The sequence below is a fragment of the Segatella copri genome (assembly GCF_949820605.1).
Lineage (GTDB): Bacteria > Bacteroidota > Bacteroidia > Bacteroidales > Bacteroidaceae > Prevotella.
In genome coordinates this window covers 807,400-850,000 of the sequence record NZ_CATKVU010000006.1, presented here as the reverse complement: position 1 = coordinate 850,000, position 42,601 = coordinate 807,400, and the positions used below count along the sequence as shown (strand labels likewise).

Sequence of the window (42,601 nt, the reverse complement as noted above, 5' to 3'; positions counted from 1 at the left end):
ACCGCTCCAGGATAACTTACGTACACCATTCGACGCTGTGAGTATGCTCCCCTACCGATACTTTCTTAAATGCTATCCCGCGCCTTCGGTGTCTGCCTTATACCCGATTATTATCCATGCCCGGACCCTCGACTAGTGAGCTGTTACGCACTCTTTGAATGAATGGCTGCTTCCAAGCCAACATCCTAGCTGTCATAGGGACCAGACTTCGTTAGACTAACTCAGGCAGAACTCCGGGACCTTAGACGGCGGTCTGGATTCTTCTCCTCTCGGGGACGGACCTTAGCACCCGCCCCCTTACTGCCGGACTGCAGACCGTGAGCATTCGGAGTTCGTCAGGACTCGATAGGCGGTGAAGCCCTCTTGTCCTATCGGTCGCTCTACCTCTCACGGTGACCATCCGACGCGGCACCTAAATGCCTTTCGGGGAGTACGAGCTATCTCCAAGTTTGATTGGCCTTTCACTCCTACACTCGGCTCATCCAGAAGCTTTTCAACGCTTATTGGTGCGGACCTCCATCCCGTGTTACCGGGACTTCATCCTGGCCAAGTGTAGATCACTTGGTTTCGCGTCTACCCCCACTGACTGTGCGCCCTATTCAGGCTCGCTTTCACTGCGGCTACGTGTCTCGTGACACTCAACCTCGCCAGTGACGGTAACTCGTAGGATCATTATGCAAAAGGCACGCCGTCACATCGTAAGATGCTCCGACCGCTTGTAGGCGTATGGTTTCAGGAACTATTTCACTCCCCTGCTCGGGGTTCTTTTCACCTTTCCTTCACAGTACTCGTTCGCTATCGGTCTCACGGGAGTATTTAGCCTTACCGGATGGTCCCGGCAGATTCGCGCAGGATTCCTCGTGTCCCGCGTTACTCAGGATACCGCTATGTCTGATCTGGCTTCGTGTACAGGATTATCACCTTCTGTGATGTAACTTTCCAGATACTTCCACTCACCATTTCAGTACAATGTCGCGGTCCTACAACCCCGCTGGCGCCTTGCGACGTCAACGGTTTGGGCTGTTCCCCGTTCGCTCGCCACTACTGGGGGAATCATTCATTTATTTTCTCTTCCTACAGGTACTAAGATGTTTCAGTTCCCTGCGTTAGCTCTCTTACATTGGTAAGAGTAACCGTCCTTCAGACGGCTAGGTTGTCCCATTCGGAAATCTTCGGATCAAGGGTTATTTGCACCTACCCGAAGCTTATCGCAGCTTATCACGTCCTTCATCGCCTCCGTGAGCCTAGGCATCCGCCATACGCCCTTTCTTACTTTCTTTACGACTGTATTCTTGTTACTCGTTTCCGAATAACGAATAAGTAGCTCATACTTTCAGCTGTATTCTAACAAAGTGAAATCTCATCTTGCGATTTGATTTACTTTAGTCTGAACTAAAGTTCATTACTTACAGTTTTGCTTGTGTCAATATGTCAAAGATCTTCTTGCCTTAAAAGGCATAGTGGAGATTGTGGAGTTGAACCATTTTGCTTGAGCCATCCCTATATCCTTATAATGTATAAGGAATCCCAGCCTCCTGTATTTGATTAAACAGATGGTGCGTACAAGAAGAGAAGCGAACTTTTAAGTCCTGTTCCTAAATCTTCTATAGGAAATTCGTCTCTCCAGAAAGGAGGTGTTCCAGCCGCACCTTCCGGTACGGCTACCTTGTTACGACTTAGCCCCAATTACCAGTTTCGCCCTAGGCCGCTCCTTACGGTCACGGACTTTAGGCGCCCCCGGCTTTCATGGCTTGACGGGCGGTGTGTACAAGGCCCGGGAACGTATTCACCGCGCCATGGCTGATGCGCGATTACTAGCGAATCCAGCTTCGTGGGGTCGGGTTGCAGACCCCAGTCCGAACTGAGACAGGCTTTAAGGATTTGATCCGTTTTGCAAGGGACCGTCTCTCTGTACCTGCCATTGTAACACGTGTGTAGCCCCGGACGTAAGGGCCGTGCTGATTTGACGTCATCCCCACCTTCCTCACACCTTACGGTGGCAGTGTCCCCAGAGTGCCCAGCTTCAACTGATGGCAACTAAGGAGAGGGGTTGCGCTCGTTATGGCACTTAAGCCGACACCTCACGGCACGAGCTGACGACAACCATGCAGCACCTTCACAGAGGCCCCGAAGGGCGTCATTGTCTCCAAATCCTTCCTCTGCAATTCAAGCCCGGGTAAGGTTCCTCGCGTATCATCGAATTAAACCACATGTTCCTCCGCTTGTGCGGGCCCCCGTCAATTCCTTTGAGTTTCACCGTTGCCGGCGTACTCCCCAGGTGGGATGCTTAATGCTTTCGCTTGGCCGCTGACCTATTCAGACCAACAGCGGGCATCCATCGTTTACCGTGCGGACTACCAGGGTATCTAATCCTGTTCGATACCCGCACTTTCGAGCTTCAGCGTCAGTTGCGCTCCAGTGAGCTGCCTTCGCAATCGGAGTTCTTCGTGATATCTAAGCATTTCACCGCTACACCACGAATTCCGCCCACTTTGTGCGTACTCAAGGAAACCAGTTCGCGCTGCAGTGCAGACGTTGAGCGTCTACATTTCACAACACGCTTAATCTCCGGCCTACGCTCCCTTTAAACCCAATAAATCCGGATAACGCCCGGACCTTCCGTATTACCGCGGCTGCTGGCACGGAATTAGCCGGTCCTTATTCATAAGGTACATGCAAAAAGTCTCACGAGACTCACTTTATTCCCTTATAAAAGCAGTTTACAACCCATAGGGCCGTCTTCCTGCACGCTACTTGGCTGGTTCAGGCTCTCGCCCATTGACCAATATTCCTCACTGCTGCCTCCCGTAGGAGTTTGGACCGTGTCTCAGTTCCAATGTGGGGGACCTTCCTCTCAGAACCCCTACTGATCGTCGCCTTGGTGGGCCGTTACCCCGCCAACAAGCTAATCAGACGCATCCCCATCCATCACCGATAAATCTTTAATCTCCTTCAGATGTCTTCCAGAGATATCATTGGGTATTAGTCTTACTTTCGCAAGGTTATCCCCAAGTGGTGGGCAGGTTGGATACGCGTTACTCACCCGTGCGCCGGTCGACGCCTATCGGAAGCAAGCTTCCAATATCGTTTCCCCTCGACTTGCATGTGTTAAGCCTGTAGCTAGCGTTCATCCTGAGCCAGGATCAAACTCTCCATTGTAAAATATCATTTTTACCTAGCCTTGCGGCTTGGTTTGTTTGTTGTCTGTACTTAGGACGAATATCCTTTTCGTTTATTGAAGCTTAGTAAACCTGACTTGTCAATTGCTTGACGGTTCGTTTCTTTTACCCAGTCAACTTTCTTATTTCTAAGAAGTTAACCGCTTCTTGTACTACTTGTCTGTTTATGTAAAATCTTTCAAAGAACTCTTTCTTTATTGCTAAGAGAAACCGTTTTTCTCAAAAGCGAGTGCAAAAGTACTAACTATTTTTCATTCCACCAAATCTTTTCGCAAAAAAGTTGAGTTTTCAGTATATTTTTAACACTTATAAAGACTTTCTGAAGTTTTTCTTACCACTACACTTTATTTTATACATGCATACGCCTGCCTGCATGTGCGAGCTCACACCCGCAAGCGCATTAATAATATTGTACTCATATTCCAAGACCGAAAAGAAATCAGGATTCAACTAGAAAAGTATTATCCGGAGAATATATCTATCAAATGAAGAATATTACTATACGAAGAAGAATATTATCGAAGAAAAGAGAGAAACTCAGAAAAACATTTTGCCAATTTAAAAAAATATAGTACCTTTGCACACGTTTTAACGGATAACAAGATTAATTACATATATTTTAAGACTTTCAAATGAAGGCATTAGCAATTAAGTCGAGTTTGTTTTCCTGTTTAAAGACATACAACAAGAAAACATTCATGTCTGACCTCATGGCAGGTATCATCGTTGGTATCGTAGCCCTGCCTCTGGCCATCGCATTCGGTATCGCTTCTGGCGTGACCCCTGAAAAGGGTATTATCACCGCCATTGTAGCAGGTCTCATCATCTCCATCTTCGGTGGAAGCAAAGTGCAGATTGGTGGTCCTACGGGAGCATTCATCGTTATCATCTATGGCATTATCCAGAAATATGGCATGGAAGGTTTGACGATAGCGACACTGATGGCTGGTCTGTTCCTGGTTCTCTTCGGACTTCTCCGTCTTGGAACCATCATCAAGTACATCCCTTACCCTATCGTTGTGGGATTTACCAGTGGTATCGCCGTAACTATCTTCACGACCCAGATCAAGGATCTCTTTGGATTGACGTTGACTTCAAATCCTTCTGATTTTCTGGAGAAATGGGGCGTCTACTTCCAAAACTTTGACACCATAGATCCTTGGTGTGCCCTTATCGGAGTAGTAAGCGTAGTGGTTATCGCCATCACCCCCAAGTTCAGCAAGAAGATTCCGGGCTCTCTTATTGCCATCATCCTGATGACCGTTGTAGCCTTACTGCTCAAGCAGTTTGCCGGCGTTGAGAGTATCAAGACCATTGGTGACCGCTTTTCTATCAGCAACGAACTGCCTGCAGCTCAGGTACCAGCCATGAATTGGGAGACCATCAAGAGTCTTGTATCACCAGCTATTACCATCGCCATCCTGGGAGCCATTGAGAGTTTGCTTTCAGCAACTGTTGCCGATGGTGTAATCAGCGATCATCACGACAGTAACACCGAGTTGGTAGCTCAGGGTTTGGCCAATATCGCCTCTCCCCTCTTTGGCGGTATTCCTGCAACAGGTGCCATTGCCCGCACAATGACCAATATCAATAATGGCGGTAAGACTCCTATTGCAGGCATCATCCACGCCATAGTTCTGCTGCTCATCTTCCTCTTTCTGATGCCTCTTGCCCAGTACATACCAATGGCTTGTCTTGCCGGTGTATTGGTAGTTGTATCTTACGGAATGAGCGGATGGAGAAGTTTCCTGGCATTGATGAAGAATCCGAAGAGCGATGTAACCGTACTTCTGATTACCTTCTTCCTCACCATCATCTTCGATTTGACAGTAGCCATTGAAGTGGGTCTTATTATCGCCTGTCTGCTCTTCATGAAGCGAATGAGCGAAACCACCGACGTGACAGCTATTACCGATGATGAGATTGACTTGAACAAGGAGTTTGACTTCCTCTCAACCAACCTGGAACACTATACGATTCCGAAGGGCGTAGAAGTATACGAAATCAATGGTCCTTTCTTCTTCGGAGCTGGTAACAAGTTTGAGGAAGTGATGGCAGCTTTCGGTGACCGTCCACTGGTACGCGTCATCCGTATGCGCAAGGTTCCATTTGTTGATTCAACCGGTATCCACAACCTCACCAACCTCTGCGAGATGAGTCAGAAGGAGGACATTCAGGTTGTACTCTCCGGTGTTTGCGAGAAGGTAAACGCCCAGTTGGAAAAGGCTGGTTTCTACAATATTCTTGGCAAGGATAATATCACAGATCACATCAGCAAGGCTCTGAAACGTGCTGAAGAGATTATTGAGAAGAAAACTGTTAATAGTTAATAGTTTACAGTTAACATTTTACTGATTGTAGACCATCAAATAAAAAAGATGCATTGCTGAATATACCAGTAATGCATCTTTTTTTATTGTCATCAAGTAACTGTTAACTATAAACTGTTAACTATCAACTATTACAGAACCTTTCCCAGAAACTCCTGTAGTCTTGGCGATTTCGGATGGTTGAATATTTGCTCAGGACTTCCGTCTTCCGTGATATAGCCGTCACTGAAGAAGAGAACACGGTTGGCCACTTCTCTTGCAAATCCCATCTCGTGGGTCACCACCACCATCGTCATTCCCTCGGCAGCAACATCTTTCATCAGCTGCAGCACCTCTCCCACCATTTCCGGATCGAGAGCCGAAGTCGGCTCATCAAAGAGAATTACCTCAGGATTCATCGCTAAGGCACGGGCGATAGCTACGCGCTGTTTCTGTCCGCCCGACAGACTGTCGGGATAACTGTCGGCCTTATCCAGCAATCCGATACGGGTCAGGAGTTCCGTTGCCTTCTCATCAGCCTCTTCCTTTGTCATCTTACCCAATTCTACCGGAGCCAGCATGATGTTGCGGCGTATGGTCATATTAGGGAAGAGATTGAACTGCTGGAATACCATACCCACCCTCTGGCGCATTCGGTTAATATCAACATCGCTTGATGTGATATCCATATCATCGATAAAGATTTTACCCTCGGTAGGTTCTTCCAGAAGGTTGATGGAACGCAGGAAGGTACTCTTGCCACACCCCGACGGACCGATGATGGCAACCACCTCACCTTTCCTCACCGAGGTTGTAATGCCTTTCAGCACCTCGTTGTCGCCGAAGCGTTTACGAAGTCCTTCTATCTTGATTATTTCGTTCATTTTATCCATTGTTATAAAGCTTTTGCCCTTTCAGGATTCCTCATTTCCTTTCGCTCTTTCTCAGTCTCTTCTCCAGCCTTCTCACTCCTGCGTTCAGTCCGAGAACAAGAACGAGATAGAGGCAGGCTACTACGCCCAACGGCATCATCGCTTCGTAAGTAATGCTTCGGATGATGTCGGAACCCTTGGTCAAGTCTACCAGTCCGATATAACCGCTGATAGAGGTTTCCTTGAGCAGAGTGATAAGCTCGTTACCCATAGCCGGAAGCACATTCTTGAAGGCTTGCGGAAGGATGATGAGACGCATCGTCTTGCCATACGAAAGACCAAGACTTCTACCCGCCTCCATCTGACCATTATCCACCGACATGATGCCCGAGCGGATTACCTCGGCAATATAAGCTGCCGAGTTCAAGCCGAAGGCGATGACAGCCACCAGTATCTTATCGACATCTGCCGATGCAAACACCACATAATAGATGATGAGCAACTGCACCATGGTTGGCGTGCCTCGCATGATGGTAAGGTACAGCTGGCAGAGCATGTTCGGAATCTTCCAGTCGCCCTTACGTTCATGACGTGCACGGACAATAGCTATCAGCGTTCCGAGTATCACGGAAAGGATGATGGCGAAGAAGGTGATGATGAGCGTATTGCCCAAACCCTGCAACAGATACTGATAGCGGTTGTCATCTATGAAGCAGGATTTAAACTTATCTATCACTCCCGGCTGGTTACCAGCAGCTTTCACTTCATTGGAATTCACCATGATAACCTGTCGCACATCGGCATAGGAATCTGTAAATCCGATATTCTTCTTCCGTTCAGGAGTAACCGTGATGCCGGCGATACCCGCATCCGCCTTACCAGCCTGTACAGAGGTGATGATGGCATCAAACTCCATATCAAGAATCTCGACATCCACGCCCATCACATCGCCGATGGCATTCGCCACATCCACGTCGATACCCACAATCTTGCCATTCTGGTAATATTCGAAAGGCTCGAAGGTAGCGTTGGTGGCAAAACGGAGACTCGTCTTCAAGCCGAGTTTCTGCAGTGCTTCCGGTCCCACCTTCTTCACATCAGAAGTCTTTGGCGTATAAGCTACGGCTATACCCCGTTCCAGATGGCGGTTGACGATGGAATCGATGACGCCATTCTCTTTCAGGATACGGATGGCATGATTGATGGACTGCTGCAACTCAGCATGATCCTTAGCCACGCAGATGGCGAAAGAGGACGCATCGAAGGTTTCGGGCAGGATACGGAGCGATGGGTTCACCCGTTGGAATGCCTTGGCTGGCGCCTCATCGGTCACCATGCAGTCAATCTTACCCTGCAGGAGTGCCTGGATGGCATCGGCTCCCTTGTTGTACCGTTCTACCTTGGTACCGCCACCTTCCTTTTCCAGCTCCGTAGCTAGTCCGTCGCTAGTGGTACCGAGCTGCACACCAATCACAGTCCCCTTCAAATCAGTCTTGCTCTTGATTTGCCTGTCAGCATCTGACGCTCCCGAGCCACACGCCACGAAGAGCACACTCAGGAGTAAAGTCAAGAAGCCCAGCTTAAACTTTCCCGTTTTTCTGTATTTCATCATTCCAGGCATTCGTTTATTGCTGTTTCAAATACTCAGCACACATCTCTGCACATCTTTCTCCGTCTACACCAGCCGATACGATTCCGCCTGCATAACCAGCACCTTCGCCACATGGGAAGAGTCCCTGGATGCGGACATGCTGCAAGGTTTCGCGGTCACGGACGATGCGGACAGGCGATGAGGTTCTCGTCTCCATCGCTATCAGTGTAGCCTCGTTGGTCAGGAAACCATGGGCATTCTTGCCGAAGGTCTTGAAGCCTTCCTGCAGTCGCTTGCTCACGAAAGACGGCATCCAGAAATGCAACGGACTCGAAATCAAGCCTGGAGCATAGCTGCTCTTTGGCAGATCATAACTCAATCGATTGTTCACGAAGTCAGCCATGCGCTGTGCCGGAGCAGTCTGCTTCATGTTGCCCTGCTGCCAGCATTGCTTTTCCACGATTTCCTGGAAGTACATCATCTGGAGTGAAGAGTGAGGAGTGAAGAGTGAAGCATTCTCCTGTGCCTTCATTTCCTGCTGTTCGATGACAGACTGATGTTCCTTCACAAACTGCGCCACATCCTCGGGATGAGTTTCCACCACCATGCCCGAGTTGCTCCAGGCAGTACCGCGGTTGCTCGGACTCATACCGTTCACCACGAGCTGTTCCGGTCCTGTAGCAGCCGGAATCACAAAACCGCCCGGACACATACAGAAGCTATAGACACCTCTGCCATCTACCTGAGTAACGAAGCTATATTCGGCAGCAGGCAGATATTTTCCTCTACCACTCTTATTGTGATACTGAATCTGGTCGATGAGTTGGGAAGGATGTTCCAGACGCACACCTACGGCGATGCCTTTTGCCTCGATATCTATCTTTGCCGAAGCGAGATAACGGTATACATCGCGGGCACTATGGCCTGTTGCCAGGATAACCGGTCCGCGATAAGTTTCCTCAGCACCAGTAGCCAGATTCACGGCTTCTACGCCTATCACCCTATCGCCAGCTGCGGCATCAGGTGCCGTCAGCTTACCTTCACTCTCAAGGATCAGACGAATCATCTTGGTCTGGAAATGCACTTCGCCGCCACACTTGATGATGGTGTTACGCATGTTTTCAATAACGCGTGGCAACTTGTCGGTACCGATATGCGGATGGGCATCTGCCAGGATATTGGTATTGGCACCATGCTGGCAGAATACGTTCAGAATCTTATCTACACTTCCCCTTTTCTTGCTTCGGGTATAGAGTTTGCCGTCACTATAAGCACCGGCTCCACCTTCACCGAAACAGTAGTTGCTCTCCCCATCTACCTTCTGAGTCTTGGTAATGTTAGAGAGGTCCTTCTTGCGTTCGCGCACATCCTTGCCTCGCTCCAGCACGATAGGACGGTATCCCAGTTCTATCAGGCGCAGGGAAGCAAAGAGGCCGCCAGGTCCCTCACCCACAACGATAACCCGAGGTCTGCTGCTCACATCCGGATATTCGGTATGGACATACTGGTCGTCCTGCGGAAATTCGTTGATATAAGCACGCACCTTCAGGTTGACGAAGATGGTGCGCTGACGGGCATCGATGCTTCTCTTCAAAACCCTCACCTGGTTGAGCGTTCTTACATCCAATCCCTTTTCTTTGGCGAGATAACGCTTGATGCCTTCCTCGCTGACTGCCTGTTCGGGCAGAATTCTTATCTGGTATTCTTGAATCATTTACTTTGAGCTTTGAACTTTATGATTAGTTTTATAAAAGTGACGAGTGACAAGTGACCGATTCCATATTATGGATTTCGCGTTACATTCACAATTCACTTTTCACTTTCACTTTTTCATGCTTCCATTGTAGCCAGCACTTCGAGCGTATCCAGCTGATACATAGTGAACTTACCATCTTCCAATGTTGCAAAGGTTGGCGGATTGCCACCCTTCGGGAAGGTGATGCTGCCGGTATTTACGATGGCCTGTCCCTTCTCGTTATGAGAGAGTTCCCAGAGATGGGAGTGGCCATAGATCATAGCCTCGTAAGGACCCTTCGGCATGTATTCCTTATTGTATACATGTCCATGGGTCAGAAGATAGCGCTTGCCTCCGTCTACCAGCAAGGCATAGGTCTCCATGATAGGGAAATCGAGGAGCATCTGGTCTACTTCCGCATCGCAGTTGCCACGCACGGCGATAATCTTATCTGCCAGCGCATTCAGTCTTTCTACGATACCTTTAGGATCGATTCCTTCCGGAATGCGGTTGCGGGGACCATAATTGATGATATCCCCCATGATGCACATCATGTCACAATGTTCAGCCTCGAAGAAATCGAGGACCTTTTCCAGGGCTGGCAAACAGCCGTGGATATCTGAGAATAAAAGATATTTCATTACTTGATTCAAAAAGTATTAATACTCACCCTCAACCCATTTTTTACCAGATTCAGTATATTTCATCCAAATAACCAAACCGACACCAATGATTGCTGCTATTGCAAAAAGTATTGTCAACATTTCCATAATTATTTCTTTTTAAATTCTACTTTTAATAAATAATTGCCTGCATAAGCAAAACATGCAGCAGCGATTACTGCGCATCCCATGCAAACATAGTTAGTTACTCCCATTGCCTCACCTGTAAACAGTGGCGACAATGCACCAATTCCAATACCGCTGCATACCATCTTTGAAAGACCAAAGAAATACTCAGCCAGCATCTCATTTCGTTTGAAATTGCGTTCAACGAGTTGATCTTTACTATTTACTTCTGTAACCATATTGCTAATGCTTTGAATTACATCGGCAAAATTAAGCAAATAATCCGAAACACCCAAACATTTCAACGTTTTTTATATATATAATAAGGTATAAGGAAGAGGAAGAGCCTGTAATTATCTACAGAAATAGCTTTTTTATCTACAATATGCTACTTTTTTATCAAAATCCTTGGCAGTTTGATATATTATTCGTACTTTTGCCATTAAGTTCTGCTTCGGCCCCGGTCGTTTCGGGGGAGGCATTACATTACCAACGTAAAATTCAAGAACATATGAAAGTATTAAAATTCGGCGGAACATCGGTTGGTTCCGTAAAAAGCATCCTCAGCTTGAAACGTATCGTTGAAAACGAGGCTAAGAAACAGAGTGTAGTGGTTGTCGTGAGCGCGCTTGGCGGTATCACGGACAAACTCTTGCAAACCTCTCAACTTGCCCTCAAGGGTGATGAACAGTGGAAAGTAGAATTCGAAGCCATGGTTGATCGCCACCACAAGATGATAGACACTATCATCACCGACACTACAGACAGAGAAAACTTATTCAAATCGGTTGATGCCCTCTTCGAGCAGTTGAAGAGCATCTATTTTGGTGTGTACCTCATCCACGACCTCAGCGAGAAAACACAGGATGCCATCGTGAGTTATGGTGAAAGACTCAGTTCCAAGATTGTTGCCACATTGATTCGTGGAGCCAAATGGTTCGACTCACGCAACTTCATCAAGACTGAGCGCAAGAACGGCAAGGGCAAGCATGTACTCGACAGCGAGCTGACCAACAAACTGGTAAAAGAAGCCTTTGCAGAAATTCCACGCATATCTCTCGTTCCGGGTTTTATCAGTCGTGACAAGAACACAGACCGCACCACCAACCTTGGCCGTGGCGGTAGCGACTACACAGCAGCCATCATAGCAGCTGCCCTCGATGCAGAAGTGCTCGAAATCTGGACTGATGTAGACGGTTTCATGACCGCCGACCCACGTGTCATCAAATCAGCTTATACCATCAACGAACTGAGTTACGTTGAGGCGATGGAGCTTTGCAACTTTGGTGCAAAGGTCATCTATCCTCCAACCATCTACCCGGTTTGTGTCAAGAATATTCCTATCAAGGTTAAGAACACCTTCAACCCAGATGCTCCGGGCACCATCATCAAGAACAAGATAGATGGCGACCAGAAGCCTATCAAGGGTATCTCTTCCATCAACGGTACAGCGCTCATCACCGTAACCGGTCTTTCCATGGTCGGTGTGATTGGTGTAAACCGCCGTATCTTCACCGCTCTTGCCAACGAGGGCATCTCTGTGTTCATGGTGTCACAGGCATCATCTGAGAACTCTACCTCTATCGGTGTGCGCGAGCAGGATGTAGAAGAGGCTGTAAAGGTATTGAACAATGAGTTCCACAATGAGATTGCCGATGGTGCCATGTTCCCAATGCACGCAGAGAAGGGCTTGGCTACTATCGCCATCGTGGGTGAAAACATGAAGCATGCTGCCGGTATCGCCGGTAAGCTCTTCGGAACCCTCGGCCGTAGCGGTATTTCCGTCATCGCCTGTGCACAGGGTGCTTCAGAGACCAACATCTCGTTCGTAGTGAAGAGCGATTATCTGAGAAAGTCACTCAACGTGCTCCACGACAGTTTCTTCCTTTCAGAATACAAGGTTCTGAACCTCTTCATCTGCGGTGTGGGTACCGTGGGCGGAAAGCTCATCGAGCAGATCAAGAACCAGTATGCCGACCTCATGGAGCGCAGCAAACTGAAGCTCAACGTGGTGGGTATCGCTTCTTCCAAGAACGCCATCTTCAACCGCGATGGTATTGATCTCGAGAACTACAGCGAAGAACTGAAGAATTCAGACCCAAGCACTCCAGAGGTTCTGCGCGATACCATCCTGGCAATGAACATCTTCAACAGCGTGTTTGTAGACTGTACAGCCAGCAAGGATGTGGCCGCTCTCTACCAGAGTCTGCTGGAGCACAACGTAAGCATTATCGCAGCCAACAAGATAGCTGCATCAAGCGAATATGAGAACTACGAGAAACTGAAGAAGACAGCCATCCAGCGTGGTGTAGTATTCCGTTTCGAGACCAACGTAGGTGCCGGTCTTCCTATCATCGGAACCATCAACGATCTCCGCAACTCCGGAGATAAAATCCTTAAGATTGAGGCAGTTCTCTCGGGTACGCTCAACTTTATCTTTAACGCCATCTCCAGCGTCGTTCCATTCTCTGAGACCGTGAGACTGGCTAAGGATAAGGGCTACAGCGAGCCTGATCCACGTATCGACCTGAGCGGTATGGACGTGATTCGCAAGCTGGTGATTCTCTCCCGCGAGGCAGGTTACCGCGTAGAGCAGGAAGATGTAGAGAAGAACCTCTTCGTGCCAGACAAATACTTCAAGGGTTCGCTCGACAACTTCTGGAAGAAACTTCCTGAACTCGATGCCGATTTCGAGGCTAAGCGCAAGGCGCTCGATGTAGAGCACAAACGCTGGCGCTTCGTTGCGACCCTGGATGGCGGCAAGACAAGCGTAGGTTTGCAGGCTGTCGGTCCTGAGCATCCGTTCTACAATCTGGAAGGTTCCAACAACATCGTGCTGCTCACCACCGAGCGTTATAAGGAATACCCTATGATGATTCAGGGCTATGGTGCCGGAGCCAGCGTAACTGCTGCCGGTGTATTCGCCAACATCATGAGTATCGCTAACATTTAAAACTTAACATTAAAAGAAGAGATGAAACATATTATCATTCTTGGCGACGGAATGGCTGACCACCCGGTAGAAAGACTGGGTGGAAAGACTCTCCTGCAATACGCCAATAAACCCTATATGGATATGCTTGCCAAGAAGGGCAAGACAGGAAGACTCGTTACCGTGCCAGATGGATTCCATCCGGGTTCTGAGGTAGCCAACAGCTCTATCATGGGCTATGACCAGAACGAGGTTTACGAAGGACGCGGACCGCTCGAGGCTGCCAGCATCGGCTATGAACTGGAGCCTACCGACCTTGCCCTGCGCTGCAACATCATCAATGTGCAGGACGGCAAGATTATCACCCACAACGGTGGTAACCTGGAAACGGAAGATGCGGATGTGCTCATCAAGTATCTCAACGATACCCTCGGCAAGAAATATCCTGATGTCAAGTTTGTTACCGGCATCCAGTATCGCCATCTTCTGGTGGTGAAGCACGGAAACAAGCATATCGACTGCGCCCCACCTCATGATCATCCCAACGAGGAATGGCATAAGCTGATGGTGAAATCTATCTTGCCGGAGATTGGAGGCGAAGAGGGTCACATCAGCCGTCGTGATACAGCCGACCTTCTGAACCAGCTGATTCTCGAGAGTCAGGAACTCCTGGAGAACCACCCTTTCAATGTGGCGCGCAAGGAGCGTGGCGAACGAATGGCCAATCTTATCTGGCCTTGGGGCGGCGGTTACCGTCCGCACATGCTCACCCTCTCCCAGATGTATCCACAGATCAAGAAGGGTTCTGTGATTTCTGCCGTAGACCTGATCCGAGGCATCGGCCATTACGCCGGTCTGCGCAACATCATAGTTGAGGGCGCTACCGGTCTTGCCAATACCAACTACGAGGGCAAGGCAGCCGCAGCTATCCAGGCATTGAAGGATGGCGACGACTTCGTTTATGTTCACGTAGAGGCGAGCGACGAGGCAGGTCATGATGGTGATCTGGAACTGAAGCTGAAGACCATCGAGAACCTCGACCAGCGACTCATCAAGCCTATCTTCGATGAGGTAAGCACCTGGGACGAGCCGGTATGCATCGCTGTTCTCCCCGACCATCCTACTCCGGTAGAGATCCGTACCCACGTAAAGGAGCCTGTGCCTTTCATCATCTATTACCCTGGCATTGAGCCGGATAGCGTAGAGAAGTATGACGAGGTAAGCTGCGTGAGTGGCGGTTACGGCATGCTGCAGCTGCAGGAATTCATGAATGCCTTCATGGCGATCAATTAAAATCAACGGCTTCATGATAGCCCCCAAAGCTAATCATAAAGTTCAATGTTCAAATCTCAAAGTTCAAAGTAAAAAATGAAATATTATTCAACAAATAAGAAAGCACCCATCGCCGACCTTCACAAGGCGGTAGTTAAAGGTCTGGCAGAAGACCGTGGTCTCTATATGCCGGAAATCATCAAGAAGTTGCCACAGGATTTCTTCGACAACATCGAGAAACTCTCCTTCCAGGAGATTGCCTACAAGGTAGCTGATGCCTTCTTTGGCGAGGACGTTGATGCCGAGTCATTGAAGAAGATTGTATACGATACCCTGGCATTCGACTGCCCTGTAGTCGAGGTAGAGCCAAACATCTACTCTCTCGAGCTGTTCCATGGTCCTACCCTCGCCTTCAAGGATGTGGGTGCGCGCTTCATGGCCCGTCTCCTGCAGTACTTCGTACGTCAGGAGGGCAAGGAAGAGGTGAATGTGCTCGTAGCTACATCGGGCGATACCGGTTCGGCTGTTGCCAACGGTTTCCTCGGCGTTGACGGCATCCATGTTTACGTGCTCTATCCTAAGGGCAAGGTGAGCAAGATTCAGGAGAGCCAGTTCACTACCCTCGGCCAGAACATCACAGCCCTCGAGGTAGATGGCGTATTCGACGACTGCCAGGCACTGGTGAAATCTGCGTTCATGGACGAGGAGCTCAACAAGCACATGAAGCTCACTTCAGCCAACTCTATCAACGTAGCCCGCTTCCTGCCTCAGGCATTCTATTATTTCAATGCCTATGCCCGCATGAAGGAGAAGGGTCTCGCCGACAAGCTGGTTATCTGCGTACCTAGCGGCAACTTCGGCAACATCACAGCCGGACTCTTCGGTCATGAGATGGGATTGCCTATCCACCGCTTCATCGCAGCCAACAACGCCAACGATATCTTCTACGAGTATCTGCAGACAGGCAAGTACAATCCACAGCCTAGCAAGCAGACCATCGCCAATGCCATGGACGTAGGCGACCCATCAAACTTTGCCCGCATCTACGACCTCTACAAGGGCGATCACGATGCCATCGCTGCCTACATCGGTGGTGCTACATACAAGGACGAGCAGATTGCAGAAACCATGAAGCAGTGCTACAATGAAACCAAGTATGTGCTTGACCCTCACGGAGCTTGCGGCTATCGCGCCCTGAAGGAGCTGTTGAAGCCAGGTGAGGTTGGCGTGTTCCTCGAGACCGCTCATCCAGCCAAGTTCAAGGAGAAGGTAGACAGCATCCTTGACAGCGACATTGAGATTCCTGCCCGCCTTGCAGAATTCATGAAGGGTGAGAAGAAGAGCATCCAGATGACCAAGGATTTCGCATCATTCAAGAACTACTTGATGAACGAATAAACCATACATACGGAAAAGCCTTTCTCTTTCTCAGGGGGAAGGCTTTTCCCATTAAAATAAACTCAGACTCAGATTTGTCAGGACAGAAGGGTCTTGAATTTTATAACAACAGAAAACGGGAAAAATTTATGAAGATTGTTATTCTAGACGGCTATGCCGCAAACCCGGGAGATTTGGATTATCATCTTCTGGAGAAACTGGGCGAGGTGGTAGTTTATCCTCGCACATCAGATGCAGAGAAAGTGGAACGTGCCAAGGATGCCGACATCATCCTTCTGAACAAGGTGCAGATAGATGCAGAGACGCTGGCGCAGCTTCCTAAACTGAAATACATCGGTATCCAGGCTACCGGTTTCAACGTGGTAGACATCGAGGCTGCCAGGAAACAGGGCATCATCGTAACCAATATTCCTGCCTACAGCACCGACAGCGTGGCGCAGATGACCTTTGCCCTCATCCTTGCCGTAACCAACCGCGTAGAGCATTATACCCAGGAGAACCGCAACGAGCGCTGGGCTTACAATAAGGATTTCTGTTATTGGGATACCCCACTGATGGAGCTTGCCGGCAAGACCCTGGGTATCATGGGATTGGGCAATATCGGCATGAAGGTTGCCAACATCGCCCGCCAGTTTGGCATGAACATCTGTGCCTGCACCAGCAAGACTTCGAGCAATCTGCCTGAGTGGATCCAGAAGGTGAGCAAGGAGGGTTTGCTTGCCACGAGCGATATTCTCTCGCTCCATTGTCCGCTCTCAGATGACACCTATCATTTCATCAATAAGGAGAGTCTGGAGAAGATGAAGGATACTGCCATCCTGGTTAATACGGGTCGCGGTCCGCTGGTAGATGAGGAGGCCGTAGCTGCTGCCCTCCACGAAGGCAGTCTGGGTGCCTACTGTGCCGACGTAATGGCTCAGGAGCCGCCATCAAAGGAGAATCCGCTCTTCGGCGAGCCTAATGCTTACCTCACCCCTCATATTGCCTGGGCCACCTACGAGGCTCGCGAGCGCCTGAACAAGCAGGTAGCCGCCAACGTAAAGGCATTTCTCGAGGGCAATCCGATTAATGTCGTGAATAAGTAAGGTTCTGTAACATCATGGCAAAAAATAGACGGAGAAAATAATATTTTTTCAAATGTTCTTGGATATTTAAATAATTCTTCATATCTTTGCATAAGATAAACTGCACTCGACAATCTGAAAGCAAGCTTTCATTGCACTCGTTTGCATTATCTTTGCCACAAATAAAAAAGAAAAGGTATGAAAGAGAAGAAATATCACTTACAGGAAGACCATGGTGCTGCTTTTGCAGAAGAGCCAACACCGGCCTATCATGAAAATACTACAGTTGTACTTCCTGGAAAAAAAATCGCCGAAGATAACTTCGATGATGATTTTGAATGGGATAGAATACCTGAAGGATGGGGACCTATCAACGAAGAAGAAGCCATAGCCCGTATAGAGGCCATAGAAGCCGACATAGAGCAAAATGGTCTCATTGACGAAGAGGATATGATAGAACATCTTAAAGCAAAGGGATTATGGCTTATATAAAACCATCTAAGCCATTTAACCAGGAGCTAGAAAAAGTGTTAGCCTATGCTCTATTTGAATTTGGAGTTACCACAGTAAAGCGATTCAACCAAGCATACCAAAGCATTCGAAATCGCTTGGCTATTCACCCTTACTCTTCGCCAAAAGAACCTCTTCTGAAGAGTTTCTTACGTTCATACCGTAGTGCCATCATCATGAAAAATTGGAAAATCATCTATCGGTATGATAAAGAATACGATAGAATTATCCTTGTTGACTTATGGGATATGAGAAGAAATCCCAAGTACCTGATTAGACAGTTCAGAAGAAAACTATAAAAAAGCAGCCAACCTTCAATATACCAATTGAAAGTTGGCTGTTTCTTTTTCTAACACCTTATTTAAGGACTTAGATGGTTTAATCTAAGCCATAAAACTTTAGTTTTAAGATGTTCTATCATTTCTTTTTCACCAAAACATAGATGATGACGGGAGCGCCGAACAGCGGGGTGACGGCATTCAGCGGGATGATGCCACCGTCCGACGGAAGGGTGCAGAAGAGATTGCAGAGAAGGGCTATGGCTGCACCCATCAGCATCGTGACGGGCAACAGACGGCGATGATTCTCCGTGCTGATGATGAGGCGGGCGATATGCGGCGTTGCCAGACCGATGAAGGCGATGGGACCGCAAAAGGCGGTAACCACAGCCGTAAGAAGACCGGTGATGATGAGCAGAACGATGCGCAGACGCCTGATATTGAAGCCCAGATTCTCGGCATACTGTTCGCCTAACAGCATGGCGTTCAGCGGTTTTACAAGGAGCAGAGACGCAGCCAGGGCAATGAGGGCTAACGGGATGAAGAACATCATCTGCTGGCTCGAAACATTGCCAAAGCTGCCCATGCCCCAAACCATATACGATTTCACGCCCTCTGCCGTGCTGAAGAAATTGAGCAATGAGATGGCGCTGCTGGCAAGATAACCCACCATCAGTCCGATGATGAGCAGTACCGTATGGCTGCGCACAATGGCAGAAAAGAAGGTGATGATGCCCATCACCACCATAGCCCCTATAAAGGCTGCGATGAGGATAGCCAGGAAACCGCCGATGGCATAGTTGCCGGCATCGCCCAGAAATCCTACCCCTAAATCATCCAGGGCAATATTGCCGCCAAAGGCAAGCATCACGATGGCTACGGCCAGTCCGGCTCCGCTGCTGATACCGAATACGTCAGGACCCGCCAGAGGATTGCGGAAGGCTGTCTGCAGGAGCAAGCCGCTCGTGGCGAGGGCTGCGCCCGAAAGCAAAGCGGCAATCGCCGCCGGCAGTCGTGATTCCAACAGAATATAGCGATAGGTTTCGTCAGTCTGAGAGCCCGAAATAATCGCCCCCACTTCCTGCCATGAGATGTTTACACTCCCCCATGCCAGGTTGGCAAAAAACAGTATGATAATGGCGATTGCCCCTAAAACGATGGTTTTCATTCACTAAAACTATTTCTTGTAAAATCTCTGATTAAAGCCCTATTTCTTATAAAATCTCAATTTGCCGAACCGCTCGCCATGAGCCAGGATGATGAACTCTCTGAGCAGCAGTTCGGGATGGAAACTCGTAAGCTCGAAATAAGGTACCGTAGAGGTATCTACCTGATAGATATTACCCCGGTTGAAGGCAGCAAGAGCCTTGTAGCCGTCATATTCCTGAAGCAGTTGAGCCTGCGACAAAGGGGCACCACCGAAATACTTGAATGCCCATACATCCACCTGCTTTCCCTTCGCCAAGATTTGCTCCGGACTCATCGCCAGACTTCCGCTGTGCTGATCGTCCTCGAAGATATAACGGGCGTTGGCATCCTTCAGCAGAATACCGATAGTACTCTGACCTCCAGGCACATACCATACGTTGCCCGTCTTTCTTTCGGTCAGGATGGAGAGACCCTTCGGATACCCGGCTACCTCAGCTTTCAGCTTCAGATATTCCTTTTCTATCTTCGCAAAGAGCGAATCTGCCTTTGGTTCGCAAGATGCAGCAAGAGCGGTCTTCGGTGCATTCCCGTCTTTTTTAAAGAGCATGCCGTAGAATTTCATCCATTCCGCCCTGCCCAGTGGCGAAGACTCCATATAGTCGGCAGCCTCGATGATGGGCACGTGCAGCTTATCAAGCTTGCCATATCCTCCGCTGTTTTCGAAAGGCGAAAGGAGGATGGCTTCGGGTTTCAGGGCAATGATGCGCTCGATGTCGGGTGCCATGCTCGAACCGCAATCCACGATGGAATTTCGGGCAGCAGCATTCTCTGCAGAAACATTTCCTACAGAAGCTTTTCCTGCAGAAGCAGCCCTCTTCTTTACATCCGGAATATTGATGTAATCGAGGTCGCAGACACCACGGATGGCCTGCTGGCAGCCCAGTTCGTACATCAGCTGGCAATGGGGAGCGATGAAAACGGCACTCCTCTCCACCGGTGTGCGCACGGTATCGGTAGTGCATCTCGCTCCCGTGCTGCGCCTTCTGGCAAGCATCGCCACCGTCTTATCCCCCTCCTTTCCCTTCGGAATCAGGATGTAGCGATGCAGCATCGTTCCCGCCTTCCAGGGGTTGGCGATGATAGCCTCAGCATACTGATAATCAATGCATTCTGCTGCATCGGAAGCCTCTTCCCCATCGCCATGCTTCACGATGGTAAGTAACTTGGCGTACTTCATCTCCAGGGTATCGCCAGCCTCCGCATCAGCAGCAGCCGTCTTTCCTCCCTGGCATGCCGCCATCAGCAGGGCCGCCGTAGCCCCACACAAAAGAATATACAGTTTCTTCATAATCTTACAAAATATGTGTGCAAAGATACGAAGAAATCTCCATTTTCCGTTTGTTTTCTCGAATATTCTTTGTACTTTTGCCCTCAAATTTAACTAACGCTACAATTTAATAAGTCAAAATGAAGAAGATTATCTGGGGCATAGCCCTTTTATTCAGTACATCGATGGTCGCCGGTGCGCATACCTGCAGTCATAATTCAGCACAGAAATGCGGCTGCAAGAGAGGTTATTACACACAGTATTACGGCGATAAGCCCGAACTCATAAAAGAAGCTATAGCTTGGGCAGAGAGCGATATCTGGCGCAATGGTTTCGACAAGGCGAAGCCACATTCCAGCGTAAACCTCGCAGATTTCTATCTGCAGTATCAGAAGAATCCGCAGCAATGGCAGGCGCTTTTCGACTATCTGGCAAAGACCGATTTGCTGAGCATTCCGAAGGGAAAGCACAAGATTCCGGGTTCCGACCTCGTGGTAAGTGTAGAGGACAGCAAGAACGAGCCGCTGGAAAAGCGCCGCAGCGAGAGTCATAACAAGCACATCGATTTTCAGTATGTAGTAAAGGGCACAGAGCGTTTTGGCGTGATCGACCACTACTCCAGCACCCCCAACTGCAAGTATCGTCCCGACGTAATCCATTATGACTACGACCGCCGGAAGGCCCGTTTCTTCGACAGTACCCCCGGCGAGTTCTTCATCTTCTTCCCTAGAGACTGGCACATCGCCAAGGTGGCAAATGACACCAGCGACCAGACGATACGCGTCATCGTGGTGAAGGTGGATTATGTGGAATAATCCTCTATTTGCTAACCACCATTTTCTTGCCCTTCACGATGTAAACACCGGCTGGCAAAGATTGTAGCTTCTTGTCATAACCCACATGCATACCTTGCAGATTGTAGACATGCCCAGAAGTTCCCCTTTGCATGACCACACCTTTGATGTCCGTGTTCTCTTTCTCCACGATTTTTTGGAATGCGGACCAACCATATGCGCTCCGATATAAGGCGGCACTACCTATAGGTACATACAAGGTACAACTTCCTAAATCCACTCCATCAAACTCAGGGATGGCAGACTCAGCTCTCGCCATTCCTCGACTTTTGCCAACGGCTGCATCCGAGGCAAGAGTCGGAGGAATAGGATTCTGCAAAGAAAGTTCCTCCAGCTTGACGCAACCAGCAAAGGCCTTTTCGCCTATCTTGGAGACAGAGGAAGGTATAGTAACCGACGTAACTTGCTGGTTACCCTTAAAGGCATAGTCTGCTATCACGGTGACAGGATATTTAGTGCCATCATCCAACACGAGCGTGTCTGGAACAACATAGTATCCCTCCACATCGGTTCCCGAGCAGAAGGAGGCCGTCTGGGTAGAATCCACTGGCGTGATGCCTGCGGCACCTTGCTCCCAGTATTCCTCGATGCTCTTGAACCCACTCAACTCCTGGTTCTTCTGGTATATCTCCTTATATCCCTTAGGCACGAGCAACTTCGCCTGCGACAAGTCCACCTGTGCCAGCATCTCGTTAGTATTAGGTATCTGTCTCCAAGCCACCTTGAGGGTATTCAGCTTTTGGCATGCGTTGAAGGCCACAGAACCGAAAGAGGTCAAGGAAGAAGGCAACGAGATATATCGCAACGAGCATCCCTGGAAGGCACACTGTGCAAGATAAGAGAATCCGTCGGGCAACGAGATACTCTCAAGTCCCGATCCATTGAAACCCCATCCACCGATACTCTTGAGCCGTGATTTCTGCGGAATGTTGATGTTCCTCAGACTTGACTGGCTAAATGCTCCATAGCCTATCTCCTCTACGCTGGCAGGTATGCTCACTTCCTCCAAGTTACGACACTCGGTGAAGGCGTTCTTGCCTATAGCCACCACTTGGTAGCTATTGCCGTCGCTAGCCGTCACCATCTCTGGAATCACCACATAACCTGCATACGAGTCATACTTGCTGTTCTTATAGGTCACGGTAGCAGTCTTCTTGTCGGCATTCAACTGATAGTAGATACCATTTATCTCGACCGCACCTTCCTCGATGTCATCATAGATATGATTATTCTCCATGCTGAGTATTCCGCCAGAGACACTGACGTCTATAAAGCTTTGTCTTTTGTCGCCAAATATCACCTTGCGCCAATCGTTTCTTCCCTTGATGCTAACCACAGGATACATCTTGTAAGTTCCGTTGGCTAGTTTCTTATCGAAGGTCACAATGTTAGGTTCCTGTGGCGTAGTCCATATACCTACCGAAAGATTACCATTTATAGGGGCATACTCCACCTTCCCGTCAGAGGTATTCTCGAAGGCGAAGGCGAAGTCGTACTGGAAATGGGCAAAAGTGCTGATGGCTATGCCCATCGAAACTTTATGCCCCTCAACGCACATGAAATCCAGGGAGGAGGAAGCCACGAAGTCGCCCTTTCCACCCTGGTTTTTCTGAATGCCATATATCACATCAGGATTCACGTCGTATCCTGTGGCGGAAATCAGGAAATATCCATTGACATATCCATTCCATCCGAAATTAATGTGATAATAGCCCTCTTGGTTGAAGCCGTCGCATAAGAATTCATGGGCATCACCCTCGCCCTTCGAGTTGCCACCTCCCAGCATGACTGGTCTGCCTTGGCGCAACTCGTTCTGAATCGTGCCCTCATAATACTCGGCCGAGCATTCATTTCGGTCTAACATGTTTATGCTCAGGTCATAATCGAAATAGTCTATCAGCGACTGGGCTGCGGAGCCGGAGCTGGCTCCCGTGCCTCCGTCATCATAACTGGCACCGTTGGCTATGCCACAGTCTGCCATCAGCTTGGCGACAGCCATCTTCGAATCTTCGCTGATGCTTTCGTCACCATATTCATACTGAGGCTGCATCAAGTCCCATCGATAGGTTGACTTGCTGAAATCAGCCGACAAAGTCTGTCCGTTCCATTCATAAGACGCAGTTCCCCGGCCTTGCTTTGGCCACTTATGATAAGCCATGATTTGTGCCATGGCGGTCTGCACACAACCCGTCACATAATTACCTCCATGATCGTCCTTTGGGCACAGAAGGTTGTAAGGCCAACCTTGTCCCCAAGCGATATCCCCCAGTAGTGGATTCACTGGGTCTTGGTAGGTAATGGTTGTGCCGCCCTGGCTTCCATCCGCCGACTTAAGCAGGCTGATACCTTGCGCATACCTATCGAGGAAAGCCTTGATGTAAGCAGGACTGGAACTATAATCCAGGCTGCCTCTCTCCGAATAGCCCAACACGTTTTGTCGGGTGCGCTCATCGGCCGAAACGATGACAAAGCCATCGTTCTTGCCTCTATTGAAGATATAGAAGCATTTTTTGTCACCGACCCTAGCCGTATAGTTGTTGACCAGGTTTTCATTCTGTACCATTTTTTCCCCTCTCATACTTCTTGCAGCATTACTTTTGAAAAAAGATGCGGCGATACGCTTAGCCCTGGCTTCATCTATGCTTTGGGCTGTTGCCGAAAGCAAGAACGATAGCAGGAGCAAGAATGATAAAGTAAATCTCTTGTTCATAATTTTACGCTATTAAAGTTCTTAAAAAAGTTCTGTGGCAAAGGTAGCGATTTGTTCCCAATGGCGGCGAGCACGGTTTTAGCGATGCGTTCGTCTTCCATCAGGAATTTGAACACAGAATCGTATATCGGAAGACTACTAAATACCAACTTCCTTAACGGATACTACGGAGCAATCATTCACTTGCAACAACACCTGCATGTCATCAGCTCCTTCCTGGTCAAGTCCTTTCATAAGGCAGGTTGGGCATGATGACACCTGACGCCTGGCTAGTTCCTCGCTATAACCACTTATACGACTCAACTGAGCGACTAAAGCCTCAGCATCGTTCACTTGCTCCAAGACCACAGAGTAATTGCCCAAATTGAAATTCGGGTATCCCATTTCCATGGTGATGTTCTGTACAGACCTGCTGGACTCCTCTTTCTCCCGATGCTTGTCGAAAATGCGCAAGCAGAACTTGACGACATACCACAGGACGACAAATACCAAGACCACCATGCCTATCATACACCCCACTGCCTGAACAGCCATGTTACTAGAGCCCCACCCTCTAAAGCAAGACCCTACAAATCCTTTTCCACTAAATATTCCCATAACTACTCTATTTTTTATGATTAATAATGAATAATCCTCCTTGCTAATCTACCCGATGAAGGTTTTCAAAGCCACTCTCAGCATAGACATGTCCATCACTACCTTTATAATAGGTACGTTGTGCCAAGACAGAAAGGGCGAAGATACCGGCTATGACCATCAGCACCTGAAGGATAATCTTCAGAAGCACGATGATAACTCCCCAGGCCGCTATCAAAAGTCCGACGAGATAAATAACGGTAAAGATGGTGACTATCAAGCCCTTGCCTGCACCCAGCGCCTCGGCATTCTTCTTGACAGAGATGGCGATACCCGAAAACAAAGTACCCAAGAAAAGGATGAACATGATGGCATCGCTTACCATCCCTTGCCATCCAAGCCACAACTGCACGATCATGGCATAGGCTATCAACACCGGTAAGCACGCGGCAAGACTCACCATAGCAGGCTTAAGGCTAAGCTTCCCCTTCTCCTCAGCAGGAACATCGGCGAAGACCAAGGTCTCAAACATCTTAAATGTATAGAACTGCAAAGCCACTACTGCGCCAAATGGGATTACCCGGAATAAAGAGCCAAAGAACCCATAACGGTCGTTGTCGCACCACCAAAACATATCGCCACCAAGAACCTTGTAGCCTACCACTTCTATGATGGATATGAGAAGCATGCAAACCGGTATAACCTTCAGAGCCAAAGGAACAGCCGGAGAACTCTTGCGAGCCACGAAGAAAGTGGCCAGAATCATACCCATTAATATAAGTACCAGCACAGCAGGCGTATAGGTGGCATAGAAATGACCTAGGGCGGAGTGTTTCTTCACCGTGTCCTCGCTCAATGGATTGACCGTGCCCTCAGAATTGTCGGCGCTGAACTTCAGATCTCCCATATACGCCATATAGGATGCGCCATCCTTCTTGAATGCCACATAATATCCGTTGGCCTTTCCGCACGACTCGATTTCCATCCCCTTCGGGAATTTCACACTTTGGATAGGCTCGCTTATCTTCCAAAGCGAATCGGGCTTCGAGGCTACCATACACTCGATGGAATCTCCCCAAAGAGGATCCAGTACAAACTTTTGAGCCGAGATAGACAGACAGCTCAATAACGCGATGAAGAAAAAAGCTAAACGATGTTTCATAATAGTTTGTGATAATTAAATGATAAACTAGGGAAATACTAGCAATATAAATTGCCATACGTTTGCAAAGTTAGCCTTTTTTTCTGTACCAAGGGGAGTTTTCGGTAAAAAAATAGTTTCATTACGTAAAAACATGATGATTTTTACGCAATGAAACTTCTGGGAAGCCGAGAGGACAGGCCTCGCCCACCAAGATGCCGCCCTGACGAAGCGTGAAGGGACCATTGCCCGTATCAGTAGCACATCCTGCGCCCGAAGTACGCTGCTGAGCGATTCACGTCACCGCTTAGCGATCATCTGCTACAAAAGTATAAAGAATCCCAGAGATGGCAAAGTGGCAAATCCCCAAAAGATGATGGGGAAAAATCAAATAACATTCATGAGAACCCATGCAACATTTTGCGGATTTCGGCAAAAACAGATAAAAACATTTTGCGGATTTCGGCAAAAGTTGTATCTTTGCACGCATAATCAACTAATAATTAGACAAATATGCATACCTCTTTGGACAAATTCTCAGAAAAGTATTCTTCGAGAATCGCCCACAAATATCTAGTTTATACCAAAGATTTGAAGAAGGATGGCGATACGCTTTGCGTACCTATTTATATGGTACCACTACTGCCCTAAACCTACTCTATCTTGATGACCACCTCACCCCCACGTCTTAGCATCTTGCTGACCCGGTCGAAGAGCTGGAGGAAGAGTTCCTGGCTCCTCAGTACGAAGCCGGGAGCATGGGCCTCGCCGATGAGGATGCCACCCTGGCGCAGACGGAACGGACCATTGCCCGGCTGCATCATGGGACAAGGAAGGGCATAAAGCTCTTCCAGACACCCGAACTCATGACTCTTGCGCTCCATGCGGCAAAGCTTGCAGGTTTCGGGGAGAGGAAGAGAGGAAGATGAAGAAGAATCATCCCTTATCGGTTCGAGGAAAAGCATCTGGCGGGCGAAGCATTTGCATTTAGCCACCATGATGTGATATTCACCCGGCTCCAGACAGCCACCCTCGCGCTCCATCGTATCACAAATGTACTGATGGCCTACAACGATACCCTGGCGATTAACTACTTCCTGACTAAGGCGACCAACAATGGCGCCATGATCTCTACGAAAACGATTTAAAAACAACTTCATCATAACACGTAACAACTTAAAAACAACAATAGAAAAACATTTGAAATTCACATTCACTTTCACATTTTCTGAACGTAAAACGACTGGTAATAATCAGACAAATCCTTGCAACCTTCCGGCAACTGATGGTACACCAGCTGAGGGAACATTTCCTTCAGTTTCATATAAAGACCGATGCCCGGCTTGTCCTGATCAGGCCACATGTGAAGATTCCTTCCCGCTAAAAGATTGCGACATTCTTCATTACAAAGCGTAGCACTCGGGATGGCTATTGCCTTGTAACCCATAGACATAGCGCTCCAGCAGTCGGTACATCCCTCGGTAATAACCAATGGCTCTTTTTCTGTCACCTGCGGCAAGATCTGCATCCCATATACCATCGGCTTGCTACCTGGTGCAAACTTAAACCGCGGTTTTTCTTCAGTCTTATCTCCCAGATATCTGCTCTGAACCGTCAGCAGATTGCCATGAACGTCATAATAGGGAATCAACAGGGAAGGACCATCAAAAAACTTTCCACCAAAGCGATAGCCAGCAATGGAGAAATCTGTGCTCACCACTCTACACCAATAGATATATTCCGGGCGCAACTTTCTCTGATAGAACAGGAAATCCTTGGCTTTATCTGTCAGTTTCTTACCCATGAGCATACGCATCAGATAATCTACGTCAGGCTTATGCTGAAACTCGCCTCTGAGATTGAGTCTGTCCGTATCACATTCAGATTTTCTATGCTCAGCAACAGCTTTATCCCGATGAAGCACATCCTTACGGTTTCCCGCAGAATGATTACCGGCGCAGATATTGAATCTTCTGCACAGCCATTGGCAAGCCTCCGAAAAAGAGAGATTCTCCCGTTTCATCACCAGGTCGATATTATCTCCACCCCACCCGCATGCAAAGCAATGACAAGTGTTGGTGGAAGTCCAGAAATGCAAACTCGGATTGGTATCATTATGACTGATACAAAGGGCATTATGATACCGCAAACCCATTCCCAATTCATCAGCAACCTCCAGGATGCTGATAGCTCTAAGTTTAGAGAGCGTATTTGAATCAATATATTCTGCCATCTTCTAATTGTCTTTTTTAATATTACCATCACCAATAGTGCCTTTCTGCTGCGTCTTTCTAAGCACCTTTCTATCCTCGCCCTTTGCTGGTTTTTCGAGCCATCCACATCTGCGCCAGTTGCACACCATGTTGCGGGCAGGGGTCTTGAGCTCCTTCTGCTTCAGAAATTCCTCCAGGAACTGATAAGAGAATTCCTGCGGCAACTCGCTGAAATAGTCTACAGTATGATAAGGCTCTCCTTCGCCCTCGGCAGAAATCTGCTCGAAAGCCTTGCCCCACCGCTGCAACATATTCTGCAAGATGCGGTCGGCACAAGCCAGATAGGTCTGCCTAACCAGTTTCCGGATTTCCTTCTCGCTCTTCTTCCCTTCCACTTTGTAAAGCACTTGCATGAGGGCAGCGATGCGGAAGGCTGAAACCGAACTGCGCTTGTAGAAGACATCCATCGACTTGGACATGGTTTTCACCACCTGCTGGCGGCAGTCGTTACACCATTTTACCACCGTCTTGTAGAGCCAGCTCATATCCTCCTCTATCTCCTGATGGAATTTTCCATCTTCCTCGTAGCACAACCCGAAGAGCTTGTCCAACGTATTCTCCAGCTCATTACGCTGCGTATCGGTCAACGCCTGAAACTGAGGTGGATTGTCGCCCAGATGACTGATGAGCGGGCATAAGATGGTTCGGGTTACAGCACCGCCCTCAATGGCAGCTTTGTTCATATATCTGCTCACCGCACTCTGAGTGCCGCAGAAAACGAACGACAGTAAGGCATCTACCATGGCACTATAGCTGGATTCGCTCATGAAATCCTGACCATAGACGCTGCCCAGATCGTATGCCGTCTTGATAACCTGCGAGAGGTCGGCAAACTGGCGCTTGGCCGAATGCACGATGGCAGAAATCTCATCGGCAAATTCGAAGAGCGTCTTCGGAGCACCATAAAGCTTGACGGCAGCATCGCATCGCTTGATAAACATGGTGAGCGATACGGTTTCGGGCAGGATGGTGATGTCGGTCTTCGGTTCGGGTGGCAGCTTGCCATCCTTCTTTCCCTGGCGCCGCTTCAGGGCAGCATACTCCTGCTCCTTGGCTCTCATTTCGCTGTCGCGCTCAATGAAAGGTTTCATCAGGGTACGCATGATGTATCTGGCAAACGACTTTCCGCTCGACTGCTCGCCCTCTACGATGACCTGCAACACGATGGCCGATTTTTCTCCCTGATTATCATACACATACTGTATTCTGACACGTGTAAGATAAACGCTGAGCATGGCAGCAGCCACCACCAGCGTAGGATACTTGAGTTCAGAAGGCGAAGTAATCATCCATTCTCTGATGCCCGACGGATAATCCTTATCGGCAATCAGGTGATGCATGGGCATCTCTTCATTCTCTTCAGCCTGTTCAGCCAGCTTTGTTCCTTTCAACCCAGATGCCAGCTTTGCTCCTTTCAACCCAGATGATACCATGTTATTGATTCCGCCCTTGGTATCCTCAGGCTTTGCCACTGGATTAGTCTGAGACGCTTCCTGTGGAGGTATTTTCTTTCCTTTTTCCATAATCCCAATCATTGATTATTTCTGTATGCAAAAGTAAGGAAAAAAAGCCTCCCCGGCAATAGGCGTCCTGCCGGTTCGCCTCCTACTAAGCCTCATCGCCGGCAACTAAGCCTTCCGCTAAGCCTCCAGCTCATCTGAAGGCAAAAATTCCCCTAAGCCTCCAGCTCATCTGAAGGCATAAAAAAAGCACTTTCTGCTTGCAAACGAAGCAAAAAGTGCTGATACTGTATTATTTCTAAAAAATCTTCTGTTCAGATATGTTCCTATTCTTTTATATTATCACCCTCACTGACATAAGAAAGAACCAAACGGCGAACCACGGCATGAATGTCTTCATTAGGGAACTTCTGGCGATATTTCTCCGTAAGGTCTTCACAGAAATACATCTTGCTATGAACCAAAGAAGAAGGAATATTTTGATGCATAAACACATCGTATGTTGCAACAGGCTTGCCATCCTTTGTGTCGACAGGCACAATATCCATCTTATACCAAGCATCTACAGAAGCGGCAGAGAACAATCTATAATTGTCCTTACTCTCCACTCTACCAGCGATGCTCAGTATATATCCGTCAGCAGACTTATCGTCCTCAGGATTCACCGCATATAGCATATATAAAGGAGAAAGCGACGAGTGTCTTTTTATGATAAACTGATATTTCTTGCTTCCTCCAAAAGGAGGGTTTGCCTTTAAATCCTGCTCTATATCCTCACGAATTTGTGGCGCATCCACCACAAACTCTACTTCGCCAGTATAATTGACGACAGTTTTCGATGACCATGGATTTATCTGAATAACTTCATCATTGTCATTATTGTCATTGCTGTTGTCACACGCACAAAAAGCCAAGACTACCAACAGTAGTAAGACTGATTTTTTTACTAAATACTTCATATCCTAATTTGTTTATTAAACCTATTCTATTATTAAACGTAGAATATGCCTAAAACTTGCTCTATTTTACGTTTTTAACATTCCATCTAAAACTTGCCAACACTCACAAGAAGCAATCATTTCCCCGCTTCCTACTGCCCCTTACGGTAGATGGCGACAAAACGGTTAGCGATATTGATGAGTTTCTGCCGGGCTACTGGGTCTTTCACATCATCAAAACTCCAGTTGGGAAATTCGCCACGCATCTTGGAGAAACGCTTGGAGATGACATTGGCATTGGTCAGATTGGAAGGCAGACCCAACTGCTCTGTAAGATAGTTGCAGAAAGATTTGCCATTTTCAAAGTCGCCGTCAAAATCTTTGATACTGGAGAGCGCCACCATAATCAGGGCATAGTCTTTCTTCAAAGGAATAGCCTTCTCGTCTATCATCTTCTGCAAGGCTCGCTTTACTCTTTCTCCCTGGCTCAAGTCGCCCCATTTCTTCTCATTATCTTCTTCCGTTTTTTCCTGCCCGCCGTTTTCCTGATGCTCATCGTCTGTCACTTCCAAATCCAATGCCCTCTGCGGTTCAGGCTCGAATCCGTGCAGATAATCTTCATCATTGTTCTGGCGCATCAGTTCATTAATCTGAGATGAGACGAAGAAACCATCCTCGCCATAATAACCGATATTGGCTGCCAGCCGCTCAACCACCTCATGGTTCTTCACGACTGCTCCGAGGCACCGCTGAGAAAACTCCTGAGTTACGTAGCCTCTCCATTGCCCCATAATCATTGAGCAAAATTGAAACACTTTCGACTCCAAAGGCATCATCTGAAGTATCACAGCTGCCATATACAGGATGACAAATACGATTCTCTGCCGCTCTTCCTGAGCTGTAGCATACCCATCCTCATCAACATAGTTTTTCTCATATTGCCCTATTCCTTCCACAAAGGCTAGGCGGCTCTCGGTATCGGTATGCGAAAACATCATTTTGTCTACGATGCAGAATACCTCATAAAAAACATCCTCGCATGAACATCTGGACGTAGGAAACCACGTCTTATCATTGAAGATATCATGGGTGATGGCTCTGAAAACCTGATAAATCATGTGTTGCGAAAAAGATTTATCTACCATCTGTCTGGTCTTCATCTTAAATAACCTCATCGTCGTAACCCTTTAAATCATCAAGAATCATATCAAGAGAATTGATCAAAGCAAACTGAGAATTCCCATGACAATCGCAACAGACAGCATCTCCTATAACCAGGGCAGAAATCTCTGCATCAGATATTTTCACCTTGGTTCGTTTCAGCGAACGGGAAGAGGTGCACGGACCTTTCCAATAATATACCTTGATGCCGTAATCTTCCTTGCTGCACAGGTTCACCATCAAGGCAATATCTCTGTTTGCCTTGTCTAAGTGCAACTGCTTACCTTTATCTGTACCAAATTTTACCTCATACATACTGGCATTGAGACACTCCATTAATGACTGCTGCATCTGCAATTGCAGGACAAAGGAATATGGCGCATCGCTGAGAGACTGATGGCGAGGAAAAGAAAACACCACAGCCCTTGGCCTGCAGCCAGCCTTGATTCTTTCAGCCACGGCATCAAAGAAATCACCAGGTGGCAACTTGGCAGAAATCACCATATTCCAGCCATATTGATTCGCCACCCTGTTGATATTATCACGCAGAAGAGCCACCACCTTGTCCTGTCCTCTTTTGCCGCCGAAGATTCTAGATTCTTCCACAAAAAGGAAACCTCTGTTGGGGCGATTATCAATGATTACCTTACAGAAAGGCTGGTTGTGAATTTCATTCTCCTTAAAGTTACTCCAATAAAATTCTTTTTTGTCTGCGCATACATCCAGCACAGCCACACCTTCGCGAAATCCCAATATTCGGTTGTCGTGAATAACATCTTCCTCATTCTTCCGTGATTCCACCAAAGTCATTTTCTTGCTTTTCAGCAAACTGTCCATTACCTTCTCGAAACCAGTCTGACATTCCTGATATTTTTCAGGCGATGACATTTCGAGAAAATCCAAGGGTAGAGTACCCTCGATACTTGAAAGATTCCGGCTTTTGCAGAAATCATACTTGAAGACAACAAAAGAAGTCTTTTCGGTGCTGTTTTTGATACGTCCAGTCATTGGCTTGCGATTTAAGTTATACCATGAAAGTTATTTTTCATAGCATCTACAAAAGTAATACTTTTTCCCCGAATAAACAAATAAATTCTAAATTATTTTTTATCAAATTGTCTTTTTTTCATAAAACCATCAAAACAAAATGTGAAAGTGAATGTGAATTTGAAATGTAAATCAATGTATCGGGTTGTTCCATCCATTCCTTTTATTGGATATTGTGAATGAAATTCAGTCCTCGCGCGCGTACCTTATTATATATATAATATGAACCTATTATAATGACTACTATTACTTAAACACGATTATACGCTTCTCCTTCAGGTAACATTGAAAAACATTTCAAATTCACATTCACATTCACATTTTTGCCTTTCCTTCTATCCACCAGCTAACCCACATAGCAAGTTACTGTGCGCCCGATGCCCCCAAAACTGCGTGGCGACGCACCACCATCTGCGTCCCGACGCAGCGGGCGATACGTCGGGACGTAGCGCCGACTGCATCGGGACGCAGTTGGAAAGGCAAAACATGCCATGTAATGTTAACAAATTTAACATTTAATTTAATGGCCATTAAATTAATGGCGGTTAAATTAGGCGGAAGAGAATGGGATATGAGGGAGGAATGCACGTGATTCGGGACAAGGATGCACGTGATTCGGGACAACTATTGTTTTTCAGAGAAAAATGTTGTATCTTTGCATTGTCGTTCAAAGATAGGCTGAATTAACCACTAAAAAAACTGATTGTTGAACCATTAAAAAAAAGAAAGGAAAAAGAAAATGAAAAAGGAAGTTTGGAAAACTATCTTGCAGGTGATTATCGCTGTACTTACTGCCGTAGGCACCACGCTCGGCGTTACCAGCTGCATGTAAACTGATTTGTTTAACCATTAAAAAAACGATTTGAATTATGGGTATTAAAGTAAAAGCAATTGAGCGCAACGTAGCGTTCGAAAAAGGTAAGCAAAAGTGGGCATTCGTGATGCAGGCTGAACTCTACAGCCAGCTCAACGCCACGAAGGTGATAGAAGAAGCTGCCGTTCGCAGCGGATTGCCTAAGGCGGTGATCAACGCCGGATGGTCGGCCATCGGCGAAGTGATTGCTGCATGGGCCACCGAGGGCCACAGCGTGGCTGTGCCAGGACTGGGCAGCCTCCGATTCGGTCTTAACTCTACCGCCGTAGAGGATGTGAACAAGGTGAGCGCCAACCTCATCACCCGCCGATACATCATCTTCGTGCCTAACACCGACATCAAGAAGGAACTCGAAGAGACCTCCGTCAACATCACCTGCTACGACCGAAACGGCAAGGTGGTGAAGCAGGTTACCTCTACCGATACGCCTCCTACTACCCCATCCGGAGGCGATAATCCATCCGGAGGCGATAATCCATCCGGAGGCGACACCCCATCGGGCGGCGATTCTACTGGCGGAACCGGAAGCGAAAACGGCGGCAATGGACTTGAATAAAAGGTGCTGAGCCTGAAAAAGTAAAACCCTCCCCAGGTCTTAAAAAGTCCTAGGGAGGGTAAACTTTGTCTGGCAGTTAAATTGTTTACGCAATGTACCATACCAGACGTCCCGAACACAACATGCTAACCCACACATAACCCCTTCGAAATCAGCATGTCGCTAACAATCCTTTGTGCCTCAAATAAATAATACTTTTTTCAAACTAAATCCAATCCTAGCCTCTCGGCGAAAACATATTTAAAGCTTTTATCTCGTTTCAAAACATGATAGTAACATAGTCTGCAGCGATATCAACCAGCTTCTTGCGGCGGGCTACACCTATTATATAATGAGCCTCCTTCGCCGAACAGTGGAAGTATTTCTTCACAGCTGTTACCAGTTCTTCCTTGCTTATCGAGCCTATACCCTTAGGATAAGCCTTGCGGATAGCCTTCTCGATGTCCGCCATCTTATATTCATGGTGGCGCTTGTGGAAGTACTGCGATACGATGATAGATAGAACTATCACGAGCAGGATGATGATAAATACTACAGACTTGTTCATTTCATTATCTCCTTTTAATTGATTAGACAATATCAGGTTCGCTGAATCACCCTTCCGGGTGCTCCAAGTTTTCAGAATCACCGATAGCCGTTATCGGCAAATCCACTGCAAATATAGCATTTTTTCTTGAAACAACAACATTTTTCGGCATTTTTTTCACTATTTCTGCAAAAAAACTTGCTAAATACAAAAAAAACACGTATTTTTGCAAGAAAATAATCCTTAAGACAGAAAGATAATGCAAGAAACTGTAAAGAAAGTATTGAATGGCGATTTTAATCGCAAGAAAGCATTGCTGTTTCTTATAACGGCTCTGCTTACCGTTATCGTCTGGAACCTGCCCATCGACAGCTTTGGCATCGACGGGCTCACCATTGTGCAGCAGCGCGTCATCGCCATCTTCGTCATGGCCGTGATGCTCTGGCTCACCGAGGCCATACCGGCATGGGCTACCAGCGTAGTGATTATCTTCGTGCTGCTGTTCTTCGTCAGCGACTCCGCCTTTAAGATCATGCAAGGCTCGGAGGCAGAGATGGGCAAGCTGCTCGACTATCAGGGTGTGATGGCGTGCTTCGCCGACCCTACCATCATCCTCTTCCTGGGCGGTTTCGTACTCGCCATAGCCGCTACCAAGAGCGGACTCGACGTGATGATGGCGAAGGCCCTGATTGCGCCATTCGGCAAGCGTTCTGAGAACGTACTGCTGGGCTTCATGCTCATCACCGGCATCTTCTCGATGTTCATCTCAAATACAGCCACCGCCGCCATGATGCTCACCTTCCTCACACCGGTGTTCAAATCATTGCCGCCTTCGGGCAAGGGCCGCGTGGCGCTCACCATGGCCATACCTATCGGAGCCAACCTGGGCGGTATGGGTACCCCTATCGGAACCCCTCCTAACGCCTTCGCCTTCAAGGTGCTGAACGACCCTGCAGGACTGAACCTGGGCATCAGCTTCGGCGACTGGATGCTGATCATGGCCCCTATGGTGCTCATCATGCTCCTGATGGCATGGGTCATCATCCGCAAGATGTTCCCGTTCTCTGCCAAGACCATCGAGCTCAACATCGAGGGCAACATGCAGCACAACTGGCGCACCACGGTAGTGGCAGTCACCTTCCTTGCAACCATCGTGCTCTGGGTATTCGGCAAGCAGCTGGGCATCAACGCCAACACCGTGGCCATGCTTCCTATCGCCGTATTCGCCCTTACGGGAGTGGTTACAGCCAAGGACCTGAAGGAGATTGACTGGGCTGTCATCTGGATGGTGGCAGGCGGATTCGCCCTCGGATTGGCGATGAACGGCACCGGTCTGGCCGAGGCAGCCGTAAAGAGCATTCCGTTTGCAGAATTCAATCCGCTGGTCATCATGATCGTATCCGGACTGGTATGCTTCATCCTGAGTAACTTCATCTCCAACACCGCCACCGCCGCCCTGCTCATCCCTATCCTTACGGTGGTATGCGCCGGCATGGGCGACAAGCTCAACACCATCGGCGGCACCTCTACCATCCTCATCGGAGTAGCGGTATCGGCCAGCTGCGCCATGTCGCTGCCTATCTCAACTCCTCCTAACGCCATCGCCTACTCTACCGGCCTCATCCAGCAGACCGACATGGTGAAGGCAGGACTCACGGTGGGCATCCTGAGCATGATAGTGGGCTACGCCGTGCTCATCACCTTCTGCAAGATGGGTGTGCTCTAGAGGGGCATCATCTGCGAAAATACACATTATTATATATATAAAGGAATGAAAAAGATTGTTATAGGAATCGACGTAGGCATCTCTACGACCAAGATTGTGGGCATCGATGAAAGCGGCATGGTGGTAAGCCCCATCCGCATCAAGGCCACCGACCCTATCACCTCGCTCTACGGAGCCTTCGGCAAGTATCTTCACGACAACAAGATTGCGCTGAACGATGTAGAACAGGTGATGCTCACAGGCGTAGGTTCAGCCTATATCGACGAGCCCATCTACGGACTGCCTACCTCGAAGAGCGAGGAGTTCGTGGCCGACGGACTGGGTGCCCGATACGAGAGCAAGCTCGACCGCATGATCGTGGTGAGCATGGGAACCGGTACATCGCTCGTAAAATGCGATGACAACGAGATAAGGCACATCGGAGGCATCGGCATAGGCGGCGGAACCCTGGCAGGACTGAGCCGCATCATGCTCAAGACCGATGACATCAAGCAGATTATCAACCTGGCCAAGGACGGCGACGTGAGCAAGATAAACCTGCTGATAGGCGACATCAGCGCCAAGCCTCTGCCCGGACTCCCGATGAACGCCACCGCATCGCTCTTCAGCAACGCCAAGGCCAACGCTTCGCGCGAAGACATCGCCATGGGACTCATCTGGATGGTGCTGCAGTCGATAGGTTCGGCTACCATCCTCTCATCGCTCGAATCGGGCATCAAGGATTTCGTGCTCATCGGCAACCTCACCCTGCTGCCGCAATGCCGCGAGGTGTTCCCAGCCATGGAGAAACTCTACGGAGTGAGGTTCAGAATACCGAAATACTCGGAATTCTGCACCGCCATCGGAGCTGCGCTCGACTATAAGCGACAAGCAAAATAATCACCCCCGAATCGCCGCAATGCCCTATACACGGGCGTTGCGGCGATTTTCATTTCCACCCCCTGCCACGGCACACAGACAACAAGGAAAAAACGCACACAAGCGCACAAAATACGCAACACGCTGATAGATAACAACTTAAACGTTTCGGAAAACAGAAATTTGTCAAAGTTTCCCAAAACTTTTTTGTTTTCGCCTGATTATCAGCGACTTAATGTTTTTTAACGATAAAAAAGTTGTCCAAAAGCAATTACTTTCAGAAATATTTTATACCTTTGCAATATCAAAATGAGGTACATATCTACCTCTTCAAGTCATAATGACTTAATACTAAGTAATTTAAATATTAATCGTAAAAGTAATACTAAAATGATCCAGACAGTAGTAAAGCGTGACGGACGCATCGTTGGATTCAACGAACAGAAAATCATGGCAGCCATTCGCAAGGCCATGTTGCACACCGACAAGGGTGAAGATACCACTCTTATCGAGCAGATAACCGACCACATCTCTTATCGCGGCAAGAGCCAGATGAGCGTTGAGGCCATTCAGGACGCCATCGAGATGGAGCTCATGAAGAGTGCCCGCAAAGATGTTGCCCAGAAGTATATCGCATACCGTAACCAGCGTAACATCGCCCGCAAGGCGAAGACACGCGACGTATTCATGAGCATTGTCAATGCCAAGAACAACGACATCACCCGTGAAAACGCCAACATGAATGCCGACACACCAGCCGGCATGATGATGAAGTTCGCTTCAGAAACCACTAAACCATTCGTCGACGACTACCTCCTCTCTGAGGATGTACGCGACGCCGTCATGCACAACTATATACATATTCACGATAAGGACTATTACCCAACAAAGAGTCTCACCTGCGTGCAGCATCCGCTCGACGTGATTCTGAACCACGGTTTCACAGCCGGTCACGGTTCAAGCCGTCCTGCCAAGCGCATCGAGACCGCAGCCGTGCTGGCTTGTATCTCTCTCGAGACCTGCCAGAACGAGATGCACGGCGGTCAGGCCATCCCAGCCTTCGACTTCTATCTGGCTCCATACGTACGCATGTCGTACCAGGAAGAGGTGAAGAACCTGGAGAAGCTGACAGGCGAAGACCTGAGCAACCTCTATGATGCGCCAATCGACGACTACATAGAGAAGCCGCTCGATGGATTGCAGGGCCGCGAACGCCTGGAGCAGCACGCCATCAACAAGACCGTGAACCGCGTGCATCAGGCGATGGAGGCATTCATCCACAACATGAACACCATCCACAGCCGCGGCGGTAACCAGGTAGTATTCTCAAGCATCAACTACGGTACCGATACCAGCGCCGAGGGCCGCTGCATCATGCGCGAAATCCTGCAGAGCACCTATCAGGGCGTAGGCAATGGCGAAACAGCCATCTTCCCTATCCAGATATGGAAGAAGAAGAGAGGCGTAAACTATCTGCCTGAGGACAGAAACTACGACCTCTACAAGCTGGCTTGCAAGGTAACAGCCCGCCGTTTCTTCCCTAACTTCCTGAACCTCGACGCCACCTTCAACCAGAACGAGAAGTGGCGTGCTGATGATCCGGAGCGCTACAAGTGGGAGATTGCAACCATGGGTTGCCGTACCCGCGTGTTCGAAGACCGCTGGGGCGAGAAGACCAGCATCGCCCGCGGTAACCTGAGCTTCTCTACCATCAACATCGTGAAGCTCGCCATCGAGTGCATGGGCATCGAAGACGAAAAGCAGCGCATCGACATGTTCTTTGCCAAGCTCGACAATATCCTCGACATCACAGCCAAGCAGCTCGACGAGCGCTTCCAGTTCCAGAAGACGGCGATGGCCAAGCAGTTCCCTCTGCTCATGAAGTATCTCTGGGTAGGCGCAGAAAACCTGAAGCCGGAAGAGACCATCGAGAGCGTCATCAACCACGGAACCCTGGGTATCGGCTTCATCGGATTGGCAGAATGCCTGGTTGCCCTCATCGGCAAGCACCACGGCGAGAGCGAGAAGGCACAGGAGCTGGGACTGAAGATTGTTACCTACATGCGCGACCGTGCCAACGAGTTCAGCGAGCAGTATCATCACAACTACTCTATCCTGGCTACTCCAGCCGAGGGATTGAGCGGTAAGTTCACTAAGAAGGACAGAAAGCAGTTTGGCGTCATCCCTGGCATTACAGACCGCGACTATTATACCAACTCTAACCACGTGCCTGTATACTATAAGTGTACAGCCCTGAAGAAGGCACAGGTCGAGGCTCCATACCACGACCTGACCCGTGGCGGCCACATCTTCTATGTAGAGATTGACGGCGATGCTACCCACAACCCTTCTGTTATCGAGAGCGTGGTAGACATGATGGATAAGTACAACATGGGTTACGGCTCAGTAAACCACAACCGCAACCGCTGTCTCGACTGCGGCTACGAGAATGCTGACGCCCACCTCGAGGTTTGTCCTAAGTGCGGCAGCCACCACATAGACAAGCTGCAGCGCATCACCGGTTATCTGGTAGGTACTACAGACCGCTGGAACAGTGGCAAGCTTGCCGAGCTCCACGACCGAGTAACCCATATCGGAGGGGCAAAGTAGTGACTAATGATTAGTGATTAATGATTAGCGTATTAAGCATCGTACATGATACGATGGTAGACGGTCCGGGCTTCCGCACATCCATTTACTGTGCGGGATGCCCCAACCATTGTCCGGGCTGCCATAATCCGCAGTCGTGGGACATCAGCCACGGCACGATGACCTCTACCGACGAGCTGATGAAGGAAATCATGAGCGACCCCTTCGCCAATGTCACCTTCTCGGGCGGCGACCCTATGTTTCAGGCAAAGGGCTTTGCCGAGCTGGCGCGTGCCATCAGGGAGCAGAGCAGCAAGAGCATCTGGTGCTTTACGGGCTATCTCTTCGAAAACCTCGTGAAGAATCCCGAGCAGTTGGAACTCCTCCGCCAAATCGATGTATTGGTAGACGGCCCCTTCGTACAGGCATTGCGCGATGAAGACCTCTTCTTCAGGGGCAGCAGCAACCAGCGCATCATCAACGTGCAGAAGTCGCTGAAAGAAGGAAGAGTGATAGAACTCAATCTTACAACAGAAAACCCGAATCCGGTATTGTAAATCTACATACCAGATTCGGGTTTCCCGTTTCTTTTTCCATGCCAAAATCATTCTCTCTTAGCATCCTTCTCTTCGAGGTAGCTGATAGAACTCTTGATATAATCACGCTCCCACTCGCTCTCGTGCAATTTCTCATCGCCATAGAGCAGAAGGTCGAGATCCAGCGGAACATCTACCTTACGATAAGGACCACGGATTCTGCGTCCGCATCTCTGCTCCACACTCCGCAGCGCGGCAAGCACAGACTTCTTAGAGCAGATGGTCTCCCCCGACATCACCTGATTCAGAAACTTGTCTGAATTCTCCAGTCCGATAGGCTCAGTCCACATGCGCGGACCGAAGAGGCTGTTCTTGAACATACATCTCAGATGTTCATGTGCCTTCAACACATTCTCCTCCTGATTTCTGTTAGAGCCGATAGCTATAATTACTTTTGTACGAGTTTTCATTATTAAAATCTTTATTTCTACAAAACAAGTCAGTTTCTCTCAGAAAAGACAGATAGCCCCTGCATTTGTATGTCATATTTTGTGCAAAGATATTAAAAATTTTGTAATAAACCGCGATTTATCCGTTTTTTTTTATATTTTTGCAGAATGAATCATCTAAAAGCAAACATTTTAGGGCTCGCTCTGCTCTGCTGCCTCCCGATGGGCGCACAGCTGAAGTGGAACCAGTCCTATCAGACATATATCAACCAGTATAAGGATCTTGCCATCGAGCAGATGCTCCGTTACCGCATTCCAGCCAGCATCACCCTAGCCCAGGGACTGTTTGAGAGTGCGGCAGGAAGGAGCGACCTCGTACGCCAGGGCAACAACCACTTCGGCATCAAATGTCACAACTGGACGGGACCAACCCAGTACCACGACGATGATGCCCGGGGCGAATGCTTCCGCGTATACCAGGACGCAAGAGACAGCTACGAAGACCACAGCAAGTTTCTGGCGCGCCAGCCACGCTACGCACGCCTCTTCGAACTCCCGCAGCACGACTACAAGGGATGGGCTCGCGGACTGAAAGCCTGCGGCTACGCCACCAATCCGCAGTATGCCAGCAAGCTGATACAGATCATAGAGCTCTACAAGCTCAACGAGTATGACAAGGCCAAGCGCTACGACCGCTTCATGGCTACCCACAGCGGTACCGACCAGCCTGTAAACGCCGAAGGATTGCTGCACCCTATCCATATCTTCAACAAGAATTACTATCTCTATGCCCGCGAAGGCGATACCTTCAAGAGCATAGGCAAGGAGGTGGGCATCAGCTGGCGCAAACTGGCTCGCTACAACGAGCGCGACAAGCACGCCGTGCTGCACAAGGGCGACATCATCTATCTGAAGAAGAAACGCTCCAAGGCACCTAAGCAGTATAAGAAGCGCCCTCACGTGATACAGCCGGGCGAAAGCATGTACACCATCTCGCAGAAGTATGGCATCCGACTGGAGAAACTCTACAAGATGAATCATCTCGACCCTAACATCCCGGTAAGCGTAGGAACACGGCTGAGGGTGAGATAAATGATTAGTGATTATTTTTTAGTGATTAGTGATTCGGTCACTTGGTGATTCGGTGAGAAATGTGAATGTGAATGTGAATTTAAAATGAAAATACAATGAAGAGAATGATATTATCCCTCGCCACCATGGCGATGCTGATGGCGCCCGGCACCATAAAGGCGCAAAACTTTGACGACTATTTCACAGACAAGACGCTGCGGGTAGACTATACCTTTGCCGGCAACCAGAAGCAGCAGATGATAGCCGTAGACGAACTCAACGTAATGCCACGCTGGTACGGCAAACGGCAGCGACTGGCCGAACTTCCGGTAGAGGGCAACGGACAGATAACCGTACGCGACCACCGCTCGGGCAAAATCATCTACCGCAACTCCTTCTCCACCCTCTTCCAGGAATGGCTCTCCTATCCAGAGGCAGAGAAGAACACGCAGAGTTTCGAGAACGTATTCCTCGTTCCCATGCCGAAAGATACCGTAGACATCACCCTCGACCTGCGCAACAACCGCCGCGAGATAACCACCACGCTCACCCACCAGGTAGCGCCGAAGGACATTCTGATTCATCAGAAAGGCAACAAGCCTACACCATACGTCACCCTGCAGCAGGCTGCCGACACCACCCGATGCATCCACATCGCATACGTGGCTGAAGGCTATACCGATGCTGAGATGCCTGTCTTCCTGAAAGATGCGCAGGAGGCTACAGAGGCCATCTTCGCCCACGAACCCTTCAAGAGCATGAGAGACCGCTTCAACATCGTAGCCGTAAAATCGCCATCCAAGCAGAGCGGACCTAGCATCCCAGCCCAGGGCATCTGGCACGAGACCGCCC

At 48.6% G+C, this 42,601-nt stretch carries 34 protein-coding genes and 2 rRNA genes (2 of these 36 running past the window's edge); 16 read left to right on the top strand and 20 right to left on the bottom strand.

Features of this window, described 5'->3' with window-relative positions; translation table 11 throughout:
* Nucleotides 1–1,279, bottom strand: a 23S ribosomal RNA gene (locus tag RCO84_RS04520); it reaches 1,618 nt to the left of the window's first position.
* A gap of 348 nt (nucleotides 1,280–1,627) precedes the next feature.
* Nucleotides 1,628–3,159 (bottom strand): 16S ribosomal RNA (locus RCO84_RS04515).
* The 16S and 23S rRNA genes sit together here, the layout of an rRNA operon.
* 652 nt (nucleotides 3,160–3,811) lie before the next feature.
* On the opposite strand from RCO84_RS04515, the gene RCO84_RS04510 reads away from it, so the two are divergent.
* A complete protein-coding gene (locus RCO84_RS04510; protein ID WP_264900253.1) occupies nucleotides 3,812–5,509 on the top strand; it encodes a SulP family inorganic anion transporter in 1,698 nt (565 codons plus the stop codon).
* Nucleotides 5,510–5,640: 131 nt separating this feature from the next.
* Here RCO84_RS04510 and RCO84_RS04505 read toward each other — a convergent pair whose 3' ends face one another.
* From RCO84_RS04505 to RCO84_RS04485, 5 genes are all read right to left on the bottom strand, one after another.
* Entirely contained in the window at nucleotides 5,641–6,381 is a 741-nt protein-coding gene (locus RCO84_RS04505) for an amino acid ABC transporter ATP-binding protein (RefSeq protein WP_118066845.1), read from the bottom strand.
* Between the two features lie 31 nt (nucleotides 6,382–6,412).
* Nucleotides 6,413–7,972 (bottom strand): ABC transporter substrate-binding protein/permease, encoded by a 1,560-nt coding sequence (locus RCO84_RS04500; protein ID WP_317584081.1) that lies wholly within the window; start codon nucleotides 7,970–7,972, stop codon nucleotides 6,413–6,415.
* A 13-nt stretch (nucleotides 7,973–7,985) separates the two neighbouring features.
* On the bottom strand, nucleotides 7,986–9,665 hold the full coding sequence (locus RCO84_RS04495; RefSeq protein ID WP_317584080.1) for an NAD(P)/FAD-dependent oxidoreductase: 1,680 nt from the start codon (nucleotides 9,663–9,665) through the stop codon (nucleotides 7,986–7,988).
* Between the two features lie 116 nt (nucleotides 9,666–9,781).
* Nucleotides 9,782–10,327: a phosphodiesterase gene (gene yfcE, locus RCO84_RS04490; RefSeq protein ID WP_287820313.1), complete on the bottom strand. Its 546-nt coding sequence runs from the start codon at nucleotides 10,325–10,327 to the stop codon at nucleotides 9,782–9,784.
* A 131-nt stretch (nucleotides 10,328–10,458) separates the two neighbouring features.
* The gene (locus RCO84_RS04485) at nucleotides 10,459–10,713 is read right to left on the bottom strand and encodes a hypothetical protein (RefSeq protein WP_317584076.1); all 255 of its coding nucleotides are present in this window, start codon (nucleotides 10,711–10,713) and stop codon (nucleotides 10,459–10,461) included.
* Between the two features lie 272 nt (nucleotides 10,714–10,985).
* Between RCO84_RS04485 and thrA the strand changes: the two genes are divergently transcribed.
* From thrA to RCO84_RS04455, 6 genes are all read left to right on the top strand, one after another.
* Nucleotides 10,986–13,427, top strand: coding sequence for a bifunctional aspartate kinase/homoserine dehydrogenase I (gene thrA / locus RCO84_RS04480; protein WP_317584074.1), 2,442 nt, complete (start codon nucleotides 10,986–10,988; stop codon nucleotides 13,425–13,427).
* Between the two features lie 21 nt (nucleotides 13,428–13,448).
* Nucleotides 13,449–14,699, top strand: a complete 1,251-nt coding sequence (locus RCO84_RS04475) for a cofactor-independent phosphoglycerate mutase (RefSeq protein ID WP_317584072.1) — start codon at nucleotides 13,449–13,451, stop codon at nucleotides 14,697–14,699.
* A 75-nt stretch (nucleotides 14,700–14,774) separates the two neighbouring features.
* Entirely contained in the window at nucleotides 14,775–16,076 is a 1,302-nt protein-coding gene (gene thrC, locus RCO84_RS04470; protein ID WP_317584071.1) for a threonine synthase, read from the top strand.
* Nucleotides 16,077–16,204: 128 nt separating this feature from the next.
* The gene (locus RCO84_RS04465; protein WP_317584070.1) at nucleotides 16,205–17,161 is read left to right on the top strand and encodes a D-2-hydroxyacid dehydrogenase; all 957 of its coding nucleotides are present in this window, start codon (nucleotides 16,205–16,207) and stop codon (nucleotides 17,159–17,161) included.
* A gap of 177 nt (nucleotides 17,162–17,338) precedes the next feature.
* Nucleotides 17,339–17,632 carry a hypothetical protein gene (locus RCO84_RS04460; RefSeq protein ID WP_118139958.1) on the top strand — a complete coding sequence of 98 codons (294 nt, stop codon included), beginning with the start codon at nucleotides 17,339–17,341 and terminating at the stop codon, nucleotides 17,630–17,632.
* On the top strand, nucleotides 17,620–17,949 hold the full coding sequence (locus tag RCO84_RS04455) for a type II toxin-antitoxin system RelE/ParE family toxin (protein WP_153093034.1): 330 nt from the start codon (nucleotides 17,620–17,622) through the stop codon (nucleotides 17,947–17,949). Before RCO84_RS04460 ends, RCO84_RS04455 begins: the two co-directional genes overlap by 13 nt.
* A gap of 118 nt (nucleotides 17,950–18,067) precedes the next feature.
* On the opposite strand, the gene RCO84_RS04450 is transcribed toward RCO84_RS04455, so the two are convergent.
* A complete protein-coding gene (locus RCO84_RS04450) occupies nucleotides 18,068–19,096 on the bottom strand; it encodes an iron ABC transporter permease (protein ID WP_317584068.1) in 1,029 nt (342 codons plus the stop codon).
* Between the two features lie 39 nt (nucleotides 19,097–19,135).
* Nucleotides 19,136–20,425: an ABC transporter substrate-binding protein gene (locus tag RCO84_RS04445; RefSeq protein ID WP_317584067.1), complete on the bottom strand. Its 1,290-nt coding sequence runs from the start codon at nucleotides 20,423–20,425 to the stop codon at nucleotides 19,136–19,138.
* Nucleotides 20,426–20,589: 164 nt separating this feature from the next.
* Between RCO84_RS04445 and RCO84_RS04440 the strand changes: the two genes are divergently transcribed.
* Nucleotides 20,590–21,219 (top strand): YhcH/YjgK/YiaL family protein, encoded by a 630-nt coding sequence (locus RCO84_RS04440; protein WP_317585497.1) that lies wholly within the window; start codon nucleotides 20,590–20,592, stop codon nucleotides 21,217–21,219.
* A gap of 4 nt (nucleotides 21,220–21,223) precedes the next feature.
* Here RCO84_RS04440 and RCO84_RS04435 read toward each other — a convergent pair whose 3' ends face one another.
* From RCO84_RS04435 to RCO84_RS04395, 9 genes are all read right to left on the bottom strand, one after another.
* A complete protein-coding gene (locus tag RCO84_RS04435) occupies nucleotides 21,224–23,968 on the bottom strand; it encodes a C10 family peptidase (RefSeq protein WP_317576865.1) in 2,745 nt (914 codons plus the stop codon).
* A gap of 138 nt (nucleotides 23,969–24,106) precedes the next feature.
* Nucleotides 24,107–24,565, bottom strand: coding sequence for a hypothetical protein (locus tag RCO84_RS04430; protein WP_144153712.1), 459 nt, complete (start codon nucleotides 24,563–24,565; stop codon nucleotides 24,107–24,109).
* Between the two features lie 43 nt (nucleotides 24,566–24,608).
* Entirely contained in the window at nucleotides 24,609–25,706 is a 1,098-nt protein-coding gene (locus RCO84_RS04425) for a hypothetical protein (RefSeq protein WP_317584064.1), read from the bottom strand.
* 632 nt (nucleotides 25,707–26,338) lie between these two features.
* Nucleotides 26,339–26,848, bottom strand: a complete 510-nt coding sequence (locus tag RCO84_RS04420; RefSeq protein WP_317584063.1) for a hypothetical protein — start codon at nucleotides 26,846–26,848, stop codon at nucleotides 26,339–26,341.
* Between the two features lie 56 nt (nucleotides 26,849–26,904).
* Entirely contained in the window at nucleotides 26,905–27,918 is a 1,014-nt protein-coding gene (locus tag RCO84_RS04415; protein WP_317576868.1) for a CHC2 zinc finger domain-containing protein, read from the bottom strand.
* 3 nt (nucleotides 27,919–27,921) lie between these two features.
* Nucleotides 27,922–29,481, bottom strand: a complete 1,560-nt coding sequence (locus tag RCO84_RS04410) for a hypothetical protein (RefSeq protein WP_317576869.1) — start codon at nucleotides 29,479–29,481, stop codon at nucleotides 27,922–27,924.
* 263 nt (nucleotides 29,482–29,744) lie between these two features.
* On the bottom strand, nucleotides 29,745–30,377 hold the full coding sequence (locus RCO84_RS04405) for a hypothetical protein (protein ID WP_317584060.1): 633 nt from the start codon (nucleotides 30,375–30,377) through the stop codon (nucleotides 29,745–29,747).
* 131 nt (nucleotides 30,378–30,508) lie between these two features.
* Nucleotides 30,509–31,531, bottom strand: coding sequence for a hypothetical protein (locus RCO84_RS04400; protein WP_317576871.1), 1,023 nt, complete (start codon nucleotides 31,529–31,531; stop codon nucleotides 30,509–30,511).
* A complete protein-coding gene (locus RCO84_RS04395; protein ID WP_317576872.1) occupies nucleotides 31,518–32,525 on the bottom strand; it encodes a hypothetical protein in 1,008 nt (335 codons plus the stop codon). The genes RCO84_RS04400 and RCO84_RS04395 overlap by 14 nt, the downstream gene beginning before the upstream one ends.
* Before the next feature lie 778 nt (nucleotides 32,526–33,303).
* On the opposite strand from RCO84_RS04395, the gene RCO84_RS04390 reads away from it, so the two are divergent.
* The gene (locus tag RCO84_RS04390; RefSeq protein WP_022121332.1) at nucleotides 33,304–33,396 is read left to right on the top strand and encodes a smalltalk protein; all 93 of its coding nucleotides are present in this window, start codon (nucleotides 33,304–33,306) and stop codon (nucleotides 33,394–33,396) included.
* A 37-nt stretch (nucleotides 33,397–33,433) separates the two neighbouring features.
* Complete coding sequence (locus tag RCO84_RS04385; RefSeq protein ID WP_317576873.1) at nucleotides 33,434–33,994, top strand: HU family DNA-binding protein; 561 nt, start codon at nucleotides 33,434–33,436, stop codon at nucleotides 33,992–33,994.
* 259 nt (nucleotides 33,995–34,253) lie between these two features.
* Here RCO84_RS04385 and RCO84_RS04380 read toward each other — a convergent pair whose 3' ends face one another.
* Nucleotides 34,254–34,541: a hypothetical protein gene (locus RCO84_RS04380; RefSeq protein WP_264948611.1), complete on the bottom strand. Its 288-nt coding sequence runs from the start codon at nucleotides 34,539–34,541 to the stop codon at nucleotides 34,254–34,256.
* A gap of 238 nt (nucleotides 34,542–34,779) precedes the next feature.
* On the opposite strand from RCO84_RS04380, the gene RCO84_RS04375 reads away from it, so the two are divergent.
* The 4 genes from RCO84_RS04375 (at nucleotide 34,780) to nrdG (ending at nucleotide 40,250) form a co-directional block, all read left to right on the top strand.
* Entirely contained in the window at nucleotides 34,780–36,246 is a 1,467-nt protein-coding gene (locus tag RCO84_RS04375; RefSeq protein WP_317576874.1) for an SLC13 family permease, read from the top strand.
* A 45-nt stretch (nucleotides 36,247–36,291) separates the two neighbouring features.
* A complete protein-coding gene (gene coaW, locus RCO84_RS04370) occupies nucleotides 36,292–37,125 on the top strand; it encodes a type II pantothenate kinase (protein WP_144153732.1) in 834 nt (277 codons plus the stop codon).
* Nucleotides 37,126–37,494: 369 nt separating this feature from the next.
* A complete protein-coding gene (locus tag RCO84_RS04365) occupies nucleotides 37,495–39,714 on the top strand; it encodes an anaerobic ribonucleoside triphosphate reductase (protein WP_287842137.1) in 2,220 nt (739 codons plus the stop codon).
* A 20-nt stretch (nucleotides 39,715–39,734) separates the two neighbouring features.
* Nucleotides 39,735–40,250, top strand: coding sequence for an anaerobic ribonucleoside-triphosphate reductase activating protein (nrdG, locus tag RCO84_RS04360; RefSeq protein WP_022121338.1), 516 nt, complete (start codon nucleotides 39,735–39,737; stop codon nucleotides 40,248–40,250).
* A 47-nt stretch (nucleotides 40,251–40,297) separates the two neighbouring features.
* Here nrdG and RCO84_RS04355 read toward each other — a convergent pair whose 3' ends face one another.
* Nucleotides 40,298–40,699, bottom strand: coding sequence for a 2-amino-4-hydroxy-6-hydroxymethyldihydropteridine diphosphokinase (locus RCO84_RS04355; RefSeq protein WP_144153735.1), 402 nt, complete (start codon nucleotides 40,697–40,699; stop codon nucleotides 40,298–40,300).
* A gap of 147 nt (nucleotides 40,700–40,846) precedes the next feature.
* Here RCO84_RS04355 and RCO84_RS04350 point away from each other — a divergent pair, with 147 nt between their 5' ends.
* Nucleotides 40,847–41,770 carry a glucosaminidase domain-containing protein gene (locus RCO84_RS04350; RefSeq protein WP_287593011.1) on the top strand — a complete coding sequence of 308 codons (924 nt, stop codon included), beginning with the start codon at nucleotides 40,847–40,849 and terminating at the stop codon, nucleotides 41,768–41,770.
* A 95-nt stretch (nucleotides 41,771–41,865) separates the two neighbouring features.
* A protein-coding gene (locus tag RCO84_RS04345) for a M64 family metallopeptidase (protein ID WP_317584056.1) crosses the window boundary here: on the top strand, nucleotides 41,866–42,601 show its 5' portion. The gene runs 554 nt beyond the window's last position; only the first 736 of its 1,290 coding nucleotides appear in the window; the start codon lies at nucleotides 41,866–41,868; the stop codon falls past the right edge of the window.

What these genes read in the sequence shown, in the direction of transcription:
- RCO84_RS04510 (WP_264900253.1), top strand. Translation starts at nt 3,812, where the DNA reads ATGAAGGCATTAGCAATTAAGTCGAGTTTGTTTTCCTGTTTAAAGACA.
- RCO84_RS04505 (WP_118066845.1), bottom strand. Translation starts at nt 6,381, where the DNA reads ATGGATAAAATGAACGAAATAATCAAGATAGAAGGACTTCGTAAACGC.
- RCO84_RS04500 (WP_317584081.1), bottom strand. Translation starts at nt 7,972, where the DNA reads ATGATGAAATACAGAAAAACGGGAAAGTTTAAGCTGGGCTTCTTGACT.
- RCO84_RS04495 (WP_317584080.1), bottom strand. Translation starts at nt 9,665, where the DNA reads ATGATTCAAGAATACCAGATAAGAATTCTGCCCGAACAGGCAGTCAGC.
- yfcE (WP_287820313.1), bottom strand. Translation starts at nt 10,327, where the DNA reads ATGAAATATCTTTTATTCTCAGATATCCACGGCTGTTTGCCAGCCCTG.
- RCO84_RS04485 (WP_317584076.1), bottom strand. Translation starts at nt 10,713, where the DNA reads ATGGTTACAGAAGTAAATAGTAAAGATCAACTCGTTGAACGCAATTTC.
- thrA (WP_317584074.1), top strand. Translation starts at nt 10,986, where the DNA reads ATGAAAGTATTAAAATTCGGCGGAACATCGGTTGGTTCCGTAAAAAGC.
- RCO84_RS04475 (WP_317584072.1), top strand. Translation starts at nt 13,449, where the DNA reads ATGAAACATATTATCATTCTTGGCGACGGAATGGCTGACCACCCGGTA.
- thrC (WP_317584071.1), top strand. Translation starts at nt 14,775, where the DNA reads ATGAAATATTATTCAACAAATAAGAAAGCACCCATCGCCGACCTTCAC.
- RCO84_RS04465 (WP_317584070.1), top strand. Translation starts at nt 16,205, where the DNA reads ATGAAGATTGTTATTCTAGACGGCTATGCCGCAAACCCGGGAGATTTG.
- RCO84_RS04460 (WP_118139958.1), top strand. Translation starts at nt 17,339, where the DNA reads ATGAAAGAGAAGAAATATCACTTACAGGAAGACCATGGTGCTGCTTTT.
- RCO84_RS04455 (WP_153093034.1), top strand. Translation starts at nt 17,620, where the DNA reads ATGGCTTATATAAAACCATCTAAGCCATTTAACCAGGAGCTAGAAAAA.
- RCO84_RS04450 (WP_317584068.1), bottom strand. Translation starts at nt 19,096, where the DNA reads ATGAAAACCATCGTTTTAGGGGCAATCGCCATTATCATACTGTTTTTT.
- RCO84_RS04445 (WP_317584067.1), bottom strand. Translation starts at nt 20,425, where the DNA reads ATGAAGAAACTGTATATTCTTTTGTGTGGGGCTACGGCGGCCCTGCTG.
- RCO84_RS04440 (WP_317585497.1), top strand. Translation starts at nt 20,590, where the DNA reads ATGGTCGCCGGTGCGCATACCTGCAGTCATAATTCAGCACAGAAATGC.
- RCO84_RS04435 (WP_317576865.1), bottom strand. Translation starts at nt 23,968, where the DNA reads ATGAACAAGAGATTTACTTTATCATTCTTGCTCCTGCTATCGTTCTTG.
- RCO84_RS04430 (WP_144153712.1), bottom strand. Translation starts at nt 24,565, where the DNA reads ATGGGAATATTTAGTGGAAAAGGATTTGTAGGGTCTTGCTTTAGAGGG.
- RCO84_RS04425 (WP_317584064.1), bottom strand. Translation starts at nt 25,706, where the DNA reads ATGAAACATCGTTTAGCTTTTTTCTTCATCGCGTTATTGAGCTGTCTG.
- RCO84_RS04420 (WP_317584063.1), bottom strand. Translation starts at nt 26,848, where the DNA reads ATGATGAAGTTGTTTTTAAATCGTTTTCGTAGAGATCATGGCGCCATT.
- RCO84_RS04415 (WP_317576868.1), bottom strand. Translation starts at nt 27,918, where the DNA reads ATGGCAGAATATATTGATTCAAATACGCTCTCTAAACTTAGAGCTATC.
- RCO84_RS04410 (WP_317576869.1), bottom strand. Translation starts at nt 29,481, where the DNA reads ATGGAAAAAGGAAAGAAAATACCTCCACAGGAAGCGTCTCAGACTAAT.
- RCO84_RS04405 (WP_317584060.1), bottom strand. Translation starts at nt 30,377, where the DNA reads ATGAAGTATTTAGTAAAAAAATCAGTCTTACTACTGTTGGTAGTCTTG.
- RCO84_RS04400 (WP_317576871.1), bottom strand. Translation starts at nt 31,531, where the DNA reads ATGAGGTTATTTAAGATGAAGACCAGACAGATGGTAGATAAATCTTTT.
- RCO84_RS04395 (WP_317576872.1), bottom strand. Translation starts at nt 32,525, where the DNA reads ATGACTGGACGTATCAAAAACAGCACCGAAAAGACTTCTTTTGTTGTC.
- RCO84_RS04390 (WP_022121332.1), top strand. Translation starts at nt 33,304, where the DNA reads ATGAAAAAGGAAGTTTGGAAAACTATCTTGCAGGTGATTATCGCTGTA.
- RCO84_RS04385 (WP_317576873.1), top strand. Translation starts at nt 33,434, where the DNA reads ATGGGTATTAAAGTAAAAGCAATTGAGCGCAACGTAGCGTTCGAAAAA.
- RCO84_RS04380 (WP_264948611.1), bottom strand. Translation starts at nt 34,541, where the DNA reads ATGAACAAGTCTGTAGTATTTATCATCATCCTGCTCGTGATAGTTCTA.
- RCO84_RS04375 (WP_317576874.1), top strand. Translation starts at nt 34,780, where the DNA reads ATGCAAGAAACTGTAAAGAAAGTATTGAATGGCGATTTTAATCGCAAG.
- coaW (WP_144153732.1), top strand. Translation starts at nt 36,292, where the DNA reads ATGAAAAAGATTGTTATAGGAATCGACGTAGGCATCTCTACGACCAAG.
- RCO84_RS04365 (WP_287842137.1), top strand. Translation starts at nt 37,495, where the DNA reads ATGATCCAGACAGTAGTAAAGCGTGACGGACGCATCGTTGGATTCAAC.
- nrdG (WP_022121338.1), top strand. Translation starts at nt 39,735, where the DNA reads ATGATTAGCGTATTAAGCATCGTACATGATACGATGGTAGACGGTCCG.
- RCO84_RS04355 (WP_144153735.1), bottom strand. Translation starts at nt 40,699, where the DNA reads ATGAAAACTCGTACAAAAGTAATTATAGCTATCGGCTCTAACAGAAAT.
- RCO84_RS04350 (WP_287593011.1), top strand. Translation starts at nt 40,847, where the DNA reads ATGAATCATCTAAAAGCAAACATTTTAGGGCTCGCTCTGCTCTGCTGC.